This is a genomic window from Dokdonella sp., from assembly GCF_019634845.1.
In the GTDB taxonomy this organism is placed as follows: domain Bacteria; phylum Pseudomonadota; class Gammaproteobacteria; order Xanthomonadales; family Rhodanobacteraceae; genus Dokdonella_A.
On sequence record NZ_JAHCAQ010000006.1, the window covers coordinates 1 to 56,721 of the forward strand.

A 56,721-nucleotide genomic window follows, 5' to 3' on the forward strand; every position below is an offset into this window, starting at 1 on the left:
ACGGGCGATCGGGCAGGGAGTCTTCGTCTATGCGGACTTTTTCCCAGCCAGTCCCGAGAAGCGCGCCTTGCTCGCGGCGCTGGCCAGTGAGCTCACGCAGGCGGAGGTGCCCCATGCGATCTGACGACACGATCTCGGTGAAACACCATCGCGCCAACGCGCACGCGTATTCCTGCGTCGAGATTGGCCGCGAGGTCCACATGGATTCCGGTTCGTGGAAAGACCGCGTCTTCAGCTTTCCTGCGGTGCTGTCCAATGTGGAACCGGACTTCGACTTCGGTGGGAAAGCGCCGCTCACGCTGCAACTCACGAATTCCACCGGAAGCTGGAACGCGGCCACCTGGCTGTCGATCACCGACATCGGCACCGACGAGATGGTGAGGGTTGGACGTGCCACGATCGTCGATGTGCGCGGCGATTCGGCCAACGAGCCATTGGTGCTCACTCACTGGCGTGCTGACGATCAAAGACTTGTCTTCGATCTCATTCCAAACGAGTTCTGTCCAATCGCCGGAGTTGTAAGCCAAGTGCGCGAACTCGTCTGCTCGATCGGCAGCGACGCGCTGCGCGAGTTCATGGCGTCCGTGTTCATGATTCCGAGCGTATTTCGGCACTTCTGGACGGCACCTGCGTCACGAGCTCACCACCACGCTTACGTCGGCGGGCTGGCTGAGCACTCGTTGGAAGTGGCCGTGCTCGCTGACGTCGCACGACAAGTCGAGAGCTGGCAGCGTGATCTGCTGGTTGCCTACGCGCTGCTGCACGACGTCGGCAAGGTCTGGGCGTACAAGAACGGCGAACTGACGGGCGAGGCGCGACGATATGGGCATGAGCAGCTGGGATATCGCCGACTGTGCTCCTGCCTCGACACGCTCTGCGCAGTCGATCCGAATCTCGGCGACCTCATGACGGGCCTGCTCAGCTGCGCGTGGAAGCGCGACTACCGGCATCAAGTCGCGACGCTCGGAGGCATCGTGCGGGCCATGGATCGTTTCAGCGCGGCGCGCTTCATGGAGTGTGCGTCCAGGCGGTCAGCTTGCGAGTCCGACCACCATTCCTTTGACGATGCTACGTGGTGAGTGAGCGCTCATCCATAGTTTTCCGGATAGCGGCCATTTGCTCCGCCCACGCCTTCTGCTCAGCCGCGCCCACCTCCATGACCTCGTAGTGCTGACCGTGCGCAAAGACGGTGCTACGCGAGATCGCCCCATTGGATGCGGGTCAGCTCTTCCGTGATTGCCTGCGCGCCAGCATCGCAACCGATCAAGTCAATCGGCTTGGTGTCAGGGATCCACGCTTCGGCAGGGCATGCGACTCGATACCCAGCAGCTTCAATGTCGATGCGTTTGCGTGCACCTTCGAGTTCGAGTCCATGGAAACCTATGCCGCGGATACGCGGTGTCCGCCGGACGGATAGCATGCCCTTCGCTCGTCTCACCCGCCGAGAGCATGGCTGATACGCCAAGCCTTTCGAAGACACCTCGAAGCCACTCGCAATGGTTGATTCGAAGGTGCGGAATGAGCGGATCCAGCCTCGCGCGTCTATGGGCACGAAGCCTTTACTCACTTTCGGCGAGTGCGCCCCAAGCATGGGCACGGACGCGGACACGAGATGGGCACGAATGTGCGAAAGGGGAGTTGGCGCGCCCGGCGGGATTCGAACCCACGACCCTTGCCTTCGGAGGGCAATACTCTATCCAGCTGAGCTACGGGCGCGTTTTACAAGAACTTTTTCCTGCGGGCAGGCCGACTTTGAGTAAGGGCCGCGTGCCTCGGCCGCAATTCTATCAGCCCATCGAACTTGGCGTGAGTACCGCCCTCCGAAGGCAAGGGTCGTGGGTTCGAATCCCGCCGGGCGCGCCAAATTGTTCTGTGTCCATCGCCGTGCCCACGCTCTTCTGGCATGGCCGCCAAATGAGTAAAGGACAACTCGCGGGATGCATGTCCGTTCCGTAGCATTTTTCTGCGCAATCGGCGGCTCGAGTTGTCGCGCGTGAGCCGATGGACGGCACGTCCCCTCCAACCCGTGCACTGAGCCATCACTCGTGCCCGCGCTGCACTCCAAGAGTGGCCGCGCGCGACCGGACCGTGCGCCTGCGGTCGTGAGCTCGGCATGCGCGCTTGGTGATGTCCGAGCAGACGATGTACGCCGACGTGCAGGTGAAGTTGGTCGCGCGGGTGGACCAGGTGTGCGAGGTGCACGGGCGGTGGGTTCCCGTGGACGTGATCGAGCGCGCGCTGGGTGCCGAGTTGGGGATGCACCTGGCCGAACCGGAGGGTCGTCGCGGCCATCATCGCAACGGCCGCAGCGGCAAGACGGTGCTGACCGACGAGGGCGCCTTGCGCATAGAGGTCCCGCCCAACCGCCACACGCGCCCGCTTGCGGCGCTGGCGCACGGCCAGCCCAGCTTGCCGGTACAGCCGATGGACGCGCTTGTGATTGACTTCGAACCCTTCGCGCTCGATCAGGATGTGCAGCCGCCGGTAGCCGAAACGCCGTCGCTCGCCGGCCAGCTCGATCAGGCGCCGCTGCAGGCCATCGTCCTTTCGCTGGGAGGTGTATTGCAGCACGCTGCGCGACAGGCCCAATACGCGGCAGGCGCGCCGCTCGGACACATGAGTCTCGGTCCGCATGACGACGACGGCGTCGCGTGGTGCCTGCGGGCTCAGAATTTTCCCCGCGCGACGACCTTCAATGCCTCGTTGTCCAGCATCGCTTCGGCCAGCAGCTTCTTGAGCTTGCTGTTCTCTGCCTCCAACGCCCGCAGACGCTTGGCATCAGGTACGTCCATGCCGCCGAACTTCCGGCGCCATAGGTAGAACGACGCGTCGCTGACGCCGTGCTTGCGGCAAAGCTCCTTGATCGGCGCGCCCGCCGCCGCCTGTTTCAGGAAACCAATGATCTGTTCTTCGGTGAACCGCTTCTTCATGCCCGCCTCGCTGGGCTGGCGGACTCTACTTAAATCAGACTGGCCCTGAAAATGAGGGGCAGGTCAGCTGAACCCGCCCCCAGGTCCCTGCGCCATGGCGCTGTTGGCAAGCGTCGCGCCGGCGCGCACCAGGTCGGTGTCCTGCACGGACTGGGCAACGCGCACCTTCATGCCCCCAATGCGCCTCGCCCTTTCAGCCGAGGTTGCCGAGTGCTTGCACAAGGGAAGCAAGGCCCCCAGGCGAGGTGCGCGAGCGCACCTCAACGGCACGAGACTACTTTTGCTTTCCTACGGCGTCACGCGCCGCCTGGCGCGCGTATTCCTCTTGCTGGGCGCGTTTGATCGCCCGCTTCACGATCGGCGCCATGACGAGGGCCAAGATCGTGCCGTTGACGATGAACAGGACGGGGTCAATTCCCAAGAACTCAACGATTGCTTCCATCTGGCGGTCTCCTTGTTGGGTGTCTCACTGCCCTGCAGGCAGCAGGTCGTAACGCCCGGCAGGAGGCAGACCAACTTCGCATCCGCCATCTGCCGTGACAACGTCCAACCTCGCGCTTCGCGCGAGGTTGGCCATCTTGGCGTGCGCCAGGCGGGATCGGCCGGACAAAATATCGTCCAGGATCTCGGACTCAAGCGCGGCGCGCCCGCCCTCGATCAGTGAGAAGCGTCCAGTTTCTTTCTGCATCATAAGAACCTCCGTGCGTTGTGAATCACCCTAGCACGGGCCCCCCTTTTGCATAGCTTTGCCCGCGGTGGATTTCGCCCTGGGTGGAACAGGCGGCGGATCTGCTCCTGGCTCAGGCCGGCACGGTCGGGCGCGACGACGAACTCGACGCCGTCGGCGACGACGAGATGCGAGCGCACCTCGACGGTGCCGGGCCGGCTCGGCGCCACGGGCGGTTCCTGCCGCGCGCTGAGCAGGCCGGCGATGGCCTCGAGCGACAGCCCCGTGTCCTGCCACTGGCGGATGCGCAGCAGGTCGGCCAGATGGGCTTCGCCGTACCAGCTGCCGCGCCGCGAGCCGGCCGGGGCCGGCAGCAGCCCCTTCTGGATGTAGAAGCGGATCGTGCGGCCCGCCACGCCGGACTGTTCGCTGAGCTGCTGGAGCGATAATTTCGTTTTCCCAGTTGTAGTGGCATATATGCTGTCGCATAGTGTCAAGCCATCGCGAGCGCACCGGCAGCGCCGTGCTGCGGTGGCAAGCCCGGGTGGGTCGTGGTGGGTGACGTGGCTCGGGCATGAACTGGGCGGCAGCACGCAGGCGCCGGCGAAGCCGCGCCGCGGCCGACAGCAAGCGCTCGGCATGGCGCATCCGAGCGACACGACCGCGCACTCGGCATCTCAGGCACGGGCTCGGCACGCGCGCGGCACGTCACGCGATGTGGCCGGCAGTGGTGGCGTGCGCGCACGGTCGGCGCGAGCCGATGTCGCGCGCCGCATACACAGGCCGCGCATCGGCGGTGGTGGCGGCGTGCACGTGGCCTGCGCCTGCGACGCCGCGCCGCATTGCCTTCCGCGCATCGCCGTGGGTTGGCTATAATCGGTCGGTCTTGGGGAAGACGATTCCGCCAACATTCTGCCGCGAGGGGGTTCCGTGTCCAATCCTGTCAGCAAGACCGATGCCGCGTTCCTGAAGACGTTTTCGCGGCTGATCGGTTTCCTCGTGGTGGTCGCGATCGGCCTGGGCCTGCTCGCGATCTACATCTACGACCGCAACCCGCCCGCCGGCAATCCCGATGCGAACAAGGTCGTGGCCGAGCGCATCGCGCCGGTCGGCGGCGTCTATGCCGGCGACACCGGCCGCGCCGCGATGCAGGCGGCGGCCGAGGCGGCCAGCAAGGCGGCGACCGCGACGGCCGCCTATGGCGGCACCACCGACGGCAAGACGATCTTCGACAACCTGTGCCACAGCTGCCACACCGCCGGTATCGCCGGCGCGCCCAAGGTCGGCGACAAGGCCGAGTGGGCCGCCCGCATCGCGCAGGGTGCCGACACGCTCGACAAGCACGCCATCGAAGGCTTCACCGGCAAGACCGGCGTCATGCCGGCCAAGGGCGGCAATCCGGCGCTGACCGACGAGCAGATGAAGGCCGTCGTGGCCTGGATGATCGAGCAGTCCAAGTAACCGCGGCGCCACCGCGTCCTCCGCCGCAAAACGCCGCGCCAGCGGCGTTTTTTCGTTCAATTCGACGCGTCGAGCGCGGCGCGCGCCGCGGCGCACCACGCCACCAGCTCGGGCATGAACAGGTTGAACTGGGCCTCGATCGCGGCCGCTCGCGGCGTGATCGCAGCGAGCGCATCGGCCAATGGATTGGCATGGTGCAGCCGCCTGGCCAGGCCGGCATACACGCGCTCGAGCACGTCGCGTTGCGCATACGCCGCCGGCAGGTCATTGGCCACGAGGTAGCGCGCCAAAGCGCTCATGCCGGTCGGCAGTTCGGCGCCGCGCTCGTCCAGCAGGGCCTGCACCTGGGCCGAAAACCCGCCCAGCGTGCCCACGCCGAACTCGCGCCAGCGTTGCGCCAGCAGGTGGTCGAACCAGACATCGAGCACGATGCCGGCATAGCGCCGCAACGGTGGCTCGAACAGCCGGCGCGCCGCCGCCACGGCGTGATGCGCGTCGGTGTAGCTGTCGATAGCACGATGCAGGACGATGCCGGCACGCACGCGCGGTGCCAACGTCGGCGCGGGCGCGCCGCGCACGAAATCGGCGATCAGCCCGCCCAGCATGAGGTCGCGGTCGGGCGCCGCGAGCAAGGCGTGGGCCAGGTGATTCATCGGGATGACGACGGCCGGCGCATCGACGCACGGTATCATTGCGCAATGAGTGATGCGTCCGCCCAGAAGGCCTTCGAGGCCGGCCCGCTGCTGCTGCCCGGCCCAGTCGGCACGCTCGAGCTCGCCTGCAACCTGCCCGACGGCGCGCTCGCGCGGCGCGGCATGGCCATCATCGCCCATCCGCATCCGCTGCATGGCGGCACCATGCACAACAAGGTGGTGACGATGGTCGAGCGCGCCCTGCTCGATCTTGGCCTGGCCACCGTGCGCTTCAACTTCCGCGGGGTGGGCCAGAGCGAAGGCGTGCACGACGACGGCGTCGGCGAGACCGACGATCTGGTCGCGATCGCGCAGTGGCTGCGTGCGCAGCGCCCCGGCGATGCGCTGTGGCTGGCCGGGTTCTCGTTCGGCAGCTATGTCACGCTGCGGGCGGCGCCGCGGCTGCTGCCGGCCCAGGTGGTGCTCATCGCGCCGCCGGTCGGGCGTTGGGATTTTGCGCCGATCGCCGCGCCGACCTGCCCCTGGCTCATCGTGCAGGGCGAAGAGGATGAAGTGGTCGACGCCAAGGCCGTACTGGCCTGGGCGCAAACGCTGCAGCCGGCGCCGCAGGTCATCGCGATGCCCGAGACCGGCCACTACTTCCACCGCCGCCTCGTCGATCTGCGCGGCGCCCTGCGCAACGCCCTGTCGCCGCACCTGCCACCGGCGGCATGAACGCGCCGCAGGCGAGCAGCAGCGGCGCGCCGAGCGCGCGCTACGCGCAGGGCATCGCCGCCGGCCAATGGCAGGACGACGCGGCGCAGCGGGCGGTACTGCCGTTGCTCGATCACCTCTGGAGCCAGCTTGCGCAGCCGCCGGCGCGTTCACTGTGGTCGCGCCTGCGCGGCCATCGGCCGCCACCGCCGCGCGGACTGTACCTGTGGGGCCGCGTCGGTCGTGGCAAGACCTTCCTCACCGAACTGTTCTGCGAGGCCCTGCCCGGCCAGCGCACCGTGCGCGTGCACTTCCACCGCTTCATGCAGGACGTGCAGGCCCGTCTGCGCGCGCATGCGGGCGAGCGCGACCCGCTGGTCAAGGTGGCTGCCGACATGGCGGCGACGCTGCAGATCCTCGTGCTCGACGAGTTCGTGGTCGACGACATCGGCGATGCGATGATCCTCGGCAACCTGCTGCGCGCGCTGTTCGCACACGAGGTGGTGCTGGTGACGACCTCCAACACGCCGCCCGACGAGCTGTATCGCAACGGCCTGCAGCGCGAACGCTTCCTGCCGGCGATCGCGCTGCTGCAGCAGCATTGCGAGGTGGTCGAGCTGGCCTCGCCGACCGATTGGCGGCTGCGCACGCTCAAGCAGGCCAGCGTCTACTACACGCCGCCCGATGCGGCAGCCGAACGCGCGCTGGCGCAGACCTTCGCCCGCATCGCGCATGGCAAGGTGCGCCGCGACGTCGAGCTGATCATCAACGACCGCCCGATTCCAGCGCGCGCCGAAGCCGGCGGCGTGGTGTGGTTCGACTTCGCGGCCCTGTGTGAAGGTCCACGCGGCGTGGCCGACTACATCGAGCTGGCGCGGGCCTACCACACGATCTTCATCGCGCGGGTACCGCAATTCACCCCGCAGACCGAGGACGCGGCGCGGCGTTTCATCGAGCTCGTCGACGAGCTGTACGATCGCGGCGTCAACCTCGTGCTGTCGGCGGCGGCGCCGATCGTCGAGCTCTACGATGGCGAGCGCCTGCGGGCGGAGTTCGCGCGCACCGAATCGCGACTCATCGAGATGCAGAGCGAGGACTACCTTGCCCGTGAGCACGCGCCATGAACGCCGGCGCTGCGCAGGAGTCAGCCATGAACACCAACGACCACGGTCCACTCGGGGCGCGCAGCGCCTATCCGCAGCACTACGACGCAAGCTTGCTGTTTCCGATCGAGCGCGCCGCAGCGCGCCGCGAACTGGGGCTCGACCCGGCCGCGCTGCCGTTTGGCGGCGTCGACATCTGGAACGCTTATGAACTGTCGTGGCTCGATGGTCGCGGCAAGCCGCAGGTCGCGCTGGGTCAATTGCGCGTGCCGGCGCATTCGCCGCGCCTGGTCGAATCCAAGTCGCTCAAGCTCTACCTCAACTCGCTCAACCAGGAGCGCATCGGCAGCGCCGACGCGGTGCAGGAGCTCATCGCGCGCGACCTGTCGGCGGCCACCGGCGCGGCGGTGACGATGAGCCTCGTCACGGCCGACCAGTTCGCCGCGCAGCGCCTCGACGAGCTCGATGGCGAGTGCATCGACGCCCTCGCGCTCGACATCGACGATTACGGTCCGGTGCGGCCCGCGTACCTGCGCAGTGATGGTGCGCAGGTTGCCGAGACGCTCGTCTCGCACCTGCTCAAGTCCAACTGTCCGGTCACCGGCCAGCCCGACTGGGCCAGCGTGCGCATCGACTATGCCGGTGCCGCGATCGATCGAGCCGGACTGCTGCGCTATCTCGTGTCGTATCGCGACCACGCCGGCTTCCACGAACAGTGCGTCGAGCGCATCTGGTGCGACCTCTGGCAGCGCTGTTCGCCGCATCGTCTCAGCGTCTACGCGCGCTACACACGGCGTGGCGGGCTCGACATCAATCCCTGGCGCAGCAACGGCGCGGAGCGATGCCGCAATCCGCGCGGCGCACGGCAGTGACCGCGGCGCACGACGCAAATTGTCACGATCGCGGCGGGGCCGTACTTATTGTGGGTTAAGCACGCTGGCGTCTAATGTACGGTTCGCGCAACCAGCAGGAGAGCGGTGGATGGGCAACGAACCGAACAAGCCGGATTTTTCCAACGTGCAGGGTGGCAGTGCCTCGACGGCAGCCGCGCCCGCGCCGAAGGCGGACTTCTCCAACGTGCAGGCGGGTTCGGCGACGACCGCCCCGCCCGCCGCGCCGGCGGTGCAGACCTACACCGTGGTCAAGGGCGACACCTTGTCGAAGATCGCCAAGCACTTCTACGGCAACGCCAACCGTTGGCGCGAAATTTTCGAAGCCAACCGCGACCAGCTCAGCAATCCCGATCTCATCAAGCCCGGCCAGGTGCTCGCCATTCCGGCCGATTCAGCCAAGAAGTGAATTGGAGGACGATTCCATGACCCAGCAATACAAGTTGCTTGCCATCACCGCCGCCCTGACCGCCGCGCTCGCGCTGTCGGCCTGCGGCAAGAAGGAAACGCCAGCGCCGGCTCCCGCACCCGCGCCCGCGCCCGCACCGGCAGCGGTCGAGCCTGCACCGGCACCGGCGCCCGCACCGGTGGCCGTGGCCGCGGTCGATCTGGGCAACGCCGTCGGCGCCGACCAGAAGGTGACCACGCCGAGCACGACCTTCGCCAGCACCGACACGATCTATGCGGCGGTGTCGACCACCGGCTCGGCGCCCAACGCCGTGCTCAATGCCAAGTGGACCTTCCAGGACGGCCAGACCGTCAACGAGTCGACCCAGTCCATCGCCCCCGATGGCAATGCGGTGACGAGCTTCCACATCAGCAAGCCCGACGGCTGGCCCAAGGGCAACTACAAGGTCGAGATCTCGCTCGACGGCAAGCCCGTGATGAGCAAGGACTTTGCGGTGCAGTAAACCGCGCGGACAGGTCCCGTGACAGGCAAAAGGCGCGGAGTGATCCGCGCCTTTTGCATTGCGGGTGGCACGACCGCGCGCGTCGGCGCTGGCCGGCGTGGCGCCGCGTCAGGGCGTCGTCGAGAATTCGTGCGTGGTGGCAGCGAAGCCGATGATGAGCGCGCCGGGGCCGACGTTGATCATGCCGGTGATGCTCATCGGACTGGCGTAAAACTCCACCTCGTGTTCGCGACAGACCGCCGCAAGGTCCGCATAGCCGGGCAGGTTTTCCAGTTCACGCGTCGGGCCGCCGTAGCTCACGCAAACGGTCGGCGTCAGCAGACCCGCGCGCACCGCGCGCACGGTATTGGCGAACATCAGTTCGCAGCCGTGCTCGAAGCCGCGCACCTTGCCGACCGGGCCGGTTTCGCCGCGATAGGCGCGCAGCACGGGTTTGATGTCCAACGTGGTTCCGAGCGCCGCCGCCACCCAGCCCACGCTGCGGTCGCCCTTCTTCTGGCCGCGGGCGCGCAGGTAGTACAGGTCGCGCGGCAGCATGTAGCCATAGGTGTGCTGCGCCAGCCGTTCCAGTTGCTCGCGCATTTCCCCCGGCGCCAGCCCGGCCGAGCGCATGCGCACGGCCTCGACCGCGGTGACGCCCTGCGCCGCGAACAGGTTCTCGGTGTCGACCACGCGCATGAGAAACGGCCCGGTCACGCCGGCGGCCTGCCGGATCGGCCGGTAATCCTTGAGGATGGCGAAGCTGGCCTGGCTCGTGTTGGCGTGGATGCCGCTGCGGGTGGCGGTGATCGTGAGGCAGAACACGCAGTCGTAGTCGATGACGAGCCGTTCGAGGAACAGCTGGCTGATCTCGGCCACCGAACACGGCTCGGTTTCGGCGGCGTGACCACGTTCGCAGAGCCCGCCGCGGAGGAAGCCGGTGATCGCCTGCGGATCGCGCTGGTCGAGCAGGGTCTGGCCGTCCAGATGGATCCGGATCGGCAGCACGCCGATATGCTGCCGGCGCAGATAGTCGACCGGCAGGTCGCAGGTTGCGTCGACCACGATGCCAATGCGCATGACGCCCCCGGCGTCGCCTGTCACGGCTGCACCCTAACACCACCACCGAGGCAGCGGTTTTTGCATTGCAGCGAAGCGCCGCCGTCAGCGCCGCCGCGCTTTGCCCGCGGGCGCAAAACCACGACAATAAGCGGTTCGCTGCGCCCCCTTCCGGCCGCAATGCGCGGCCGCGAGCCAGTCTCCGCTCTCCGCCATCCCCCATCCACAGGTCCGGTTCCATGTCCGACACGCCCAAGATCATCTACACGCTCACCGACGAAGCGCCGTTCCTCGCCACCCAGTCGCTGCTGCCGATCGTGCAGGCCTTCGCCGGTTGCGCCGGCATCGCCGTCGAGACGCGCGACATCTCGCTGGCCGGTCGCATCCTGGCGCAGTTCCCCGAGGCGCTGACACCGGAGCAGCGCGTGGCCGATGACCTGGCCGAATTGGGCGAGCTGGCCAAGCAGCCGCAGGCCAACATCATCAAACTGCCCAACATCAGCGCCTCGCTGCCGCAGCTCAAGGCCGCGATCCGCGAGTTGCAGGCCAAGGGCCATGCGCTGCCCGAGTATGTCGACGAGCCCGCCAGCGACGCCGAGCGGCAGGCCAAGGCGCGCTACGACAAGGTCAAGGGCAGCGCGGTCAATCCGGTGCTGCGCGAAGGCAATTCCGATCGTCGCGCGCCGGCGTCGGTCAAGAACTATGCGCGCAAGCACCCGCACCGGATGGGTGCGTGGAGCCGGACTTCGCAGACGCACGTGGCCAGCATGAGCGCCGGCGACTTCTACGGCAGCGAACAATCCGCCGTGATCGAAGCGCCCACGACGGTGCGCATCGAGTGGTTCGGCGACGACGGTGCCAGCCGCGTGCTCAAGGCGGCAACGCCGCTGCTCGCCGGTGAGGTCATCGACAGCGCGGTGATGAACCGCAGCGCGCTGGCGGCATTCATCGCGGCTCAGATCGAAGCCGCGCGCAGTGAGGGCGTGCTGTTCTCGCTGCATCTGAAGGCCACCATGATGAAGGTGTCCGACCCGATCATGTTCGGTGTCGTGGTCAGCGAGTTCTACCGGCCGGTGCTGGAGCGGCACGCGGCGGAACTGCGCCAGATCGGCTTCGATCCCAACAACGGCATCGGCGATCTCTATGCGCGCCTGGACCGCCTGCCCGAGGCGCAGCGCACGCAGATCGAGGCCGACATCCAGGCCCTGTATGCGCAACGCCCGGCGCTGGCGATGGTGAACTCCGACAAGGGCATCACCAACCTGCACGTGCCCAGCGATGTCATCGTCGACGCCTCGATGCCGGCGATGATCCGCGACTCGGGCCGCATGTGGAACGCGCAGGGCCAGTTGCAGGACACCAAGGCGGTGATTCCCGACCGCAGCTACGCCGGCGTGTACGCGGCCGTCATCGACGACTGCAGGACCAACGGCGCGTTCGATCCGGCCACGATGGGCAGCGTGCCCAACGTCGGCCTGATGGCGCAGGCGGCCGAGGAATACGGCAGCCACGACAAGACGTTCCAACTCACTGCCGCCGGTGTGGTCAAGGTCATCGCCGATGACGGCCGCGTGCTGCTGGAGCAGCCCGTGCAGGCGGGCGACATCTTCCGCATGTGCCAGACCAAGGACGCGCCGGTGCAGGACTGGGTCAAGCTCGCGGTCAGCCGCGCCCGGCTGTCAGCCACTCCGGCCGTGTTCTGGCTCGATCCGGCCCGTGCCCACGATCGCGCGCTGATCGCCAAGGTCGAGCGCTATCTCAAGGATCACGACACCAGCGGCCTCGACATCCGCATCCTCGATCCGGTGGCGGCGACCAAGTTCTCGCTCGAGCGCATCCGCCGCGGCCAGGACACGATTTCGGTCACCGGCAACGTGCTGCGCGACTACTTGACCGACCTGTTCCCGATCATGGAGCTGGGCACCAGCGCCAAGATGCTGTCGATCGTGCCGCTGATGGCCGGTGGCGGCCTGTTCGAGACCGGCGCCGGCGGCAGCGCGCCCAAGCATGTGCAGCAGTTCCTCGCCGAGGATTACCTGCGCTGGGATTCGCTCGGCGAGTTCCTCGCGCTGGCGGCCTCGTTCGAACATCTGGCCAACCGCTACGGCAGCAAGGCGGCCGCGGTGCTGGCCAGCACGCTCGATGCGGCCAACGGCCAGATCCTCGACCACAACCGCTCGCCCGCGCGCAAGGTCGGCGAGCTCGACAACCGCGGCAGCCACTTCTATCTGGCGCTGTATTGGGCCCAGGCGCTTGCGGCGCAGGACGCCGATGCCGCGCTCAAGGCGCGCTTCACGCCGCTCGCGCAGGCACTGGCCGCCAGCGAGGACACGATCGTCGCCGAGCTCAATGGTGCGCAAGGCAAGTCGGTCGACATCGGTGGCTACTACCGTCCCGAGCTCGCGCGGCTGGCACGGGCGATGCGGCCCAGCGCGACCTTCAACGCGGCGCTCGCGGCACTCTGACAGGCATGTCCAAAGGCACGGCGTCGGTGCGCGGACGCTGTGCTAGGCTCGTGGCCACCTCCCTCCAGCCTTTTCGCGGAGTACCGACCATGAACAAGTTCATCAGCCTGTTGCCGCTTGCACTCGCTCTGGCCGCCTGCGGCTCCAACGACGCGCCGGCCCCGACTGCGAACGTACCGGTCCACGCGCCGGAACTGGATCAGCCGGCCCAGCCCACGCCGCCGCAAAGCGCGCAGGAATCGGCCGCCGCCAAGCTCGATCGCGCGCTGGCCGGCGATTGGCGTTCGGAGAGCAACAAGGCGCGCGACCCCTATCGCCACCCGAAGGAAACGCTCGAGTTCTTCGGCGTCAAGCCCAGCGACACGCTGATCGAGATCACGCCCGGTGCCGGCTGGTACACCGAGGTACTGGCGCCGTTCCTCAAGGACAGCGGTCATTTCATCGCCGCCGCCGCCGCCGATGCGAGCTCCGACTATGCCAAGAGCAGCAACGAGGCCTACCGTGCCCTGCTGCAGAAGGACGAGGCGGCCTTCGGCAAGGTCGCCTTCGTCGAGTTCGATCCCAAGGCGCCGGTACTCGGCGCGGCCGACTCGGCCGACACCGTGCTGACGTTCCGCAACGTGCACAACTGGGCCATGGGCGGCAACGCGCCGGCGATGTTCAAGGCCTTCTTCGCGGTGCTCAAGCCGGGCGGCACGCTCGGCGTGGTCGACCATCGCGCCGCCGCCGGCGCGGCGTTCGACAAGGTCAAGGACAGTGGATATCTGCCGCAGGACTACGTGATCAAGCTCGCCACCGACGCCGGTTTCAAGCTCGAGGCGCAGAGCGAGATCAACGCCAATCCGGCCGACACCAAGGACCACGCCAAGGGTGTGTGGACGCTGCCACCGACCTACGCGCTCGGCGACGAAGACCACGCCAAGTACCAGGCGATCGGCGAGTCCGATCGCATGACGCTCAAGTTCGTCAAACCCGGCGCCGACGGCATCTTCAAGACCAAGGACTGAGGCCGCGAATCGAGCGCGTCGCGCGGGCGCCCGCGCGACGCGCTGCCGCTGCAGGCGAAAGCGCACCGGCCCGGCTGCCCGACGCGCGCGCCAGGCCCGGACACGTCCGATGCTGATCCTGTTCAACAAACCGTTCGGCGTGCTGAGCCAATTCACCGACCGCAGCGTGCCGCCGCGGCGCACGCTGGCGCAGTTCGTGCCTTACGCAGACGTCTATCCGGCCGGCCGTCTCGACTACGACAGCGAAGGACTGCTGTTGCTGACCGACCAGGGCGCGCTCGCGCATCGCCTCACCGACCCACGCCACCGACAGGCCAAGACCTATGTCGTGCAGGTCGAGGGCGTCATCACGCCGGCGGCCCTCGCGGCGCTGCGCCGTGGCGTCGAACTCAACGATGGACCGACCCTGCCCGCCCAGGCGCGCTCGCTCGCCGCGCCACCCGCCTGGCTATGGCCACGCGACCCTCCGATCCGGCATCGCAAAACCGTGCCCGACAGTTGGCTCGAGCTGTGCATCGGCGAAGGACGCAACCGTCAGGTGCGACGCATGACCGCGGCGGTTGGCCTGCCCACGCTGCGCCTCATCCGCACGCGCGTGGGCGAGCACGCGCTCGACGGCCTGGCCCCTGGCGAGCTGCGCATCGCGCAGCACTGAGCACGGCGGACAGCACAGCCACGCCTGGCCCTGCGCGGGGGCGTTCACACCGCTACGCGCGCGACCTTGCCGGCGCGCGCCAACGCCGCGATGCGCTCGATCTGGGCGCTGTCCAGGTGCCGCAGCGGGATGCAGTGCGCGCAGCGCTTGCGGAAATGGAACATGAGGAAGCCGCGTCGCTTCACCACGGCCTGGAACACGGCCCAGTCCTGCATCAGCTCCATGTGCGCCGAGCGCGAGCGCACGCCCTGTGCGTCGATGATGTAGGTATGCAGCGGCGTGTCGGCGTAGGCCCGATGGCCCAGCCACGTGGTCCACAGCGACAGCGCAGGCACGAACGCCAACAGCAGCCCGGCCAGCAACCAGTCGCTCGCCGCGACATGGCCACTCGTCGCGTAAGCGACGATCGGCAGCGCGATGCCGAGCAGCGGGAAAGCCAGCACCCAGATCATGCACAGCCAGCACGCGGCGGTCACCGCGAGGCCGGCCTTGAGCCGGTCGCGAAAGGTGAACGGAAATTCCAGTTGCACGGCTGACGTATCCATTCCCACTCCCAATTTCTTGTACCCCGGCCTGCAAGCAGGTCGCGCTCATCGGCGCTGCCGCCGTGGGCCGGCCGTCAGCGGGCTGTCGCCTGCGGCCCAGCATACCCGCTGAGCGCAGGCTCGCGGCCCGCGCCCGCCGACCGGGTCAGGTGGCGGGGAAGGTCAGCGTGCGCGTGGCGGCGCCGGCGCAGGCATCGGCCACCGCATCGTCACCGAGCAGCACGGCCGGGTTCGCGCCGATGTCGGTTGCCTCGCTCATCGCGCCCGATGCGCCGCGCAGTGGGTCGGCGCGCGGCGCGGTACGATGCGGCCAGCCGCGCCCGCACTTCGCTTGGCGGCCGGCCATCGCGGCACCGGTCCGGACGGCATCCGGTCATCTCCAGCTGACGGTGACGCCCTTGACACGACCTCGCGCATCCTCGGCCATGCAGGGCAGCAGCCGGCTCATCATCGAGGCGGTGGTTGGCGTGACCGACATCGTCGAGGCGATGCATCGCAATATCGCTGGCCTCGCGCCGATCGTGGGCCGCTCGCGGCAAGGCGGCACGCGCGGCATCACCGGGCTGGTCTATCGCAGCGTGCGCGGCATCGCGCGCACGGTCGGCGGTGCGCTCGACATCGGACTCGGCCAGCTCGCGTCGCGGCTGGCGCTGCCGCGCGCGACGCGGCGCGGCGATGCGGTGCTGGCCGCCCTGAATGGTGTGCTCGGTGACCACCTGGCCGCCACCGGCAACCCATTGGCGACCGCGATGACGCTGCGCACGGGTGGGCGCGCCCTGCCGCTGCAAGCCGATGGCCTGGCGCGTGCCATCGAGCGGCCGTCGTCGCGCCTCATCATCCTCGTGCACGGCCTGTGCATGAACGATCGCCAGTGGCAGCGCAACGGACACGATCACGGCGCGGCGCTGGCCGGCGCCCATCGCGCCAACGCGCTCTACCTGCGCTACAACAGCGGCCTGCACATCGCCAGCAATGGCCGCGAGTTCGCCGGCCAGCTCGAGCGGCTGGTGCGGTCCTGGCCGGTGCCGGTGCGTGAGCTCGTCATCATCGGCCACAGCATGGGTGGGCTGGTCGCGCGCAGCGCCTGCCACTGCGCCGAGCAGGAAGGCCAAGTCTGGTTGCGCCACCTGCGACACCTGATCTTCCTCGGCACGCCGCATCTTGGCGCCCCGCTGGAACGGGCCGGCCACTGGCTGCAGCGTCTGCTCGAAGTGAGTCCGTACACGGCGCCGCTGGCGCGTCTAGGCTCGATCCGCAGCGCCGGCATCATGGACCTGCGCCACGGTGTCCTCGTCGAGGGCACGGTGGGCGCCGCCGGCGGCAAGCGCGAGCGCGGCGCGGCTGCCACGCACCTGCCCTTGCCTGGCCGCGTGCGTTGTCACGCGATCGCGGCGAGCACCCAGGCGCGACCGGGTGCGAATCTCGCGCGGCTGCGCGGCGATGGCCTGGTGCCGGTTGCGAGCGCACTGGGCCAGCACGCGGATCCGGCCCGGTCGCTGGCGTTTCCGGCTGGGCATCGCCACATCTGCTTCGGCGTGGACCATCTGGGCCTGCTCGACAGCCGCGAGGCATGCGAGCGCATGCGCCAGTGGTTGGCTGGCGACTGAGGCGCGCACTGCGGCATGATCCGCACACCGGCGGCAGCGCACAAGGGCAGGCAATGACGACGACCAAACACGGCCGTGGAGTACGCGCATGATCGTCTACAGCTGCCATGGCGCGGCCAAGCACGTCACCGGCTCGTGCCATCTAATCACCTGCAAGGACACGCGCGTGCTGGTCGATTGCGGTCTGTTCCAGGGTGAGCGTGATGTCGAGGACGCCAACGCCGAACCGTTCGATTTCGACCCGGCCAGCATCGACGCGCTGCTGCTCACGCATGCGCACCTGGACCACTGCGGACGCATTCCCAAGCTCGTGCGCGAGGGGTTTCGCGGCCGCATCTACGCCACCGCCGCCACCCGCGAGCTGGCGCGCGTCGTGCTGCTCGATGCGGCCGGACTGCAGGAGGAAGAGGCCAAGCGGGCACAGCGCAGCGAGCGCGCCGGCAACGGCGCGGCGGAGCCGTTGTACACGCTCGACGACGCCCTGCATGCGCTCGACTACTTCCGCGATGACGTCGCCTACGCGACGCGGCTGGACATTGCGCCCGGCATCCACGCCACGTTCCAGGACGCCGGCCACATCCTCGGCTCGGCTTCGGTCGTGCTCGACCTCGACGACGGCGAGCGGCGGCGCCGCATCGTGTTCTCGGGCGACCTCGGCAATCCGGGCCGGCCGATCCTGCGCGATCCGGTGCCGGCGCCGGCCGCCGACTACGTGGTGATGGAATCGACCTACGGCGACCGCCCGCACCGCTCGCTGCCCGATTCGGTGGACGAGCTCTACACGGCGATCCGCACCACGTTCGAACGCAAGGGCAACGTGGTGATCCCGACCTTTGCGCTCGAGCGCGCACAGGAACTGCTCTACTACCTGCATCGCGGCATCCGCGAGGGCATGGTGCCGGCCAACGTGCGCGTGTTCCTCGATTCACCGATGGCGATCTCGGCCACCGAGATCTTCCGCCGCCATCCCGAATGCTTCGACCGCGCGTTCCAGGAGGAACTGCGCCATGGCGATCCGTTTGCGATGCCGGGTCTGCATTTCACGCGCCAGGCGAGCGACTCGATGGGCATCAACGCCATCGATGGCGGCGCGGTGATCCTGGCCGGCTCGGGCATGTGCAATGGCGGGCGCGTGCGCCACCATCTCAAGCACAACCTGTGGCGCCAGCGCAGCAGCATCGTGTTCGTCGGCTACGCCGCGCCGGGCACGCTGGCCAGGCGCATCATCGATGGCGCGAGCCAGGTGCGCGTGTTCAACGAGGACATTGCGGTGCGCGCCCAGGTGTGGACGATCAACGGCTTCTCGGCCCATGCCGGCCAACCCGATCTGCTCGACTGGCTCGGTGACACGCCGCGCCGCCGCGTATTCCTCGTCCATGGCGAATACGGGCGCGGCATGAGCGTGCTGCAGGACGCGCTCGAAGCGCGCGGCCAGGCTTGCCAGTTGCCGGGCCGCAACGAACCGATCCTGATCGACTGAGGCACTGCGCCGCCGCCCGTTGCCGCCTGCGGCCGCAGGCGCTGCGCAAGTCCGCGCGCCGCCCGTGATTGGCACCCTCGCGCGTCGCATCCGGTGGTGCTGTGCGCAGCTGGCGGTGCTGCGTATGCTGCACGGCTCCGCATCGCGAGCCGTCCACCATGACCGTCGACACCGCGCCGCCCCAGTGGCTGACCGCGCTCGAATTGACCCTGCTCGGCGCGATCTGGGGCGGCTCGTTCCTGTTCATGCGCGTTGCTGCGCCATCGTTCGGTGCACTGGCCCTGGTCGAAGTGCGCATCGTGCTCGGTGCGCTCGTGCTGCTGCCGTTCCTGTGGCGCGCCCGCGCGCGGTTCGGCGTCGAGCGTTGGGGTCGCCTCGCGCTGATCGCCGCGCTCAACTCGGCGTTTCCGTTCACGCTGTTCGCTTGGGGCGCCGAGCGCGCACCGGCCGGCGTCGGCGCGATCGCCAATTCACTGGCCGCGCTGTGGACCGTGCTGGTCGCCTTCGTGCTCTACCGCGAGCGCATCGGCTGGCTGCGCGGGCTCGCGATGGGCATCGGCTTCGTCGGCGTGGTGGTGCTGATGAGCGACCGCACCCGCGGTGCGGATGTCGCGCCGGCGGCGGTTGCGGGGGCGCTCGCGTCGCTGTGTTACGGCCTGTCGAGCAACTTCACCCGGCATTGGCTCGCCGACCTGCCGCCGGTGGCCGCGGTCGCGGCCACGATGTTGTGCGCGGCACTGATGCTGGCGCCGCTGGCGTGGACGCATTGGCCCGCCGCGGTGCCGCCACGTGCGGCCTGGCTCAGCGCAATCGCGCTCGGCGTGTTGTGTACGGGTGTGGCCTATGCGGTGTTCTTCCGCCTGATCGCCCGCATCGGTCCGACCCGCGCCACCACCAGCACCTACCTCGTGCCATTGTTCGGCGTGCTGTGGGGCTGGCTCGTGCTTGGCGAGCGACCGAGCATGCTCATGCTGCTGGCCGGCGGCCTCATTCTCGGCGGCGTGATCGTGAGCCAGCGCGAAGGACGCCGGGCCGAAGTGCCGTCGCGGGCGGCCACCAGCGAAACCCACCTCGGCGGCGAAACCTGATCAGGTGCCGCGCGGCTTGGCGCGATGGGTCGGCTGCGCGCTCCACGGATCATCGGGCCACGGATGGCGTGGATAGCGGCCCTTGAGTTCCTTCTTCACCTCGGGATAGGTGCGCGCCCAGAAGCTGCGCAGGTCGCGCGTGACCTGCACCGGCTTGCCGCCCGGTGACAGCAGGTGCAGCGTCAGCGGCACCTGGCCACCAGCCACGCAGGGCGTGTCGGCGAGGCCGAACAGTTCCTGCAGCTTGACCGCGAGCACAGGCGCCGTCGCGTCGGCATAGTCGATGCGGCGCTGCTGGCCGCTCGGCACCGTGATCGCGACTGGTGCCTGGCTGTCGAGCGCGACGCGCTGCGCGTGGTCGAGCCGCGCGGCCAGCGCCTGCGACAGCTCGGCCGCTTCGAGCGCATCGAGCCGGCGCTTGCCGGCGAGGTACGGCGCGAGCCAGTCGTCGAGCGTCGCCAGTAGCGCGGCGTCGGAGAAATCCGGCAGATCGAGCGTGTTGTTCCAGTGACGCAGCGCGTTGACGCGCTGGCGCAGTGCACGCGCAGGCTCGCTCCATGGCAGCGCGGCCAGGCCCAGTTCGCGCACCGCGGCGACGAGGGCGGGCACCGTGTCCTGCGCGCTCGCGGGGACGCTGCGGCGCTCGAGCACGATGGCGGCGAAGCGGCGCTCCTCGAACGCCTCCACCGTCCGCGTGTCGCGATTCCAGCGCACCACGCGAGCCCGCGTGAACTGGTCGGCGAACGCCACTTCGAGCAGGTCGGCATCGAGCGGCGCAGCGGCGAGGATGAGGCTGTCGCGCGCATCCAGGCGCAGATCGATGACCAGCAGCCACGGCTCGCCATACAGCGCACTGTCGTCGGCGAGGTGGGCGCCACGGCCGTTGGCAAGCGTGTAGCGGCGCGCATTGAGCGGATCCTGTCGCGCGATGCGGTCGGGGAATGCATGCGCGAGCAGGTTGCCTGCAGCGAGAGCCGAGCCTTGCACGGTGGCAGCGGCGGGCAGCGACGGGCGTTCGACACGATGGCCGCCTTCGCTGCCAGCGGGTGACGCCGCCAGCCGCGCACGCCAGGCGTCGGCGGCGCGCGCGATCGCTGCCAGCGCGTCGCGGTCGGCGGCGGGCGCGCGTGATTGCGCTGCGCGCTGGCGCCAGGCCTGCAATGCCTGCAGGCGCTGGCGAAAATCATCGTTGCGGGCGGCCTCGCCGCGCAGCGGATTGCGCGCCTCGACCAGCGCCACGCAGTCGGCGGCGAGCGCGCGGCGCTCGGCCTCGGCATGCAACAGCGCGGCCGCCAACCGCGGACTGGTGCCGAGCGCCAGCATGCGCCGTCCGGTCGGCGTGATGCGCTCGTGCGCGTCGAGCGCGCCGAGGCGTTGCAGCAGTTCGCGGGCCTGGGCCAGCGCGCCGGCCGGCGGAGGGTCGAGCCAGTGCAGCTCGGTGCTGCCCCAGGCGGCCAGCTCGAGTGCCAGCTGCGACAGTTCGACCTGGGCGATCTCGGGCCGGCGCTCGCTGTCGAGGCGCTTGCTCTGCGGCCACAGCCGAAACGCATGACCGGGGCCGAGCCGGCCGGCGCGGCCGGCGCGCTGGTCGGCCGAGGACTGCGCGATCGCGACCACCTGCAGTCGCGTGAAGCCGGAGTTCGGGTCCAGCCGCGGTTCGCGCGCGAGGCCGAGGTCGACCACGCTGCGCACGCCCGGCAGGGTCAGGCTCGACTCGGCGACATTGGTCGCCAGCACCACGCGGCGTCTGCCGGCCACCGCCGGCGCGAGCGCGGCATGCTGTTCGGCCACCGCGAGCTCGCCATGCAGGATGATGCGTTCGATGCCGCGTGCAGGCAGCTCGGCCAGTGCCTCGTGTGCGCGCATGATCTCGCGCTTGCCGGGCAGGAACACCAGCACGTCACCAGGATCGCTCGCCAGCGCGGTGTCGACCGCACGCCGCACCTGCATGGGCCAACCGCGTTCGGGCCAGGCTTCACCGGCGCGCGCCGGCGGGTGGCTGACCTCGACCGCGAAGCTGCGCCCTTCGCTGACCAGTTGCGGCGCATCGAACCAGCGCGCCAGGCGTGGACCGTCGAGTGTTGCCGACATGATGACCAGGCGCAGTTCGGGACGCAGGTTGGCCTGCACGTCGAGCGCGAGCGCGGCACCGAGATCACCATGCAGGTGGCGTTCGTGGAATTCGTCGAACAGGATCGCGGCGACGCCCGTCAACTCGGGATCGTCCTGGATCATGCGCGTGAGGATGCCTTCGGTGACGACCTCGATGCGCGTGGCGGACGAGACCTTCGACTCGAAGCGGATGCGGTAGCCGACGCTGGCGCCGACGGCTTCGCCACGGGCGTCGGCCATGAACTCGGCGGCCGCACGTGCCGCGATGCGGCGCGGCTCGAGCATGAGGATGCGGCCATCGCCACGCCAGGGCGCGGTCAGCAACGCCGGGGGCACGCGCGTGGTCTTGCCCGCGCCCGGCGGCGCCTGCAGCACGAGCCGAGGCTGCGCCGCCAGCGACTCCAGGATGCGCGGCAGCAGGCTGTCGATGGGAGCGGCTGGGGTCATCCCGGGGTCGCGGCGCAGGCGGCAAGCCGCTGATTGTAGAGCCGGCCCGGCGCGTGGGCGGCGCCTGCCGGTGGACCGCGTTGCTAAAGATGAGCAACGGTGCCGGCCCGGCGCGGGCTGTTCCGCGGCGCCGCGTTGCGTCGGCGTCGCCACCGCCCGGGCCGGGCCGGGCGACGCCAGCGGCGCGCTGAACGCGCGCCTATTCGCAGAGCATGCCGTTGGCGCTGAGCAGGCGCGTATAGGTGATCGTGCCATTGATCACCGGCACATCCTGCGGCAGCCCGGTCTTCGGCGTGAAGGCGACATCCATGCGCGTGCAGTTGGTCAGCGCGATGTGGATGCTGCCCCAGTCGGCGGTGGCATTGCCGGTCACGAGATAGCTCACCGGAATGTCGAGGCCGCGCACACCACCGGCCACCGGATCGAACGCGGCGCTGCCGACGATCCAGAACGGCTTGCCGGCCGGATCCTTGGTGAGCAGGTCGATCACCACCTGGCGGCGGCGCGGGTTGTCGCCGTCGTAGCCTTCGGCCACCTGCACGATGACGCCCTCGTTGCGCTCGGGGTTGTACCACTGCGCCGCGGCGTAGCCATCCAGCGGCAGCGCTGCGAACGCGTCGGGATAGGTTTGCGCGGTCGGTGCGTAGGCGGGCACGTTGATGTCGACGCTGGTGCCGGTGCCGCCGAGCACGTTGAGCTTGAACGCGGCGTTGAAATCGTGGCGCACCGCGCCCGTCAACGAGTAGTTCTCGAGCACATAGGTTTCGCTGTGCGGCATCTGCACCGCGTAAGCCGCTTCCGACACGACGGTGTTGGGCTCCTGTGCGACACGGATCACGCCATACTCGACGCTGCCCTGGGTGATCAGCAGGCGCGGCCGCAGCGGGATCACGGTCGATACCGTGTCATCGGCGCGGTCGACGCGCACCAGGGTCATCGCATGAGCGGCGCCGGCGGCGCCGTAGGGCATCGCCGCGCCGCTGCTGCTGCAGGCGATGCGCCACACCGTGACCACGAGGTTTTCGGTGGTGGAACCGACATTGGTGACCGCGTAGGTCGGCACCGTTGCGCTCCAGGTCGTGCCGGACGGCTTGTCGGGCAACGGATTGGCGGCGCAACTGGGCGGATAGCTGCGGAAACCGTTCACCATCGGCGTGCCGACTGCGGTGGTGGTGCCGGCCACTTTGGCCGGCATTGCGCGGCCTGCGACCGGGGCCGTGTAATCGGGCCCGGCCACGGCCGGCGTGGCCGAGGCGGCTACGGGAGTGGTTGCGAACGCGGCCAGCGCGAGCGCCGCCATCATCGGGTGGGTCATTGTGCGAGCTCCATCGGCCGCGGTCGGCCATCGGGTTTTTCAGGGTAGCGCATCGTTGTGGGCGGCGACAAAAAAAGCGGGCGGCCAGGCCGCCCGCTGTGATCAGGCCGACTGGCCTTACTCGCACATCATGCCGTTGGCGGTGAAGATGCGGTCATACAGCGTGTTGCCGCTGAACACCGGCACCGGCAGCGGCAGGCCGCTGCGCGGCGTGAAGGTCATGCTGAGCTTGTTGCAGTTGCGCAGGCTCAGTTGCGCACTGCCCCAGTCGCGCGTCGCATTGCCGTTGATGAGATAGGCGAGCGGAATCGTCAGCGTGGTGGCGCTGGTGGGATCGAAGGCGGCGCTGCCGACGATCCAGAACGGGTTGCCATTGGTGTCGAGCGTGAGCAGGTCGATGATGACCTGACGCCGCGCCGGGTGGCTGCCGTCGTAACCCTCGGCCACCTGCACGATCACGCCTTCGCTGAGCGCGGGATTGAAATACTGCGCGGCGAGGTAGCCGTCGAGCGGCAGCGCCGCCAGTCCGCTGCCGGTGTAGTCGCCCATCGCGAGCACGGTCGCACCCGAGCCGCTGATGAACGGATCGATCGCCAGCGAGAACGCATAGCCATACAGGTGGATGTAGTCCAGGTCGAGCGCGCCGCTGGACTTGACCGTGTAGTAGTTCTCGAGCGCGTAGGTGGTGCTGACGAACACCGGTGCGTCATACGGGCCGTCGCTGACGAAGGTGTTGGGCTCGCTGGCGGCGCGCACCGCGCTGGCGGCGTCGTTGAAGCCGATCCCGCCCTGCTGGATGTTGAGCAGCGGGAAGGTCGGAAAGCGATCGGTGCGGCCCTCGTTGCCGGCATCGCGGTCGATGCGCAGCAGCGTCATCGCGTTGCCGCCGCCATCGGTGTTGTAGGGCAGGTTGGCGGCGCCGCTGCTGCTGCAAGGCACACGCCACAGCGTGATGGTCACGGTTTCCGGCGTGACGACATTGCCGCTCATGTCACGCGTGTACAGCGCCATGCGGCGGCTGACCGTGGTGCCGCTGGCCTTGTCGGGCAGTGGCCAGGCCGCGCAGCTCGGCGGGTAGGCGCGGAACTCGTTGACCAGCGGCGTGCCGGAATTGGTGTGGCTGCCCATGACCTTGGCCGAGTCGCCGCGGGCCTTGGCTGCGGCCGCGCCAAGCAGCGCAAGCCGCGCGCGCGCCGTCGCGGCGGCGCTTTCGTGGTATTCGCGTGCCGCCGTGAGGTCGGCGTCGGTGGCCAGGCCGGGGACGGCGAACAGGACCGCGGCGGTGAACGTCAGCAAGTGCAGGGCTTTCATCGGGGGTTCCTCGCAACAGGTTGCGCGAGCATCTTCGCACAGCGGTGAATTGGCAGTGAACCGGCACCGGTTCGCGACATCGGTCACGCTGGCCGTGCCGGCTGCGTCACCGATAATGCCGCGTTGATCGTCACCGGATTCGCACATGACGCCGCAAACCCCCGCCGAGTTGGTCGACATCGGCGCCAACCTCACCCACGAATCGTTCCGCGCCGACTTCGACGCCGTGCTGGCGCGCGCGCGCGCGGCCGGCGTGGCGCGCATCATCGTCACCGGCGCCAGTGCCGCCGGCAGCCGCGCGGCGCATGCGCTGGCGCGGCAGCACCCCGGGTTCCTGCATGCGACCGCGGGCGTGCATCCGCATCACGCCCACGAATACGATGCCGCCACCGACGCGCTGCTGCGCGAACTTGCCGCGACGCCGGTGGTGAAGGCGGTGGGCGAGACTGGCCTGGACTACTACCGCGATTATTCGCCGCGCACGGCGCAGCTTGCCGCCTTCGAGCGCCAGCTTGCGATCGCGGTCGATTGCGGCAAGCCGCTGTTCCTGCACCAGCGCGACGCGCATGCCGACTTCATCGCCTGCCTCGACCGCGTGCGCGGTCGCCTCGGCCGCATCGTCGTGCACTGTTTCACGGGTACGCGCGCCGAACTGGTCGACTATCTGGACCGCGACTGCCACATCGGCATCACCGGTTGGATCTGCGACGAGCGTCGCGGCCTGCATCTGCGCGAGCTCGTCGGCCTCATCCCGCCCGATCGGCTCATGATCGAGACCGACGCGCCGTACCTGCTGCCGCGCGATCTCGTGCCCAAGCCGTCGCACCGGCGCAACGAGCCGATGTACCTGCCGCATGTGTGCGCCGCCGTTGCGGCGGCGCGCGGCGAGGAGGTGGCGCTCACGGCGGCCACCACCACGGCGACCGCGCGCGCGTTCTTCGCGCTCGACTGAGCGCGCCGTGGCTCAGCTGCGCAGGCCGATCCCGCGCCGGAGCAGGTGCAGGGCCACCAGCGTGAGTACCACCACGAAGCCCAGCATCACCGCGTAGGCCAGGCCCAGCGGCATGTCGCTGATGTCGAGCAGGCCGTAGCGGAATGCGTTGACCATGTACAGCACCGGGTTGGCGTGGCTGATCTGCCGCCAAGGCGAGCCGAGCATGTCGACCGAATAGAACACGCCGCCGAGATAGGTCAGCGGGGTCAGCAGAAAGGTCGGCACCAGGGCCACATCGTCGAATTTCTTCGCATACAGCGCGTTGATGAAGCCGGCCAGCGCGAACACGATCGAGGTCAACACGATCGTCGACAGCGTCACCCACGCGTGGTGCATCTGGATGCGGGTGAAGAACAGCGAGATCGCCAGCACGATCAGCGCCACCATGAAGCCGCGCAGCACGGCGCCGGCGACATAGCCGGCGAGCAGTATCCAGCCCGGCATCGGCGAGGCCAGCATCTCCTCGACGTAGTGACCGAACTTGGCGCTGAAGAACGAGGAGGAGATGTTGCCGTAGCTGTTGGTCACCACCGCCATCATGATGAGGCCGGGCACGATGTAGTCGATGTAGCCCACGCCCGGCACGATGTCGCCGATGCGACTGCCGATCAGCGTGCCGAAGATGACGAAATACAGCGTCATCGTGATTGCCGACGGCAACAGGGTCTGGGTCCAGATGCGCAGGATGCGCGCGACCTCGCGGCGGGCCACCGTGCCGAAGGCGACGAGCTGGCCGGCGGCGTTCATGCCACCGCCTTGCCGCCCTCGACGAGCCGCACGAACAGCTCCTCCAGGCGGTTGGACTTGTTGCGCAACGAGCGCACCACGATGCCGGCGAGCGTGAGCGCGGCGAACAGTGAATTGAGGTCGTGGCCGCGCGGCACGGTTGCTTCGAGCGTGAGCGGATCGACCGCATGCAGTTCGATGCCGGGCAGCTGCGGCAGCACGGCCGCGTGCGGCTCGGCCAGATCGAGCACGAGCGTCTCGATGTCGAGTTTGGCCAGCAGCTTCTTCATCGAGCTGTGCTCGATGATGCGGCCATGGTCGATGATGGCGATGTTGCGGCACAACTGCTCGGCTTCCTCCAGATAGTGCGTGGTGAGGATGACCGTGGTGCCGGCGCGATTGATCGCGCTGATGAACTTCCACATCGAGCGGCGGATCTCGATGTCGACGCCGGCGGTGGGTTCGTCCAGCACCAGCAGGCGCGGCTCGCTCATCATTGCGCGCGCGATCATCAGGCGTCGCTTCATGCCGCCCGACAGCGTGCGCACCGGTTGCTGCGCCTTGTCCCACAACTGCAACTGTCGCAGGTAGGTCTGCGCCCGCGGCAGCGCCACCGCGCGCGGGATGCCGTAGAAGCCAGCCTGGTTGATGCAGATGTCGAGCGGCTTCTCGAACTGGTTGAGATTGACTTCCTGCGGCACCAGGCCGAGCAGGGCCATGGCCTCGCTGCGCCGCTCGCGCACCGATACGCCGAACACGCGGGCGTCGCCGGCGGTGGCGTTGACCAGTGACGACAGGATGCCGATCAGCGTCGACTTGCCGGCGCCGTTGGGACCGAGCAGGGCGAAGAAATCGCCCGGTTCGACGCGCAGCGAAACTCCCCTGAGCGCCTGCACGCCGCTGGCGTAGGTCTTGCTGAGCTCGACGATGTCGAGCGCGGGATGATCGCTCATGGAAGGCGCGCGGGACAGGACGGCGGGCGGCTGCTGCTAGTATAGCGGGCTGTCCTGTTGCCGGTTTGCGCGCTGCCGATGGAACTCTTCTCCCTGCGCCTGGCAGCCAGCCACATGCTGGCGCCGTCGGTGCGCCACCTGGCCTTCGAACGCGTCGATGGCATGCCGTTCGCATTCGTGCCGGGCCAGTTCATCCAGATCCATTTCAGCTATGCCGACGGCACGCCGACGCGGCGCAGCTATTCGATCGGCACCGTCGGCGATGGCCGCACGCCGGTGCAGCAACTGGAGATTGCCGCGTCGTATGTCGAGGGTGGCGCCGCCACCGCCTTGCTGTCGCAACTCGACGAAGGCGGCACGGTACAGGCCAGCGGCCCGTTCGGACGCTTCTGCCTGCAGCCCAACGACACCAACCAACGCTATCTGCTGGTCGCCACCGGCACCGGCGTCACGCCCTACCGCGCGATGCTCGGCCAGATCCGCCAGCTCGTGGCGACCCGCGGCTGCACCTTTGCGCTGGTCTACGGCGCGCGCAGCGAAGCCGAGCTGCTGTACGGCGAGGAGTTCGAAGCGTTCGCGCGCGAGGTGCCGGGCTTCACGTTCCATCCGTGCCTGAGCCGCGTGCCGCGCGCGGTGCCGCGCGCGCACGATCGCAACGGACGCGTGCAGGTTGCGCTCGGCGAGCTGGCGCCCAATGCCGCGCACGACATCGCCTACCTGTGCGGCAATCCCGACATGGTCGACGAGGCTTTCGCGCTGCTCAAGGCCGCAGGCCTCGGCGTGGCGCAGATCCGCCGCGAGAAGTACGTCTCGTCGCGCTGAGCCGGCGGCCACTTCCAGTGTAAAGGATACTTGACACCGAGAGATGCCATCCGTATCGTCGCGTGTGTCAAGTTAGCTTTACACCCTCCGGAGGCGCCGGCGATGTCGCCGATATCCAAACGCCGCTACGAAATCCAGATCATGCTCGCAATGGCGATCTACGTGGTCGTGCTGCTGGCGGTCTGGCCGCTCGCGCGCAGCGTCGATGCGTTCATGCCCAAGCTTGCCTGCACGCTGGCCCCGGTGTTGCCGCTGGTGTATGTGATCGGCGTGATGGCGCAACGCATCGCCCGCAGCGACGAGCTGGAGCAGCGCACCCACCTGATCGGGCTTGGCGTCGCGGTGGCCGTGATTTCGCTGTACGGCATGGTGGCGGGCTTCCTCGCGGTCGCCGAGCTGCTGTCGCCGCGCGCCACTGCCGCCGCCCTGCTGTGGGTTTTCCCGCTGTTGGTGATGATCTACTCGATCGCGCGCGCACTGGCCTCGCGCCACTACGGCAGCGGTCTGTGCGACGGCGACGGCCTGGCCAGCGAACTGCGCTGGCTCTATGTCGCAGCCGTGTTCGCTGCGGTCGGCGGGTGGAGCTGGTGGCGCGAGGGCGGCAATCGCGCGACGGCGATCATGCTGGTGGCGGCGGTGCTATGCGTGGCTGGCGCGGTATTCCAGCGGCAGCGGCGGCGGTGAAGAATCGCCTGCGCGAACTGCGCGAACGCCAAGGCTGGTCGCAGGGCGAGCTGGCGCTGCGACTGGATGTCTCGCGCCAGACCATCAACGCGATCGAGACTGGCAAGTACGACCCGAGCCTGCCACTCGCCTTCAAGCTCGCGCGGCTGTTCGGACAGCGCATCGAGCAATTGTTCGACTGTGAGGAGAACGCATGAAACTCACCCGATCCACGCTCTTGCGCGTCCTCGCTGCGTTCGCGCTGGTGGCCGTGCTCGGCCATCGCGCCTGGCAGCAGCGCGGCGATGCCACCGACGCGGAGGCGACGATGGCGCCGATCCCACCCAATGCGCACGAGTTCCGCCTTGGCCAGCTCGAGTTCAAGGCTTGCGAGCTGCCGCAGAAGAACTCGGGCGCCACCACCAGCGCGTTCTGCACCCGGTTCGCGGTGCCCGAGGACCGTGCGCAACCGGCGGGCCGCCGCATCGAATTGCGCTTGGCCCTGATCGCAAGCGAAGCGCCGGTCGCCGACGCCAGCCTCGTCGTGCTGCTGGCCGGCGGCCCGGGGCAGGCCGCGGTCGACACCTGGCCGCAGACGGCCGGCGCCTTCGCCCCGCTGCTGCGCCACCACCACGTGCTGCTGCTCGACCAGCGCGGCACGGGCGGCTCCAACGCGCTCGAATGCAAGGGTGTCGACGAAGATCAACCCGCGACCTTTGATGCCGCCAGGGTGCGCGAACAGACCCGCGAGTGCCTGGCCAAGGTCAGTACGCATGCCGATCCGCGCTTCTACACCACCACCGATGCGGTGGCCGACCTCGAGGCCGTGCGGCAGGCGCTGGGCGCGCCGCGCCTGGACCTGGTCGGCATTTCCTATGGCACCCGCATGGCGCAGCAGTACGCCCGCCGCCATCCCGACGGCGTGCGCAGCATCGTGCTCGACAGCGTGGCGCCCAACCCGCTCGCGCTGGGGCAGGACTTTGCCGCCAACCTCGATGCCGCGCTCGAGCTGCAGTTTGCGCAGTGCACGGCCGATGCCGCCTGCAAGGCCGCCTTCGGCGATCCGATGACGAGCCTGCGCCAGTTGCGCGCGGCGTTGCGCGAGCATCCGCAAAAGCCTGTTTCGCGTGATCCCGTGACCTTCGCCGAGCACAGCGAACCACTCACCGCACTGAGCCTGGTCGGACTCGTGCGCATGTACGCCTACACGCCCGAGACCGCGGCCATGCTGCCGCTGGCGATCGCGCGTGGCCTCAAGGGCGACTACACGTCACTGGCCGGGCAGCAGCGGCTGCTCACCGGTGACATGAGTGACCTCAATGCCAACATGATGCAGCTGTCGGTGATCTGCAGCGAGGATGCCGACCTGCTGGCGCCGCGCGCGCAGGATGCCGACACCATGCTCGGCAACCATCTCGTCGAAGGCCTCAAGGCTGCCTGCGAGGTCTGGCCACACGGAACGCGCCCGGCCGACTTCCACGAGCCGTTCAAGTCCGACCTGCCGGTGCTGATCCTGGCCGGCGAGTTCGATCCCGTGACGCCGCCGAGCTACGCCGAGCAGGTGCTTGCCCACCTCGGCAACGCCCGCCTGCTGCTGGCCAAGGGCCAGGGCCACAACGTCATCGGTCGCGGCTGCATCCCCAAGCTCGTCGGCGACTTCGTCGACAAGCTCGACCCCAAGAGCCTCGATGCCCAATGCATCGACCAGCTCGGTCCACTGCCCGCCTTCGTCGACTTCAATGGAGCCGCGCCATGATCGAGGTACGCAACCTGCACAAGGCGTTCGGCAAGGGCAGCAAGCGCGTGGTCGCCGTCGATGGAGTCAGCTTCAGCGCGCGCGACGGCGAGATCACCGGCCTGCTCGGCCCCAACGGCGCCGGCAAGACCACCACGCTGCGCTGCCTCTACACGCTGATGCAACCCGACTCGGGCCAGATCCTCGTCGACGGCATCGACGCCGCCGCCGATGCGGTGGCGGTGCGCCGCCGGCTCGGCGTGCTGCCCGATGCGCGCGGCTTGTACAAGCGTCTCACCGCGCGCGAGAACATCGACTACTTCGGTCGCCTGCAGGGCCTGGCGCCGGAGCTGCTCGACGCGCGCCGCGAGGCATTGGTCGATGCGCTGGAGATGCGCGACATCCTCGACCGCCGCACCGAAGGCTTCTCGCAAGGCCAGCGCGTCAAGACCGCCATCGCGCGTGCGCTCGTGCACGATCCCAACAACGTCATCCTCGATGAGCCCACCAACGGCCTCGACGTGATGTCCACCCGCGCCATGCGCAGCTTCCTCAAGTCGATGAAGGCCGAAGGCCGCTGCGTGCTGTTCTCGAGCCACATCATGCAGGAGGTGGCCGCGCTGTGCGACCGCATCGTGGTGATCGCGCGCGGTCGCGTGGTCGCCGACGAGGCACCCGACGCGCTGCGCGCGCAGACCGGCGAGGCCAGCCTCGAGGATGCATTCGTCAAGCTGATCGGCTCGGAAGAAGGACTGGCCGCATGAACTCCATCCTCATCGTGTTCCTGAAGGAAGTGCGCGAAAACCTGCGCGATCGCCGCACCGTGCTCAACACGCTGGTGACCGGCCCGCTGATGGCGCCGCTGATCTTCGTGCTGCTCATCAACACGCTGGTGACGCGCGAGCTGAGCAAGGCCGAGGCCCCGTTGCCGCTGCCGGTGGTGGGGGCACAGTACGCGCCCAACCTCATCGCCGCGCTCAAGCAGGGCAACGTCGACATCAAGGACGCTCCGGCCGATCCCGAGCGCGCCGTGCGTGAGATGGACGCCGACGTCGTGCTGCGCATCGGCGAGGACTTTGCCAGCGCCTGGCGCAAGGGCGAGTCCGCCCAGCTCGAGCTCATCTACGACGCATCGCGCCAGGATGCGCAGAGCCAGGTGGCGCGGCTGCGCGGCCTGCTCGATGGCTATGGCCAGCGCACCGGCGCCTTGCGCCTGCTCGCACGTGGCTTGTCGCCGAACATCATGCGGCCGATCGCGGTCGCCAAGCGCGACCAGTCGACCGCGCAAAGTCGGTCCGGATCCCTGTTCGCAATGCTGCCCTACTTCTTCATTCTCGGTGGCTTCATCGGCGGCATGGCGCTGGCGATCGATACCACGGCCGGCGAACGCGAGCGGCAGTCGCTCGAACCGCTGCTGGCCAACCCGGCGCCGCGCTGGAAGATCCTGACCGGCAAGCTCGCCGCGACCACGGTTTTCGCGATCACCACGGTGCTGCTGTCGATCCTCGCCTTTGCCGCGGTGGGGCAGTTCCTGCCGACCGAGAAGATCGGCATGAGCCTCAGCCTCGGGCCATACTTCATCGCCGCCACCCTGTTCGTGATGCTGCCGCTGGCGGCCTTGCTAGGCGTGTTGCAGACGCTGGTGGCGGCGTTCGCCAAGAGCTATCGCGAGGCGCAGACCTACCTGTCGTTACTGATGATCGTGCCGGTCATCCCGACCATGCTGATGTCGATCGTGCCGATCAAGACCCAGACGTGGATGTACGCGGTGCCGCTGATGGGCCAACAGGTGTCCATGTTGCGCCTGCTGCGCGGCGACCCGGTCGCCGACAGCTCACTGGTGCTGTGCTTTGCCACCACCACGCTCGCCGTCATGCTGGCGGGCGTCGTCACCGCGCGCATCTACCAGAGCGAACGCCTGGCGATCTCGGCCTGAGCGATCGACGAGCCCCGTCGCGCGGCCAGTGGCGGACCGCCGCAGCCGCCGCCGACCGCGCCAACGCGGTCAGCGGCGCTGCTCATCGATCGAGCGGACTCACCACCCCGCCGCCGCCGCGATTGAGCACATGGGCGTAGATCTGCGTCGTCGTCACATCCTTGTGCCCCAACAGTTCCTGGATCGTGCGCAGGTCGTAACCCGCTTCCAGCAGGTGGGTGGCGAAGCTGTGACGCAGTGCATGCGCATGCAGCGGCTTGACGATCTGCGCCGCCGCTGCCGCTCGCCGCAAGGCGCGCGCCAGGATCGCGTCGTCGAAATGGTGGCGTCGTTCGCGCCCGTCCAGCGGATCGGTGGCGCGGCGGGTCGATGGAAACACGAATTGCCAGCCAAACTCGCGCGCCGCATGCGGATACTTGCGCGCCAACGCATGTGGCAACCGCGCCTCACCCACCCCGTCCGCCAGATCCCGCTCATGCAGCAGGCGGGCACGCGCGATCTCGCGCAGCAGCGGCTCATGCAGCGCACGCGGCAGCACCGTGCGTCGATCCTTGCCGCCCTTGCCATCGCGCACCACGATCTCGTTGCGGGAAAAGTCGACGTCCTTGACCCGCAAGCGCAGGCATTCCATCAGCCGCATGCCGGTCCCGTACAGCAGGCTCGCGATCAGCCACGCTCGCCCATCCATCACCGCGAGCAGGCGCCGCACCTCGTCCTGCGACAACACGGTGGGCAGCCGGCGCGATGACTTGGCGCGCACGACACCCTGCAGCCACGGTAGATCCAGCCGCAACACCTCGCGATACAGGAACAACAGCGCCGACAGGGCTTGATTCTGCGTACTGGCCGCCACGCCCTGCCGTACCGCCAGACCACTGAGGAAGCGCTCCACGTCGGCCGCGCCGAGCTCGCGCGGATGGCGCCTGCCGCTGGCAAAGATGAACCGACGTATCCACGCCACATAGGCCTGCTCGGTACGCAAACTGTAGTGTTTGAGCCGCATCCTGCGCCTAACCTCGTCCAACAGGCGCGGTGCCTGCACCGCTGCGGACGCACCCGATACGCCCCCGTTTCCATACCCAATGCTCACTACGCCCTCATTCGCGCCGGATAACGCGCTCATGTTCAGCGGCCGCCGGCACCGCATGGAATGGCCAAGTTCCTGATTTCTTGTAGGAAAAGCCCTTGACCCCCATGCGCCGGACGCCGACCATGACGCCATACGCCCCGGTTGTGGGGTCTATTTGTAGTTAGCTGCCTAATGAGTGTCTGCCTAGCAACAGCGCTGCTTTACTTCCTGACGCCGCCCATTGGCTGCCAAACCGACGCCGAGATCGCTGCGCAAAAGAGTCAGGACAAGGCATATGAAGAATGGAGGCAATCCTTAGTTGGTGTCCTTGAAGCGCCTTACGCGGCGTGCAAAACCACGCTAACTCAGCCTGTTACGCTCAATTCAAAAGAACGCTGCCTGGTTCGCAAGCTGTCGGCGCGGTGTTCGGAGGCCGACGACTGCTTGGTTCAATGCATCGCGCGCGGACTCAACGGGCAAATAGGCGGCGGTTGTTGGCATCTGTGCTTTGAATCAAAATTCAGCCTGCCCGAATGGTCGGAGCCTAAGGGGTGGGCAGAGTGCAAGTATCTCAGTACGCGGCCCGGCAGCTAACTATTCGCTCAAGCGGACCGTTGCGGATGGGTTGCGGTAAACTGTTAGGCACTGCGGCAACGGCCGCTTAGCTCAAGCGTTAGGCCGCAGGAAAACTTCCTCTCATGCAAAAGTACGTCAGAATCTTCATATCACTTGCCTTCTTGGGCTACGGCTTGATCAGGATTGGGGTTGGGAGCCTCTTGCTTGGGCAAGAGATTGGACTGCTTGACTTTCAATCTTTTCATGACCCTATAAAAGACATCGGTGGTTTTCTCACCAAATCAGCCGACAAACAAATAATCCCTGTGTCCGTGGCAGGGTACGTTAGTTACATTGCTCTTATGGGTGTAGTACTTTCGATTGGCGCTATAAGATTGTTGAGAGATCAGCCGTTGGGCCTATACTTCATTGGCGCGTTCTTGGTGATGTATGCATTGCTCTTCGTTAACTTTCAAACAATTAACCCAAAAGCCATACATCTAGCTGTCTGTACCGTTCTATTTGGCGTATTGCTCTGGCTGAAACGTGCTCAGCGCAGTGCGGCCTAACAATTCATTCAAGCCGACGCCGCTTCGCGGCGCGGCTTAATTCAAGCGTTAGGGCTCACATGAAGAAGTCTCGCAAGCCTTATAATGACAGAACAGACCTCGAGAAATTACAGTCCCAATGGTGGAAGCTCTCTGGTCTAAACTCGCGAGAGGAATGGTCTGCTGCGGTCGTGCGCGCAGCTACCGCAGCAGAGATTGCGGCTAATATCGCAATAAGATCAGAGTTCCAAAGCATTGGCTCGTTTCCGTCAGGCTTCGTCGACTCCCTTCTTGTTTGGGCCAATGGATTGAAAGGTAAGCTAGAAAAGCTTCTCGTGCCTATCACTAAAGACACTGAGCGCGCGGCTGCCATTTCTGGGCTCAATTCTTTAGGGCTACAGGTTAACAACATCCGTAATGGTATAGCTCACCGAGGCGAGTTTTGCAGTCGTGCCAAGGCGCAAGATGCTATCGCTAAGGCAAAGGAATTCATTGAGGGTATCGTGCGGCTCTATGAACCAGGGTTTCAGCTCAAGGAGCGTGAGCCCTAACAATTCATTCAAGCCGACGCCGCTTCGCGGCGCGGCTTAATTCAGGCGTTAGGCGTCATGGAAATGTCTCGACAAGAAATCGATGCTTGGGCAAGCGCGTACATTCAAGGTCAACAAGACCCTACGCTTTTGCAGGACGGCAATTCTCTTTGGTGGACCGTCGAAAAATTTATGCCTCAACAATGTTGTGGGGCATCACCAGAAGACTGTTGGGCGGCTATCCTTTCGGTTCTAACTCAAGATCCTCCAGCCAAAGTATTGGGTGTTCTTGCCGCCGGCCCCTTGGAAGATCTAATCCACTATTTCGGTCCTGAGTTCATAGAACGCATCGAGACCGAGTCGAGGCGTAATGCTTCATTTCGTCATCTGCTTGGCGGCGTTTGGCAGAGCAGCACCCCGGAAATCTGGGCGCGCGTGCAAAAAGCTCAAGGCCAGCGTTGGTAGAGCCGCCTAACTATGCGCTTAAGCGGACCTGCGCGGATGAAGTTGCTCGCCAAAATCACACATCGCGGCCGCGCAGGCCGCTTAGCTTAGGCGTTAGGCGCACATGGCCGATCCTCTTCACCCCGTAGAAAAGGTACCTGGCTTAGTAGGTCAGCTCTACGCACTTGTTGCGCAGCTAGAGGCGCTTTTCCCTGGTCGGCGGTTTACCCCGGACGGCCACTTGGTCGGAAGCATTGGCGAGGTTATTGCTGCGCACCGCTACGGCTTGGCACTGCTTCCACATTCGGCTCGGGGCCATGATGCGCGCGCGCCTTCTGGCGCGCTGGTGGAGATCAAAGCCACGCAGGGTAGCTCCGTAGCGCTTCGCGAACAGCCAAACCACCTGATCGTTCTGCACCTCTCCAAGCAGGGCGAGGCCGCGGAGGTCTATAACGGTCCCGGCGCTGTGGTCTGGTCTGCTGCTGGCGCGATGCAGCGCAATGGGCAGCGGCCGGTGTCGCTGTCAAAGCTCCGTATGCTCATGGCGCAGGTCCCCGAGGCCTTGCGCCTACCGCAGTGTGTGCCTAACAATTCGTCCAAGCGGACGCGCGAAAAGCCGCGCGCCGCTTAACTCAAGCGTTAGACGCCGCGTGAGATTGGCGGCCCCGCAAGCACGCGAAGAGGGGCTGGACGTTGCGCCCAGCCCCGTGCTAGCGTATGAAAGCTAGCTAGCTGCTCATATTGTCATTTGCCGCTTGCCAAGCATGCACACGTACCTCCCTCCAAAGTCATCCGCTTTGGTCGGTGCCCCTACTCTGGAGCGTGTTGCAACCCGAAGGCCCCGGTTGCTCAAGCCGGGGCCTTCGCACTTTTACTCAACGCCAACGGCCCTTTTGCCGAGCTCGCTCAGTCCATACCGGCCCGGTTGCGGGTTGGTGACCCAGCCTTGCTTCTTGCGCCAGTTCATTAACGCCGTTCTAAGCGCATCACGGCTTCTTGGTAGTCCGACACGCTCTAGCTCGCCAACGATCTCGTCCAAGCTCCGCTCGCCACTAGCAAGAAAAGCCAAGACCTTGGGAGCTACCGAGTCCTTGCGGAGCCCTATGATCTTCGGCTCCCCAGTTTCGGCTGGAGCCACTTGGCTGGCCTCCGCGGGAGGAGCTGAGTCAGATGCCCGCCCCACCACCATGCTGGTGATCGCGGCATCAATGTCGTCGGCCTCCCCCAAGCTACGGAGGGCAGCGATACGCTGCTCGCAAGCTTTAACCTTCTGTTTCAGAAGGGCCAGCTTCGCTTCTTCTTGCTCGATAAGGGCTTTGTAGGCGTCCATGTGGCGCATCCTGCCCCAAAGATCACGGCGTGTCAATAGTCCTCACGCATATCTTTCCCTCCCGGAGGCGGCGTCTAACAATTCGTTCAAGCGGAGACCGTTTCGTGGCCGCGACGGTGTGCGGCACAGTGCCACACCGTCGCGGCCACAAAACGGCCCGGCTTAACTCAGGCGTTAGACCTTAAAGACAGTTCAATGACAAACGAACAGAACGACGCCTCGTTTCGAGACATCTTGGCTATCGCCAGTCCAAAGCTCCGCCCCGTGTGTGAGGCATTTCGCCAATTGATCGTTTCGGAAGATCCCACCTTCTACGAGACCGCTTGGCCAAAGCTTAAGATCGCAAGCTATGGCGTCGGCCAAAAGAAGATGACACAGCATTACGCCTACATCGCAGTGCAGGCATCCCATATCAACCTCGGCTTCTATCACGGCACATTGCTTCACGACCCTACTGGACTTCTTGAAGGCGCAGGAAAGGAACTACGTCATATCAAGGTTCAAAACATTGCGCACGCTGAGAGCCCAGACATTCGTGCACTTCTTCGCCAAGCCATTGATGAGCGCAGACCGTACAGGTAAGGTCTAACAAATCGTTCAAGCCGACTCCGCTTCGTGGCCGCGCTTGCGGTGTTACGCTACGCTACACCGCCGCTTGCCACTGCGCGTAGCGGCTTAACTCAGGTGTTAGGCCCCTGAACCTCGCGCGGGTTGCCCCACAGCCAGCCGCCGCCGCTGCCGGACGGCTGGCGCGACGCGTGCCTGCGGCTACTCGAAGCCGTCGGCGAAGATCACGTCGTTGCAGGCTTCGACCTGCTTGGGGTCGACGAGCACGTTGAACTGCGCGCCGAGCGGCATCGCGCCGCCGCCGCCGTAGCGGAAGACCGTCCAGCGCTGCGCGGCGTGGTCGTAGGAAACGTTGTACGCGCCGTCGACATCGACGAGTCCCGCGGCTGTCAGCACCGGACGTGCGCAGGCAACGCCGTTGAGCAGTGGATGGTCGAGCACGAGGTTGTTGTTGCCATCGAGCGTGGCGGCCGTCGCCGTGGCGGTGAACGCGTTCGGGCTGCGCTCCTGCGTGTACACGCTGAACTTCGTGCCCGGCCCGACCGTCGCGCCGTCGCTGTTCCTGATGAACCAGCGCCATTGGGTTCCGCTGAACGAGTTGTACACGCGGATCGGGTGCGCGTTCCATGCCGCGTCGCTGAGGCTGGAGCGACGTGCGGCCAGGACGAAGAGATCCGCCGCGCCGTTGACGCTGGCATGGTTGAGCTGGGTGCCGGCGGACGAGGTATTGGCCGCAGTGGCGGCGTGCTGGAACACGCCGTCGCGGGCGCCGGCGGCCAATATGTCGAAGTGGGCGCCCAGCGGCATCGACGTGAGCAGTCCTTCGATGACCAGGCCCCAGCGGCTGGCTTCATCCCACCACGGGACGAACAGGCGGCTGTTGCCGACCCCGGCGGCACCGCCGGCGTTGTAGTTCGACGTGGCGAACAGGTTGGCGGCGGCGATGCTGTCGATCGCCGGATCGGCGAGCCAGGTCACGTCGCCGCCAGCAGTGATGCTGCCCGCGGTGATGGTGTGGGTGAACACGCGATCGCCGTATTCGTAGGCGCCGATGTCGACCTTGGCGGCTCCGCCCAGCGCAGGGGACTTCTTCTTGAGGCGATGCAAGCCGTCGGCGTCGAGCATGGGAATGCCGCGCGCGGCCGGGATCAGCAGCCGGCCGGTTTCGCCGGCATCGATTGCCGGCGAATCGGCCCGCGGTCGCGGATGTTCCTCGCTTGCCAGTGCCGCCGGCGCGGTGATCGTGTGGCTGCCTGGGACGAGGTCCGGGGTGGAGCCGTTGAACAGGTTGTAGTCGTTGGCAATGCCGGTGAAACCGCTCACGGCCTTGCTTGCGGCGACGAAGACGTTGTTCCAGATCGAGCCGGTGAGCGGGCCGATGTCGGGGCCGGCGGCCCAGTAGAGGTGGATCAGGCCCGTTCCCACGCGGGTCACGGTGTTGCCGTAGATCATGGCCTCGACGCTGCCGGTCCTCTGCGCGACGGCGATGCCCTCGCCCCCGCCGCCGCCCACCACGACGTTGTTGGCGAGCATGGCGCTGACACTCGCGGCCGCGCCGCCGAGGCCGCCCTCCGAGATGAGGATGCCGCTGAAGTTGAAGCCGCCGCGCACCTCGTTGCCGTGGAGGTCGAGCGTGCCGCCCGAGCCGGCGCCCGCGTAGTCGGTGACGATGCCGCTGCCATCGACCATGGCCGGGCTGGTGCTGGTCAGATGGTTGTAGTCGGCGCGCGCCGCGAGCGTGCCGCCCCAGGCCTTGAGCGAGATCAACCCGTAGCCGGTGCCCAGCGGTACGCCGCTCACGCGATTGTCGTAGAGGAGCGCATTGACGGTGCCGGCATTGGCGAACACCTCGATGCCGTGGCTGCCCGACCCCGCACTCATGTTCAGTTCGACCTTGCGCACTTCGTAATCGGCGTTGCCGCTGCCGGCGTGGGACAGCGTGACCGTGCAGTCATCGAAGTGCAGGCCGTAGAGATGCATGCGCACGTCGCCGGCGTGCGCGCTCGTGGTCTCGGCGTTGAAGTGCATGTTGCGGAATTGCGGCCTGAAGCCGTCCGCGCTGCGCAGCCGCAAGCGCCGGTTCACCACCGAGATGTCGTCGGTGATCGGTGCGTTGGTGGCGATGTAGAGGGTGTCGTTGTCGGCGGCGCCGTCGATGCAGGCCTGCAGCGTCGAATTGCACGGTGCGACACCGGGCCAGGTCAGGTTGGCTGCTGTTGCGGGCCATGCGAACGCCAGGCTGGCGAGCGCGAACGCAAGAACAAGGGTATGCGAGCGGAGCATGGGATGGCTTCCTTGGATCGTCCGATACCCGATAAGGCGCAATATCGCGCACAGGGAGGACAGCGCAGGGTAAACCACAGTTATTTCAATGCTTTGCAGGCAGCGTACGGGAGACCCGAAGCAGCTCCGGCGGGGCAAACGGCAGCGTGGACACGGCGGCGCTTGCCGCCCCGATGGCTTCATTCGCACTGGCGTCGCCGGTCCGTGCGAGGCATTCGGCGCGGGTGAGCGCGAGCCAGGCGCGGTCGATGTCGGCAGTGGCGCCGGCGGATGCGAGTTCGGGTTCGGCGCGTGCCAGCGCCGCCAGCGCCGTCGGACAGGCGTGGTCGGCTGCGGCGGCACGCGCCGCAATCAGGCGCAGCTTGCCGAGCCGTGGATGACCGGCCGGAAATGCCGTTTCGGCAGCGGTCAGCGCCGCCTGTGCCGCGCTGCGTGCGGCAGCGGTGTCGCCGTGCTGCAGGAGGGCCGCAGCGAGGGCGCCCTGGGCCGTGAGCGTGTCCTGGTGCGTGGCGCCGAGTGCCGCCGTGAGGGTCGCGTGTGCCGTCTGCAGTTCGGGCAGTGCGGCCTCGGTTTGTCCGCTGTCGGCCAGCGTGCTGCCGAGCCCCATGCGGGCGACACCTGCGAGGTAGTGCTCGCCGCCGACGGCCGCGGTGGCTACCGCGACCGCCTCGCGCGCATCGCGCTCGGCGTCATCGAGGCGCCCTGCCGCACGCTCGGTGCCTGCCAGGTTGTTGAGCATCGTCGCCACCATCAGGTGCGACTCGCCGTAGGCCGCGCGCGCCGCATCGTGCGCGCTGCGGAAGCGCGTGATGGCGGTGGCGAGGTCGCCTTGTTGCAGGGCGCTCATCGCCAGCGAATTGAGCCCGTTGGCCACCGCCGGGTGGGTGTCGCCGAGCAGATCGCGCTGCATTGCCACGGCGGCTTCGATCTCGCGTGCCGCGCCCGCCTGGTCGCCAAGCCGACGCAAGGCCGTGCCGAGGTTGAGTTGGCTGTCGGCGACGTCGGGATGACGGGGGCCGAGCAGCACGCGCCGCGTGGCGAGGGCCTGCCCGAACAGGGCCGCGGCTTGCTGCGCCTTGCCCTGCTGCAGCAGCACGACGCCGAGGTCCTGCGCGATCGTTGCGGTACGCGTGTGGAGTTCGCCGTCGCGGTCGCGGCGGGCGGCGAGGGCGCTGTCGAGTGTGCTGGCGGCGGCGTCAAGATCGCCGCGACGGAACTGCACGGCGCCGAGGGCGGCGCGGGCGAGCAGCAGCGTTTCGGCATCGGTGGCGCCGTCGTCCGCGATCGTCTCGAGCAGTTGCTGGGCCTCCTTGAGCTGGCCTTCCTCGGACAGGACTTCGGCGAGACGCAGCCCGATGGTGTCACGCTGCGCCGGCGCCTCTGCGGCCGCGTCGCGAAGGTCGCGTTCGGCCTCGGCCCACTGGCCCTGTGCGGCGCGGATACGCGCGCGCTCGACCCGGGCCGCGGTACGCGCGTGGCTGTCGCTGGCACTCGCCACGCCGCGTTCGGCGAGGGCGGTGGCGCGTGCGTAGTCGCCGAGCTGCCGATAGGCGCCGGCCAGGGCGGTGGAGAGCTCTCCTTCGAGTGCGGGCTGCGCCGCGAGGGTCTCGGCGAGCCGGGCGGAGCCACGATCGAGGAGTTCGCGAGCCGACACTTCGCGCCCCTTGCTCTCGTCGGGGGTGACGCCGTCAAACAGGCTCAGCACGAAATCGCGTGCCGCGCCGGCGCGCGCCGCCTCCCGGCGCGCCGCGCCTGCCTGCCAGAGCGTGGCGGCAATGCCGCCGAGGATGGCCAGCGCAAACGCCACGCCGACGGCGATCCCCACGCGATGGCGGCGCACGAAGCGGCCCAGGCGATAGCGACGCGAGCTTGCTCGTGCACGCAGCGGGCGGCCGTGGCGGTGGCGCTCCAGGTCCGCGGCAAGTTCCGCCGCACCCGCGTAGCGCTGCGCTGGATCGGGCTGCAGGGCCTTCGCGATGATGAGGTCGAGGTCACCCGCGATGCGTCGCCGCAGCGCGCGCGCCGGCGTGCCCTGGAGTTCGGCGCGGGTCGCGGCGACCGGTCCCGTCAGGGCATGGGACGGCGGCACCAGGCTGCCGTCGCCGTGCCAGATCGGCAGGCTGCCGGTGAGCAGTTCGTGCAGGACCGCGCCGAGCGCGTAGACATCGGTGGCGGTGGTCACGCTGCCGCCGTCGTGCTGTTCGGGCGCCGCGTAGGCCGGCGTCAGCCGCCGCAGCCCGGTGCGCGTGGCTGCGGTTCCTTCGTTGCCGATCAGCTTGGCGATGCCGAAGTCGAGCAATTTGAGGGCGCCGTCGCGGCGCACGAGGATGTTCGCCGGCTTGAGGTCGCGATGCACGATCAGGTTGCGATGCGCGTAGTCGACGGCGGCGCAGACGTCGGCGAACAGGCGCAGGCGTGCCTCGACGCCGAGCCGGGCCGCGTCGCAATGGGTCGTCAGCGGAGTGCCGTCGACGTATTCGAGCGCGAACCAGGGCACACCGGCCGCAGTGAAGCCGCCGTCGAGGAGATGCGCGATGTGCGGGTGGTCGAGCCGTGCAAGGATCGCGCGCTCGTGCATGAAGCGCGCGCGCTCGGCCGCTTCGTGCAGGCCGAAGCGGAGGATCTTGATGGCGACCTGTTGCGCGTAGCTGCCATCGTCACGTTCGGCGAGGAAAACGCTGGCCATGCCTCCGGCGCCGATCGCGCGACCGACGCGCCAAGGGCCGAGCAGACAGCCCTCGAGCCCTGGCTCGATGCCGACGAACTCGGCCGCATAGCTGCCGCTGCCGGCATCGAGGCGGTCGGTGGCCGCGTCGGCGAGGAGAATCCGCAGCGCTGCCTGCAATTCCGGGTCGGAGATGGCGGCGAGGAAGGCGTCGCGCGCCGCCCCTTGCAGTTCGAAAGCCTGGTCGAACAACGGAGCCAGCTCCTGCCAGCGTCGCTGCAGGAGGTCGGCGCGCGTGTTCACGCCATCGCCTCGCGCAGGAAGGCGCGCGCCCTGGCCCAGTCGCGCACGACGCTGCGCGGCACGATGTCGAGCATCGCCGCGGTTTCCTCCACCGACAGCCCGGCGAAGAAGCGCAGCTCCACCACTTGCGACAGGCGGGCGTCGAAGGCGGCGAGGCGGGCGAGTGCGGCATCGAGCGCCACGAGCTCCGCGGCGGAGTCCTCGACGCCGATTTCGACTTGTTCGAGATCGAGGCGCTCCTGGCCGCCGCCGCGCTTGTCCGCCAGGCGCCGCCGTGCATGATCGACGAGGATGTTGCGCATGGTCACTGCCGCGTAGGCGTGGAATCGCGCGCGCGCATCAGGCGTAGCGCAATGGCCGGCGAGCGCGAGCCAGGCCTCGTGCACGAGTGCCGTCGTGTTGAGCGTATGCCGCGCACGTTCCCCGGCCAGATGGCGCCGCGCCAGCGCGCGCAGGATCGCGTAGGCCTGCGCCGCCCAAGGGTCGGCATTGTCTCCGGGCCGCGTGCCGCTGCCCTCATCTTCGTTCATGCAGGCGATGCTAGCGCACGAGGCGCGCGCGTGGCTTGCGGGGCCGTTCGGGTGGGGCCAGGCGACAGCGTCGTGGCGCCCGATCGTGGCGCGTGATGGCGACGGAGGCGTGTCGATGGCCGGCGTCAGGACGTGTCGCCATCAGCGCGCAGCCGCGTCACGCGCTGACGATAGGCGCTCACGTTGTCGCCGCGGATGCGTGTTTCGCGCGTGTGGCGTGTTTCGCCGATCTTGTGGTCGGCATCGGCGCCGGTGACGGGCTTGGCGGTCACGGCGGTGTCGCGCTCGAAGGCGTGCGACTTGTCGGTGTTGCGGTAGTAGCGGTACAGCGCCCAGTACAGACCGGTGGCGCCGGCCGGGCCGAGCATGAGCAGCCACAGGCCGCCATCGTCGCTCATGACTGGCTCCCGATGATCCACAGCGCGATGCCTTCGAGGAAGGTGCCCACGGTCAGCGCGGTCAACAGCAGTTTCCATTGCTGCACCGGGACGCTGCCCATGGTCTCGCCGGTGCGGCCGTTGACCGCGATGTAGTGCAACATGCCGCCGTTGGCGCCGGGCTGGTGATAGGAGTACAGCCACACCGGCAGGTACATCGATACCCAGCGCGAGCCGTGCACGGTGATGCGTTCCTGCTCCCAGCTCACGCCGCGCCCGAAGCGGCTGACCGACGCTTCGACCTGCGAGCGCGCGATCGACAGCAATTGGTCCTCGAGTTGCGGCCGCAACTGCTCGACGTTGCGGTCGCGCTTCTCGGAGGAATGGCCCGCCAGATAGGAGGCGTTCCATTTGACCGCGTTCTTGGTGTCGAACGGCAGGATCGTGTTGATGATGTTGTTGGTGTTGTGGCGCGTGTCGAGGTTGCCGCGCTCGGCCGAGGATTCCATGGTGAGATCGTCGACCGTGAAATCGACATGGCGCTGAACCGCGTACACGTCGGCGTCGTAGTAGGTTTTCTTGTTGTCGCCGCTGCCCTCGGTGTAGCGGCGCGTTTCGATTTCGCCGCGGCCGATCACGTCGGCGCTCGCGTTGGCATCGATGACCATGTAGGGCAGGTACACGCCGGCGACGTTTTCGGGCGTGAACTGCTCCTTGAATTCCTTGAGCGCGAACAGGCGGCGCTTGTCGACGAACTGGCGGATGCGCGCGACCGCGTCGTCTTTCTTGATGTGGAACGGCAGCACCGCGTCGGGGACTGCGCCGTTGGCGACCTGTTCGTTGACGCCGAACACGTGGCGGCACCAGTGGCAGCGTGCGGTCATCGCATTTTCGGTGTTGACCGTGACCTCGGCGCCGCATCCGGTGCATTTGAAGCTCACGAGGTTGGCGGCATCGGCGGCGATGTCCTGCGCGCCCGAGGCCACCACCGTGCCTTCGAGGCGGTCGATGCCCTCGCCGAGACCGAACGCCTCCTCGACGCGCTCGCCGCTCCACTCGGTGCGGCAGTACAGGCAGATCAGCAGGTCGCTGCCGGGCTTTTGCCTGATCTCGGTGGCGCCGCAGTTGGGGCAGCGGTTGATGCCGTCCTTGAGCTCGGCCGCCGCGGTGTCGATCGCCACCGGATCGGGCGCGGTGACCTCGTCGCGGATCGGTTTGGGCAGCGTCTCCGGGTCGAGCGGAAAGCTGCCCGGCGCCGGCGGCACGTCGCGCGGCGAACCGGGCCCCGTCGGCGGCGGCACGGACGGTGGATTGGCGTTGGACATGGGCGCGCCGGCGGTTGGGTTTACAGGCCCAGCGCCTTGGCTTTGAGCGCGTCGTAGTCGGCCTGGGTGATGAGACCCTGGTCGAGCATGTCCTTGGCCTTTTTGAGCTTGGCCACCGGGTCGTCGGCCGCCGGCGCAGCCGGTGCCACCGGCTGCTGCAATCCGGCCATGCCGCCCATCATCCCCGAAGCCATGCCGATGCCCATCATGCCGGCGGCGCCACCGTTCTCGCCGGCCGACTGCATGCCGGCCGCGACGCTGGCCTGCAGGTTGGAGTTGCCGCGCGCGCCCAGCAGCGCGTCGGCGCGTTGCACGGTCCTGAGAAGCTCCTTCGTGTTCTCGTCGTATTCGATCGAAACGATCGCCGTCTTGACGATGGCCAGGCCGCGCTCGGTCTGCCACTGGTAGGCGTTTTCGACCGCGGATGACAGGCTCTTGGCGAAGCCGAGTGAGTCCTGCTGGATCTTCGTGATGCGGTTGTTCTTGCCCGGATCGTTGGTGTACAGGCTGAACGCCGGGGCCAGCGAACCGACCACCTCGTTGAACAGCTGGCTGGCTGCGGCATTGTCGATGTCGGTGAAGTCGAACACCTGGCCTGGCTGCAGGTAGGTGGCCGGCACGTAGTTCTTCACGAAGCGGATCGGGTCGACGATCTTGAGCGTGTACGACCCGCGCGTCATCGCACCGACCTGGGCGTTGAGGTAGCCGTCGTCCCAGTAGATTTCCGACTGCGTGCCGAAGCGGTTGTCGGGCAGTTCCTTGAGCGAGACGAAAAACGCCAGTTGCTGCGAGCCGGGCTGACCGCCGAACTTGAAGCGCTCCCAGCTTTGCATGACGAGTGATTCGATCAGGCCGCCGCCGCTGAAGATCGACTTGGAATTGATGTCGTCGGACTGCCATTCGTAGGCACCGGCCTCGGCCGCGAACGCGGTGATCTTGCCGTCCTGGAACAGCAGCAGGCCGTAGCCTTCCGGGATCAGGATCTTGGAGCCGTTGGTGATGATGTTGGACGAGCCGCGGGTGTTGGAGCCGCGCCCGGCATTGGTGCCGTGTGGCACGGCGGCGAACAGCGCCGCAGTCGGCGGCAGGCCGTCGGGGATGGTGTAGAAGTCCTTCCACTGGTCGGCCAGCGTGCCGCCGATCGAACCCACTGCTGCCTGGATGAGACCCATGGTTTCCCCTCGTCACTCGTGGTCGGGCACCGCGCCCAACGTGTCCGCCGAACTATACCTGTACCGGCGTCTGGCGCACACGCGCCGCCACGGCCTTCAGGCGGCGTTATGCCGGCCGCCGGGGGGGGGGGCGACCGGCGGCGCCCAGGCGCGATCAGGGTGCGGCGGTGGCGGCGAGGTCGGACGTCACGTCGTGCGCGTGCTCGGCATGGTGGTCCTCGCTCAGCATCATGTAGAACGCCGGCACCACGAACAACGTGAACAGCGTTCCGATCGTGAGACCGGTGACGATGACCAGGCCCATGTTGTAGCGGCCGGCCGCACCGGCGCCGCTGGCGATCACCAGCGGCACCACGCCGAGCACCATCGCGGCAGTGGTCATGAGGATCGGGCGCAGGCGGATCGAGGCCGCCTCGACGATCGCGTCGAGCTTGCTCTTGCCCGCGCGCTGCAGCTCGTTGGCGAACTCCACGATGAGGATGCCGTGCTTGGAGATCAGGCCCATCAGCGTGACAAGACCGACCTGGGTGTAGATGTTGAGCGAGGTGGCCCAGCGGCTCGAGATCAGCTGCATGCCGACGATGCCGGGCAGCAGGTTGATGAACACGAGCGCGCCGAACAGCGCCATCGGCACCGACACGAGGATCACGATCGGATCGCGCAACGAGTTGAACTGCGCGGCCAGCGCCAGGTAGACGATGATGACCGCGAACAGCAGCGTGAGCGCAAAGCCGCCCGATTCGTTCATGAACTGGCGGGCCTGGCCCGAGTAGTCGACGCCATAGCTGGCCGGCGCCAGCTCGCGGATGGTGTCGCGCACGAGCGCGATCGCATCGCCCTGCGCCGCGACCGGCACGCCCTGGAAGGTCACCGAGTTGAGCTGCTGGAAGCGCGTCAGCGCCTGCGGCACCACTTCGTTGCGAATGGTGGCGACCGTGGCCGCCGGCACCACGCCACCCTGCGGCGTGCGCAGGTAGTAGTCGAGCACCTGGTCGGGGTTGAGGCGGTCGACCTGCAGCACCTGCGGAATCACCTTGTAGGCGCGTCCCGCGATCGAGAAATAGTTGACGTAGCCGCCACCGAGCGCCGCACCGAGCGCGCTGCCGACATCCTGCCCGGTCATGCCCAGCGCCGCGACGAGGTCGCGGTCGACGTGCACCGTGCTCTGCGGCTTGTCGATCTTGAGGTTCATGTCGACGAAGAAGAACTGTCCGCTCTTCTGCAGCCGCGCGAGCACGCCGTTGGCCACCTCGTAGAGGTTCTCGAACGGCTCGGTGCTCGACATCACCACTTCCACCGGCAGGCCCTGCGCGCCCGGCAGCGGCGGAAACTGGAACGCCGAGGCATTGAGGCCGGCGATGCCGCTCCACTGCTTCTGCAGCTCCTGCTGGATCTGGTTGGCATTGCGCGAGCGCTGCGACCACGGCTTGAGTTGGGCGCCGGTGAACACCGAGTTGGGGCCGGCAAAGCCCGTGAACTGGAACGTCTGCGTCACCTCGGGCACGGCCTTGGCACGATCATTCATCTGCGTCAGGTAGCTTGCCACCTGCAGCGGCGAGGCATTGGGCGCGGCCATGCCCATGCCGGCCACGATGCCCTGGTCCTCCTCGGGTGCCAGTGCCGTGGCCGAATGCGTGAACAGGTAGGCGGTGCCGCCGAGCAGCAGCAGGCCCATCACCACCGGCACGCTCCAGGTCTGCAGCGTGCTGGCCAGGCGGCGACGATAGCCTGCGTGCAGGCTGTCGAAGCGTGCATCGAGGAAATCGACGAACCGGTTGCTGCCGTGCTCGCTCTTGAGCAGGCGCGAGCCGAGCATCGGCGACAGCGCCAGTGCGATCACCGCCGACACCGTCACCGCGCCGGCCAGCGTGAACGCGAACTCGGTGAACAGCGCGCCGGTGAGGCCGCCCTGGAAGCCGATCGGGACGTACACGGCAACCAGCACGATCGTCATCGCGACGATCGGGCCGACCAGCTCGCGTGCGGCAACCAGCGCCGCCTCGAGCGGCTTGCGACCCTCTTCCTTGATGTGGCGGTCGATGTTCTCCACCACGATGATCGCGTCATCGACCACCAGGCCGATGGCGAGCACGAGCGCCAGCAGCGTGATGAGGTTGATCGAGTAGCCGAGCACGAGCATCACGAAAAACGCGCCGATCAGCGACAGCGGCATCGCCACCAGCGGAATCAGCACCGCGCGCAGGCTGCCCATGAACAGGAAGATCACCAAGGTGACGATCAGCAGCGCCTCGATCAGGGTCTTGACCACTTCCTCGATCGAGGTGTTGATGAATTCGGTCGCGTCGTAGGCGATCGTGCCCTTGATGCCGCTGGGCAACTGCGCCTGGATCTCGGGAAAGGCGTCGCGCACGCGCGCAGCCACGTCGAGCACGTTGGCGTCGGGGGCGCTCTTGATGCCGAGGAACACCGACTGCTTGCCATCGAAGGCCACCGCCGAGTCGTAATCTTCGGCACCGAGCACGACGTTGGCCACGTCCTCCAGCCGCACCAGCGCGGTGCCGTTGCGCTTGACCACGAGCTGGCGGAACTGGCCGACGTCGTGCAGGTCGGTGTCGGCGGTGAGGGCGACCGTCACCGCCTGGCCCTTGGTGGCGCCGACCGCGGTCAGGTAGTTGTTGGCGGCCAGTGCCGAGTAGACATCGGCTGCGGTCACGCCATGGGCGGCCATGCGCGCCGGGTCCATCCAGGCGCGCAGCGCGAACTGGCGCCCACCGAGCACTTCGGCGGTCTGGACGCCGTCGATCGCGTCGAGCCGCGGCTTGACCATGCGGATCACGTAGTCGGTGATGTTGTTGGACGGCAGGGTGGCGCTGTTGAAGCCCATGTACATCGCGGCCGTGGTTTCGCCGACCTGCACCGACACCACCGGCTGCTGCGCCTGCGCCGGCAGCTGGTTGCGCACCGCGCTGATCTGGGTCTGGATCTCGGTCAGCGCGCGGTTGGAGTCGTAGTTGAGCTTGAGCGTGGCGCTGATCGTGGACACCCCGGTCAGGCTCGACGAGGACAGGTAATCGATGCCCTGCGCCTGCGCGATGGCGGCCTCGAGCGGCTGGGTGATGAACCCGGCCACGGTCGCCGCGTCGGCACCGAAATAGGTGGTGGTGACGGTCACCACCGCGTTCTCGGTCTTGGGATACTGGCGGATCGAGAGGTCGCTGGCCGCGCGCAGGCCGAGCACGAGGATCAGCAGGCTGACCACGATCGCCAGGACCGGCTTGTTGATGAACAGATCGGTGAATTTCATGGCGGGTCTTGTCGATGGCGAGCGATGGCAGGAACCTGCCGTCGGCGGATCACTGTTCCTGCGGCCGCGGATTGGGATCGTTCGCAGGCGGGTGGCTGTTGTCGATCGCCAGCGGCGTGCCGTTCTTGAGCTTGAGCTGGCCGCTGGTGACGACTTCGGCGCCTTCCTCGAGGCCCGACAGCACCGCGATCTGGTCGCCGCGCGTGGCGCCGGTGGTGACGAAGGCCTGCTGCGCCGTCGGCGGGGCGTCCTTGCCGCTGCCCGGCTTGACGACGAACACGGTCTGGCCATACGGGTTGAACGTGATCGCGCTCTGCGGCAGCGTGAGCTGGCGGGTCGGCGTGCCGACATCGACCGCGACCTTGACGTACATGCCCGGCACGAGCTGGCCGTCGGCGTTGTCGGCCACCGCTTCCGCGCGCACGTTGCGCGTGTCGATGTCGATCCTGGGCTCGATCGCGTTGAGGGTGGCGGCGAATTCGCGACCCGCATGCGCATCGCTGCGCAGCACGGCGTGCTGGCCGACCGCGAGCTGCGCCAGGTCGCGTTGCGGTACCTGGAAGTCGACGCGGATCGGATCGAGCTGCTGCAGTGTCACGACGGCGCTGCCGGCGCTGACGTAGGCGCCGGGGCTGAGCGTGATGATGCCGGCGCGACCTGCGAATGGCGCCCGCAACTGCTTCTTGCCGAGGATCACGCGGGCGTACTGCACGCTGGCCTGCTTGGCCTTGAAGTCGGCGGCGATGTTGTCGTAGTCGGCCTGGCTGATCGCCTTGACCGCGATCTGGCGCTGGGCGCGGTCGAGGGTGAGCTTGGCCAGCGCGGCGGCGGTTTCGGCTTGGTTGAGCAGGGCGGCGTCGTCCTCGTCGCGCAGCTGCACCAGCAACTGGCCTTCCTGCACGCGGTCGCCTGACTTGAAGTTGACGGACTGGATCACGCCCGATACGTCGAAGGCGAGGTCGGCGCCACGGCTCGCGCGCAAGCTGCCGATCGCGGCCTGCAGCGGCTGCCAGTCGGAGTAGGCGGCTTTGGCCGTGCTCACGGTCTGCACCGGCACCGGCATGTTGGCGACGGCCTTTTTCATCATGATCCGGCCGAGCACGTTCCAGCCGATCAGGAGCGTCAGCAGCGAGCCGACCAGCAGCAGCATGAGGATCATGCGGCGGCGGGTACTGGGTATGCGTTGGGTGCGCGCGGTCATGCGCGGTCCTCGGTAAGTAAGAGGGGGAGGCCGCTGGCAAGCCAGGGCCAAGCCCGGTATTAGAACAGGAATCGATCCCATTTGTCGTGGCCCGGAGGTCACGGGCCGCAGCAGGCCACTGCGGGTGGCACCATCGCCGCTTGCCTTGGTTGCGGAGATGCGTGATGGAACGCTCCATTCAGATTGCGGCGGCGCAGCGCCTGCGCGCGCTGCATGACCGCCGGCAGCTGCTGCTGCTGCCCAATGCCTGGGATGCCGCCAGCGCCTGCATGCTGGCCCGGCTCGGTTTTCCCGCCGTGGCCACGACCAGCGGCGGCGTCGCCTGGTCGCTCGGTTGGGCCGATGGCGAACGGCTGCCGCTGGATGAAATGCTGGCCGCGGTGGCGCGCATCACGCGCGTCACGCCGGTGCCGGTAACGGTCGATTTCGAAGGCGGCTACGGCGCGTCGCCGGACCAGGTGCACGCCAACGTGACCGCGCTCATCGCGACCGGCGCGGTCGGCATCAACCTCGAGGACGGCATTGCCCATGCCCGCCTGCGCCCGATCGACGCCGCCGCCGCGCGCATCGCCGCCGCGCGTGCAGCCGCCAACGCCTGCGGCCTGCCATTGGTGATCAATGCGCGCATCGACAGCTGGATCGTCGCCGGCACGGCGAACGAGCAAGCGCGGATCGCCGACTGCCTGGACCGCGCCCGCGCCTACCTGGCCGCCGGCGCCGACTGCATCTACCCGATCGCCCTGGCCGAACCTGCGGTGATCGGACGCCTGTGCTCCGCCATCGATGCACCCGTCAACATCGGCGCCCGCACCGGAATGCCCGCCATCGCCGAGCTGGCACGCCTGGGCGTGGCGCGCGTGAGCACGGCCACGCGGCTGGCAACGCGCGCCTACGCCGCCGCGCGCGACGCGGCCCTGGCCATGCGCGACAGCGGCCACTTCGACGCGCTCGACTCGACCTTCGGCTATGCCGACATGCAGGCGCTGTTCGACGCGCACTGAAGCGTGCGTGTGCTGTGCGGAGGTGGCTGGCGTCGGTGGGGTGTCGGGGTTTTGGTCGTTGGTCGGCCCTGGCGCGACAACCGACTCAGGTTCGTGGTGGGTTTGTTGCGCATCGGTGGGCGGCTTGCGCCGGTTGGCTTGGGCGCTGATTCGATCGTTGGCTTCTTTGCGAAGACCGACTCACGTCCGTGGTGGGTTCGTCCCGCATCCCTGCGGGCCGGTGTCTTTCTCTTGCTTGCCCAAGAGAAAGTCACCAAAGAGAAGGGCAGCCCTCACGGCGCCGCCTTGCGCACCTCCTGTGCGCAAGGTCCACTCCCGGCGGCCGGTTGCGCCGACAGCACCTCCGTGTGCTGACGGCGCAATGTGCGATCCTCGCGCTCCTGCAGGCCGCTTCGGCCGCCGTCCGTCTGCCGGCGGGCCGGAAACGCAGCGCGCTCCTGCGCGCCCAAGCCCATATTGACGCGTCGCCCAGACCATGCTCCGCGAATCCGGCTGCGTCTTCGCGAAAAACCGACTCACGTCCGTGGTGGGTTCAGTCCGCATCCTGCAGACGCAGTTCGCCTTCTCTTGCCCAAGAGAAAGTCACCAAAAGGGCAGCCCTCGCGGCGCCGCCTTGCGCACCTCCCTGTGCGCAAGGTCCACCCGGCGGCCCGGTTGCGCCGACAGCACCTCCATGTGCTGACGGCGCAATAGGCAAATCCCTCGCGCTCCCCACGGGCCGCTTCGGCCGCCGTCCGTCGCGCCGACGGGCCGGGGAACAGCGCTCCTGCGCGCCCAAGTCCGCTGACGTGCAGCAGACGTACTCCGCGAATCCGGCTGCGTCTTCGCGAAAAACCGACTCACGTCGGCCAGGGTGGGTTCGTCCACACATCCACCGGGCCGGGAAAAGCAGCGCGCTCCTGCGCGCCCAAGCCCACACCGTGAGTACGCCCACTGTCCTTGCATGCTGGCCATATTCCCCTTTGGCCACGGCGCGGGGGCGAAGGGCAGGCCCGCAGGGGCGGCGCGAGGGATCGCGCCGCGTTTGCCGTCAGTGCACGGATGCACTGTCGGCAAACCCCCGTAGCGCCCGCGCGCAGTCGCGCGCCGACGGCGCGCGACCGTGGCCGGTGGGGTGCCCTTTCTTTTGGTTCCTTTTCTTTGGGCATGCAAAGAAAAGGAACCGGCCCGCAGGGATGCGGGACGAACCCACCACGGACGTGAGTCGGCACTCGCACACCAGCCAACGATGGCACCAGCCCAAAAACCAACCGGCGCAAGCCGCCCACCGATGCACAACGAACCCACCACGGACGTGAGTCGGTTTTCGCAAAGAAGCCAACGATCGAATCAGCGTCCAAGCCAACCGACGCAAGCCGCCTCGCTCATGCGAAACAAACCCACCACCACCGTGCGCGGAGTCGCGCGACCCGCGACCGGCGATCAACCGTGCTCGCGCAGCCAGTCCGCGAAGGCATCGAGCGCGAGTGGCGGGGCGTACAGGTAGCCCTGCGCCGCATCACAGCCTTCGCCAGCCAGGAACTCCCACTGCTGCGCGGTTTCCACGCCCTCGGCCACCGTGCTGAGGCCGAGGCTGCGTCCCATGGCGATGACCGCGCGGCAGATCGCGGCGTCGTTGGCGTCGGTGTGGATGTCGCGCACGAAGGATTGGTCGATCTTGATCTGGTCGATCGGCAGGCGCTTGACATAGTTGAGCGAGGAATAGCCCGTGCCGAAGTCGTCGAGCGAGAAGCGCACGCCGATGTCCTTGAGTTCGCGCATGGTGTCGATGGCATGGTCGAGGTTGCCGAGCAGCATGCTTTCGGTCAGTTCCAGTCGCAGTCGCGACGGCTCGATGTCGTGCGTCCGCAGCAGCTCGCTCACGCTGGCGACGAAGTTGCCCTGATAGAACTGGCGCGCGCTGACATTGACTGCGAGTTGCAGGCGCGCGAACGCGGGCTGGCGGGTCCAGCCGTCGAGCACGCGGCAGGCTTCGCCGAGCACCCACTGCCCGATCGAGGTGATGAGTCCGGTTTCCTCGGCCAGCGTGATGAACTCGATCGGTGCGACCGCGCCACGCTGTGGGTGCTGCCAGCGCAGCAGCGCCTCGACGCCGATGCAGTGGCCGCAGGCGTCGACCTGCGGCTGATACTGCAGCGTCAATTGTCGGCCGGCCAGGGCCAGGCGCAGGTCCGCCTCGAGCTGGGCGCGCGCGGCGACGCGCACCTGGATCGACGGATCGAAGAAGCGCAGCGCGTTGCGGCCGGCTGCCTTGGCCTGGTACATCGCCAGGTCGGCGCGCTTGAGCACTTCGCGCGCAGGCAGTCCGTGGCCGTGGAACAGCGCGATGCCGATGCTGGCGCTGCCATGCCAGGGCATCGACTCGACATCACAGGCGGCGGCGAGTACCGCAAGGATCTGCTCGCCAATGCGGTGGGCCTGCGTGGCGGCGATTTCCGCGTTCTCGTCCAGCGGCTGGATCAACACCACGAATTCGTCGCCGCCCATCCGCGCAACCGTGTCGCTGCCGCGCACCACGTCGCGCAGCCGAAGCGCCACCTGCGCCAACAGGCGGTCGCCCACGTCGTGGCCGCGGGTGTCGTTGAGTACCTTGAAATGGTCCAGGTCGAGGTAGGCGAGGGCGCCATGGCAGCCGCTGCGCACGCTGTTGGCCATGGCCTGTTCCAGCCGGTCGTGCAGCAGGCGCCGGTTGGGCAGGTGGGTGAGCGGGTCGAAGAAGGCCAGGTCATAGGCCTGCTGCTCGACGCGCTTGCGCTGGGTGATGTCGCGCCACACGCAGTACAACGCATCGTGGCCCTCGATGCGGATGCGGGCGAGGGTGACTTCAGCCGGGAAGCAGGAGCCGTCGGCGCGCTGGTGTTCCCATTCGAAGCGATGCACGCCCTCGCGCAGGGCGGTCTGCATCATTTCCTCGGCCTTGTCGAACGAGAGCCGACCATCGGGTTGCCGTTGCGGTGACAGCCGCGAGGGATGTTGCAGGATGTCCTCGCGATGCGCGTAGCCGAGCAGCGCCACCGCGGCGCGGTTGCAGTCGGTGAAGTGGCCGCGTTCGATCAGCCAGCAGGGATCGGGCAGGTGATCGAACAGGTCACGGAAGCGCTGCTCGCTGTTGCGCAGCTGCTGTCCGCACTCGTCGAGCTGCCGGGCGAGCGCGGGCCGTTGCAGCAGTTGCTCGAGCACGGCGCCCAGCGTCGGCAGCAGCGGCAGCCAAGTGGCGAACGACACCTCGTCGTCGACGTGCAGCGATACCGTGCCGAACTCGCTGCCGCCGGCGGCGAGCACCAGACGGTGGGCGGCCGCTGCCACCGTCGCGCCGGCCGGATGGAAACGCGCGGCGGCGACGCCAGGCAGCCGCGCCAGGCGCGATTCCAGCAGTGGTACCACCATCTCGGCGGGTGCCGCTGCGACTTCGGCCAGCATCGCCAGTACCCACTCGGCAGCGGCGGCTGCGGTGGCGTGGCCGCTGTCGTGTTCATCGTCGTTCGGGCGCCGCACGGACTCACACCTCGATTCGGGTTGGGCGCGTCCTGATGCCTGGTGCAGGCCGCATCCGCGGTTGCGCCCATGACGCGATCATGCGCGCAGCGCGCAGCTTGCGTCGAGCGGTTTCATGAGCCGGCTGGCAGCGCGGCCGTGGCCGATCGCGGGCTGACCCGCACACGATCGCGCCCCTGCGACTTGGCTTCGTACAGCAGGCCGTCGGCGATGCGCAGCAGCGCCTCGCCATCGGGACCGTCCTGCTGGTCGACCACGCCGGCGCTGATCGTGAAGGCGGGCACGCCGCCGCGCGTGGTGGCGCGCGGCAGTTCCGCGCGCAGGCGCTCGAGCAGTTCGGCTGCGGCGCCGGCGTCGAGGCCCACGAGCAGGATCACGAACTCCTCGCCGCCAAAGCGGCAGACGAGATCGTGGCGGCGCACGGTCTGCCGTAGTGCGCTGGCCAGCACCTTGAGCGCGCGATCGCCAACTTCGTGGCCGTGGTTGTCGTTGATCTTCTTGAAGTGGTCGATGTCGGCGATGACGAGCGCAAACGGCGCCTGCTGGTCGAGCAGGATCGCCAGCCTTGCATCGAGCGCGCGGCGGTTGTGCAGGCCGGTCAGCGGATCGGTGGTGGCTTTGGCCTCGGACGCTGCCACCGAGCGGATGCCGGCCAGGCGGGTCCCGACCTTGTGGGCGTTGAAATTGAGTGATTGCAGCAGCCGGTACAGCGCCGGGTCGTCGGCCGTACCCAGTGCGCGGACCATGCCGGTACCGCGCCCGCCGGTGAAAATCGGCGTGCAGGCGGCGGCGCAGCCGGTATCGATCTGGCCACTGAGGCCCGGACACGCGCTCAGGGCCATGCCGTCCTCGTACACGAGGCCTTGGCCGCGGCGGATCGACGGACAGTCGGCAGGGCGGCGGATGACGCAGCGCGCGGCCGGCTCCATGTCGCCCACGGTGATCGTGTGGCTGACATCGCCGTCGGGATCGTCGGCCAGCAGCAGTTGCGCACCGCCTGCGCCGGCCACGGCCCTGAGCGCCTGCTCGGCGATGCGCAGCACCGCCGGCTCGTCCTCGGCAATCTCCAGCGCATGCTGCAGGCGCGCATCGGTCTCGTGCGCGCGCAGGCGATCTTCGGCCAGGTTTGCCTTGGTGGTCTGTTCACCGAGCCGCCGCGCGTGCCCGGCGAGCAGCGGTGCCAGCAACTGGTACCACACGATCGGCGCCGCCAGCACGAGGAACAGCATGGCCCCGACCAGAACCCGGGCCGCATCCGCTGCCTGCGGCAGGAACACCTGGGCGGCAGCCGTCGCCGCCGCGCAGGCCACTGCCAACAGGACGAGCAGCAGCAGGTAGCGCTGCATCGGTGCGGCGGCGGGTGCTTCCTGCGTGCCGTCAATGCTGGCCAGACCGGCCGTGGTGTCGCCTGGGTCACGGGTTTTCATGTCGGGGCCTCCGCTCGGTGTGGCCGACGCGCTCCATCATGCACCTGCGCCATCGGCGCAAGTGCATCCTTGTGACGAAATGCAAAGTTCGCGCCAGCGGCATCGAGGCGGCTGCCGCCGCAAGCGCGAAACGGGCATGATTCGTGCTTTGCAGTCCGCATGTCGCGGGTTGGCCGGCGGCCGGAGCTTGCGTTGGCGCAGCAGCGGCCGGCGCCAGACGGCGCTGCAACGGTCTGGGATGCGTTCGACCGCATGGCAACGCGCGCCGCGGCAGGTGCAGTGGCGCGGCCGATGACCGATGCAGCATCGAGGAAACCGGGGATGGTGGCCGAGGACATCCGTTACAACGCCAGTGTGGTGCGCGGGTTCATCGCGTTCTCGCGCGTGATCGGCAAGCTCGTGCTGCTGGCTTCGCTGGCCGTGTTGG

50 protein-coding genes, 1 tRNA gene and 2 pseudogenes (1 of these 53 only partly in view) are annotated in these 56,721 nt (G+C 67.8%); 28 read left to right on the forward strand and 25 right to left on the reverse strand.

What is annotated here, in order from left to right; all coding sequences use genetic code 11:
• Positions 1-113: 113 nt before the first annotated feature.
• The gene (locus tag KF903_RS05605) at positions 114-1,079 is read left to right on the forward strand and encodes an HD domain-containing protein (protein WP_291212187.1); all 966 of its coding nucleotides are present in this window, start codon (positions 114-116) and stop codon (positions 1,077-1,079) included.
• A gap of 560 nt (positions 1,080-1,639) precedes the next feature.
• On the opposite strand, the gene KF903_RS05610 is transcribed toward KF903_RS05605, so the two are convergent.
• Positions 1,640-1,716 (reverse strand) — tRNA-Arg (locus KF903_RS05610).
• A gap of 507 nt (positions 1,717-2,223) precedes the next feature.
• Here KF903_RS05610 and KF903_RS05615 point away from each other — a divergent pair.
• Positions 2,224-2,367, forward strand: a pseudogene (locus tag KF903_RS05615) (IS256 family transposase); the annotation flags it as partial.
• On the opposite strand, the pseudogene KF903_RS05620 reads toward KF903_RS05615, so the two are convergent.
• The 4 genes and pseudogenes from KF903_RS05620 to KF903_RS05635 all read right to left on the reverse strand — a co-directional run.
• Positions 2,362-2,930, reverse strand: a pseudogene (locus KF903_RS05620) (transposase); the annotation flags it as partial. The pseudogenes KF903_RS05615 and KF903_RS05620 sit on opposite strands and share 6 nt — an antisense overlap.
• Before the next feature lie 274 nt (positions 2,931-3,204).
• Entirely contained in the window at positions 3,205-3,372 is a 168-nt protein-coding gene (locus KF903_RS05625; RefSeq protein WP_291212190.1) for a hypothetical protein, read from the reverse strand.
• Between the two features lie 24 nt (positions 3,373-3,396).
• Entirely contained in the window at positions 3,397-3,621 is a 225-nt protein-coding gene (locus KF903_RS05630; RefSeq protein WP_291212193.1) for a hypothetical protein, read from the reverse strand.
• On the reverse strand, positions 3,618-4,238 hold the full coding sequence (locus tag KF903_RS05635; RefSeq protein ID WP_291212196.1) for a MerR family transcriptional regulator: 621 nt from the start codon (positions 4,236-4,238) through the stop codon (positions 3,618-3,620). Before KF903_RS05635 ends, KF903_RS05630 begins: the two co-directional genes overlap by 4 nt.
• Before the next feature lie 289 nt (positions 4,239-4,527).
• Here KF903_RS05635 and KF903_RS05640 point away from each other — a divergent pair, with 289 nt between their 5' ends.
• Positions 4,528-5,058 carry a c-type cytochrome gene (locus tag KF903_RS05640; RefSeq protein WP_291212199.1) on the forward strand — a complete coding sequence of 177 codons (531 nt, stop codon included), beginning with the start codon at positions 4,528-4,530 and terminating at the stop codon, positions 5,056-5,058.
• A 56-nt stretch (positions 5,059-5,114) separates the two neighbouring features.
• On the opposite strand, the gene KF903_RS05645 is transcribed toward KF903_RS05640, so the two are convergent.
• Positions 5,115-5,750: an ACP phosphodiesterase gene (locus KF903_RS05645; RefSeq protein WP_291212202.1), complete on the reverse strand. Its 636-nt coding sequence runs from the start codon at positions 5,748-5,750 to the stop codon at positions 5,115-5,117.
• A gap of 6 nt (positions 5,751-5,756) precedes the next feature.
• Between KF903_RS05645 and KF903_RS05650 the strand changes: the two genes are divergently transcribed.
• The 5 genes from KF903_RS05650 (at position 5,757) to KF903_RS05670 (ending at position 9,308) form a co-directional block, all read left to right on the forward strand.
• Positions 5,757-6,425, forward strand: coding sequence for an alpha/beta fold hydrolase (locus tag KF903_RS05650; protein ID WP_291212204.1), 669 nt, complete (start codon positions 5,757-5,759; stop codon positions 6,423-6,425).
• Positions 6,422-7,528 carry a cell division protein ZapE gene (gene zapE / locus KF903_RS05655; protein WP_291212206.1) on the forward strand — a complete coding sequence of 369 codons (1,107 nt, stop codon included), beginning with the start codon at positions 6,422-6,424 and terminating at the stop codon, positions 7,526-7,528. The genes KF903_RS05650 and zapE overlap by 4 nt, the downstream gene beginning before the upstream one ends.
• A gap of 26 nt (positions 7,529-7,554) precedes the next feature.
• On the forward strand, positions 7,555-8,379 hold the full coding sequence (gene queF, locus KF903_RS05660; protein ID WP_291212208.1) for an NADPH-dependent 7-cyano-7-deazaguanine reductase QueF: 825 nt from the start codon (positions 7,555-7,557) through the stop codon (positions 8,377-8,379).
• A gap of 109 nt (positions 8,380-8,488) precedes the next feature.
• A complete protein-coding gene (locus tag KF903_RS05665; RefSeq protein ID WP_291212210.1) occupies positions 8,489-8,806 on the forward strand; it encodes a LysM peptidoglycan-binding domain-containing protein in 318 nt (105 codons plus the stop codon).
• 16 nt (positions 8,807-8,822) lie between these two features.
• Positions 8,823-9,308: a hypothetical protein gene (locus KF903_RS05670; protein WP_291212212.1), complete on the forward strand. Its 486-nt coding sequence runs from the start codon at positions 8,823-8,825 to the stop codon at positions 9,306-9,308.
• Positions 9,309-9,416: 108 nt separating this feature from the next.
• On the opposite strand, the gene KF903_RS05675 is transcribed toward KF903_RS05670, so the two are convergent.
• Positions 9,417-10,367 carry a DegV family protein gene (locus tag KF903_RS05675; RefSeq protein ID WP_291212215.1) on the reverse strand — a complete coding sequence of 317 codons (951 nt, stop codon included), beginning with the start codon at positions 10,365-10,367 and terminating at the stop codon, positions 9,417-9,419.
• Positions 10,368-10,585: 218 nt separating this feature from the next.
• Here KF903_RS05675 and KF903_RS05680 point away from each other — a divergent pair, with 218 nt between their 5' ends.
• From KF903_RS05680 to KF903_RS05690, 3 genes are all read left to right on the forward strand, one after another.
• Positions 10,586-12,811, forward strand: a complete 2,226-nt coding sequence (locus tag KF903_RS05680) for an NADP-dependent isocitrate dehydrogenase (RefSeq protein WP_291212217.1) — start codon at positions 10,586-10,588, stop codon at positions 12,809-12,811.
• Positions 12,812-12,900: 89 nt separating this feature from the next.
• Positions 12,901-13,818: a methyltransferase gene (locus KF903_RS05685; protein WP_291212220.1), complete on the forward strand. Its 918-nt coding sequence runs from the start codon at positions 12,901-12,903 to the stop codon at positions 13,816-13,818.
• A gap of 109 nt (positions 13,819-13,927) precedes the next feature.
• On the forward strand, positions 13,928-14,473 hold the full coding sequence (locus KF903_RS05690) for a pseudouridine synthase (protein ID WP_291212223.1): 546 nt from the start codon (positions 13,928-13,930) through the stop codon (positions 14,471-14,473).
• Between the two features lie 44 nt (positions 14,474-14,517).
• Here the strand turns inward: KF903_RS05690 and KF903_RS05695 are convergent, their stop codons facing one another.
• Positions 14,518-15,018: a YcxB family protein gene (locus tag KF903_RS05695; protein WP_291212226.1), complete on the reverse strand. Its 501-nt coding sequence runs from the start codon at positions 15,016-15,018 to the stop codon at positions 14,518-14,520.
• A 398-nt stretch (positions 15,019-15,416) separates the two neighbouring features.
• Between KF903_RS05695 and KF903_RS05700 the strand changes: the two genes are divergently transcribed.
• The 3 genes from KF903_RS05700 (at position 15,417) to KF903_RS05710 (ending at position 19,193) form a co-directional block, all read left to right on the forward strand.
• Complete coding sequence (locus tag KF903_RS05700) at positions 15,417-16,625, forward strand: hypothetical protein (RefSeq protein ID WP_291212229.1); 1,209 nt, start codon at positions 15,417-15,419, stop codon at positions 16,623-16,625.
• Positions 16,626-16,713: 88 nt separating this feature from the next.
• The gene (locus KF903_RS05705; RefSeq protein WP_291212232.1) at positions 16,714-18,105 is read left to right on the forward strand and encodes an MBL fold metallo-hydrolase; all 1,392 of its coding nucleotides are present in this window, start codon (positions 16,714-16,716) and stop codon (positions 18,103-18,105) included.
• Positions 18,106-18,263: 158 nt separating this feature from the next.
• Entirely contained in the window at positions 18,264-19,193 is a 930-nt protein-coding gene (locus tag KF903_RS05710) for a DMT family transporter (protein WP_291212234.1), read from the forward strand.
• Here the strand turns inward: KF903_RS05710 and hrpB are convergent, their stop codons facing one another.
• From hrpB to KF903_RS05725, 3 genes are all read right to left on the reverse strand, one after another.
• Positions 19,194-21,752 carry an ATP-dependent helicase HrpB gene (gene hrpB / locus KF903_RS05715; protein ID WP_291212236.1) on the reverse strand — a complete coding sequence of 853 codons (2,559 nt, stop codon included), beginning with the start codon at positions 21,750-21,752 and terminating at the stop codon, positions 19,194-19,196.
• Positions 21,753-21,951: 199 nt separating this feature from the next.
• The gene (locus tag KF903_RS05720) at positions 21,952-23,067 is read right to left on the reverse strand and encodes a hypothetical protein (protein ID WP_291212239.1); all 1,116 of its coding nucleotides are present in this window, start codon (positions 23,065-23,067) and stop codon (positions 21,952-21,954) included.
• A 117-nt stretch (positions 23,068-23,184) separates the two neighbouring features.
• The gene (locus KF903_RS05725; RefSeq protein ID WP_291212241.1) at positions 23,185-24,378 is read right to left on the reverse strand and encodes a hypothetical protein; all 1,194 of its coding nucleotides are present in this window, start codon (positions 24,376-24,378) and stop codon (positions 23,185-23,187) included.
• 145 nt (positions 24,379-24,523) lie between these two features.
• On the opposite strand from KF903_RS05725, the gene KF903_RS05730 reads away from it, so the two are divergent.
• Positions 24,524-25,330, forward strand: a complete 807-nt coding sequence (locus KF903_RS05730; RefSeq protein WP_291212244.1) for a TatD family hydrolase — start codon at positions 24,524-24,526, stop codon at positions 25,328-25,330.
• 12 nt (positions 25,331-25,342) lie between these two features.
• Here KF903_RS05730 and KF903_RS05735 read toward each other — a convergent pair whose 3' ends face one another.
• A complete protein-coding gene (locus KF903_RS05735) occupies positions 25,343-26,119 on the reverse strand; it encodes an ABC transporter permease (RefSeq protein WP_291212247.1) in 777 nt (258 codons plus the stop codon).
• Positions 26,116-27,051: an ABC transporter ATP-binding protein gene (locus KF903_RS05740; RefSeq protein ID WP_291212250.1), complete on the reverse strand. Its 936-nt coding sequence runs from the start codon at positions 27,049-27,051 to the stop codon at positions 26,116-26,118. The genes KF903_RS05735 and KF903_RS05740 overlap by 4 nt, the downstream gene beginning before the upstream one ends.
• 78 nt (positions 27,052-27,129) lie before the next feature.
• Here KF903_RS05740 and KF903_RS05745 point away from each other — a divergent pair, with 78 nt between their 5' ends.
• The 6 genes from KF903_RS05745 (at position 27,130) to KF903_RS05770 (ending at position 32,207) form a co-directional block, all read left to right on the forward strand.
• The gene (locus KF903_RS05745; protein WP_291212253.1) at positions 27,130-27,873 is read left to right on the forward strand and encodes an FAD-binding oxidoreductase; all 744 of its coding nucleotides are present in this window, start codon (positions 27,130-27,132) and stop codon (positions 27,871-27,873) included.
• Between the two features lie 102 nt (positions 27,874-27,975).
• Positions 27,976-28,557, forward strand: a complete 582-nt coding sequence (locus tag KF903_RS05750) for a hypothetical protein (protein WP_291212255.1) — start codon at positions 27,976-27,978, stop codon at positions 28,555-28,557.
• Complete coding sequence (locus tag KF903_RS05755; protein ID WP_291212258.1) at positions 28,554-28,754, forward strand: helix-turn-helix transcriptional regulator; 201 nt, start codon at positions 28,554-28,556, stop codon at positions 28,752-28,754. Before KF903_RS05750 ends, KF903_RS05755 begins: the two co-directional genes overlap by 4 nt.
• On the forward strand, positions 28,751-30,292 hold the full coding sequence (locus tag KF903_RS05760) for an alpha/beta hydrolase (protein WP_291212261.1): 1,542 nt from the start codon (positions 28,751-28,753) through the stop codon (positions 30,290-30,292). Before KF903_RS05755 ends, KF903_RS05760 begins: the two co-directional genes overlap by 4 nt.
• Entirely contained in the window at positions 30,289-31,035 is a 747-nt protein-coding gene (locus tag KF903_RS05765) for an ATP-binding cassette domain-containing protein (RefSeq protein ID WP_291212264.1), read from the forward strand. Before KF903_RS05760 ends, KF903_RS05765 begins: the two co-directional genes overlap by 4 nt.
• A complete protein-coding gene (locus KF903_RS05770) occupies positions 31,032-32,207 on the forward strand; it encodes an ABC transporter permease (protein ID WP_291212267.1) in 1,176 nt (391 codons plus the stop codon). Before KF903_RS05765 ends, KF903_RS05770 begins: the two co-directional genes overlap by 4 nt.
• Positions 32,208-32,289: 82 nt before the next feature.
• On the opposite strand, the gene KF903_RS05775 is transcribed toward KF903_RS05770, so the two are convergent.
• The gene (locus KF903_RS05775; protein WP_291212626.1) at positions 32,290-33,234 is read right to left on the reverse strand and encodes an integron integrase; all 945 of its coding nucleotides are present in this window, start codon (positions 33,232-33,234) and stop codon (positions 32,290-32,292) included.
• 740 nt (positions 33,235-33,974) lie between these two features.
• Between KF903_RS05775 and KF903_RS05780 the strand changes: the two genes are divergently transcribed.
• From KF903_RS05780 to KF903_RS05795, 4 genes are all read left to right on the forward strand, one after another.
• Positions 33,975-34,400 carry a hypothetical protein gene (locus KF903_RS05780; RefSeq protein ID WP_291212270.1) on the forward strand — a complete coding sequence of 142 codons (426 nt, stop codon included), beginning with the start codon at positions 33,975-33,977 and terminating at the stop codon, positions 34,398-34,400.
• Positions 34,401-34,459: 59 nt separating this feature from the next.
• Positions 34,460-34,930, forward strand: coding sequence for a hypothetical protein (locus KF903_RS05785; RefSeq protein WP_291212273.1), 471 nt, complete (start codon positions 34,460-34,462; stop codon positions 34,928-34,930).
• A gap of 57 nt (positions 34,931-34,987) precedes the next feature.
• A complete protein-coding gene (locus tag KF903_RS05790; protein WP_291212276.1) occupies positions 34,988-35,374 on the forward strand; it encodes a DUF6869 domain-containing protein in 387 nt (128 codons plus the stop codon).
• 103 nt (positions 35,375-35,477) lie between these two features.
• On the forward strand, positions 35,478-35,984 hold the full coding sequence (locus KF903_RS05795; protein ID WP_291212279.1) for a hypothetical protein: 507 nt from the start codon (positions 35,478-35,480) through the stop codon (positions 35,982-35,984).
• Between the two features lie 240 nt (positions 35,985-36,224).
• On the opposite strand, the gene KF903_RS05800 is transcribed toward KF903_RS05795, so the two are convergent.
• Complete coding sequence (locus KF903_RS05800) at positions 36,225-36,683, reverse strand: hypothetical protein (RefSeq protein ID WP_291212282.1); 459 nt, start codon at positions 36,681-36,683, stop codon at positions 36,225-36,227.
• 195 nt (positions 36,684-36,878) lie between these two features.
• On the opposite strand from KF903_RS05800, the gene KF903_RS05805 reads away from it, so the two are divergent.
• Positions 36,879-37,265: a DUF1801 domain-containing protein gene (locus KF903_RS05805; protein WP_291212285.1), complete on the forward strand. Its 387-nt coding sequence runs from the start codon at positions 36,879-36,881 to the stop codon at positions 37,263-37,265.
• A gap of 186 nt (positions 37,266-37,451) precedes the next feature.
• Here the strand turns inward: KF903_RS05805 and KF903_RS05810 are convergent, their stop codons facing one another.
• From KF903_RS05810 to KF903_RS05845, 8 genes are all read right to left on the reverse strand, one after another.
• Positions 37,452-39,533, reverse strand: a complete 2,082-nt coding sequence (locus tag KF903_RS05810; RefSeq protein ID WP_291212288.1) for a choice-of-anchor Q domain-containing protein — start codon at positions 39,531-39,533, stop codon at positions 37,452-37,454.
• A gap of 85 nt (positions 39,534-39,618) precedes the next feature.
• On the reverse strand, positions 39,619-42,501 hold the full coding sequence (locus KF903_RS05815) for a serine/threonine-protein kinase (RefSeq protein WP_291212290.1): 2,883 nt from the start codon (positions 42,499-42,501) through the stop codon (positions 39,619-39,621).
• A complete protein-coding gene (locus KF903_RS05820; protein WP_291212293.1) occupies positions 42,498-43,031 on the reverse strand; it encodes an ECF-type sigma factor in 534 nt (177 codons plus the stop codon). The genes KF903_RS05815 and KF903_RS05820 overlap by 4 nt, the downstream gene beginning before the upstream one ends.
• 125 nt (positions 43,032-43,156) lie before the next feature.
• Positions 43,157-43,429, reverse strand: a complete 273-nt coding sequence (locus KF903_RS05825) for a hypothetical protein (protein ID WP_291212295.1) — start codon at positions 43,427-43,429, stop codon at positions 43,157-43,159.
• On the reverse strand, positions 43,426-44,733 hold the full coding sequence (locus KF903_RS05830; RefSeq protein WP_291212298.1) for a TFIIB-type zinc ribbon-containing protein: 1,308 nt from the start codon (positions 44,731-44,733) through the stop codon (positions 43,426-43,428). Before KF903_RS05830 ends, KF903_RS05825 begins: the two co-directional genes overlap by 4 nt.
• Positions 44,734-44,753: 20 nt before the next feature.
• Positions 44,754-45,905: an SPFH domain-containing protein gene (locus KF903_RS05835; protein WP_291212300.1), complete on the reverse strand. Its 1,152-nt coding sequence runs from the start codon at positions 45,903-45,905 to the stop codon at positions 44,754-44,756.
• A gap of 154 nt (positions 45,906-46,059) precedes the next feature.
• Positions 46,060-49,170 (reverse strand): efflux RND transporter permease subunit, encoded by a 3,111-nt coding sequence (locus KF903_RS05840; protein ID WP_291212303.1) that lies wholly within the window; start codon positions 49,168-49,170, stop codon positions 46,060-46,062.
• Positions 49,171-49,219: 49 nt separating this feature from the next.
• On the reverse strand, positions 49,220-50,371 hold the full coding sequence (locus KF903_RS05845; protein ID WP_291212306.1) for an efflux RND transporter periplasmic adaptor subunit: 1,152 nt from the start codon (positions 50,369-50,371) through the stop codon (positions 49,220-49,222).
• Between the two features lie 164 nt (positions 50,372-50,535).
• Between KF903_RS05845 and KF903_RS05850 the strand changes: the two genes are divergently transcribed.
• Entirely contained in the window at positions 50,536-51,372 is an 837-nt protein-coding gene (locus KF903_RS05850) for an isocitrate lyase/phosphoenolpyruvate mutase family protein (protein WP_291212308.1), read from the forward strand.
• Between the two features lie 1,422 nt (positions 51,373-52,794).
• On the opposite strand, the gene KF903_RS05855 is transcribed toward KF903_RS05850, so the two are convergent.
• Positions 52,795-54,867 (reverse strand): EAL domain-containing protein, encoded by a 2,073-nt coding sequence (locus KF903_RS05855; protein WP_291212310.1) that lies wholly within the window; start codon positions 54,865-54,867, stop codon positions 52,795-52,797.
• Positions 54,868-54,980: 113 nt separating this feature from the next.
• Positions 54,981-56,294: a GGDEF domain-containing protein gene (locus KF903_RS05860; protein WP_291212313.1), complete on the reverse strand. Its 1,314-nt coding sequence runs from the start codon at positions 56,292-56,294 to the stop codon at positions 54,981-54,983.
• A 291-nt stretch (positions 56,295-56,585) separates the two neighbouring features.
• Between KF903_RS05860 and KF903_RS05865 the strand changes: the two genes are divergently transcribed.
• A protein-coding gene (locus KF903_RS05865; RefSeq protein WP_291212316.1) for a GGDEF domain-containing protein crosses the window boundary here: on the forward strand, positions 56,586-56,721 show its 5' end (the start). The gene runs 1,295 nt beyond the window's last position; the window shows 136 of its 1,431 coding nt (coding positions 1-136); its start codon is at positions 56,586-56,588; its stop codon lies off the right edge, out of view.

Coding starts and splice junctions, on each gene's coding strand:
- KF903_RS05605 (WP_291212187.1), top strand. CDS start 114: ATGCGATCTGACGACACGATCTCGGTGAAACACCATCGCGCCAACGCG.
- KF903_RS05625 (WP_291212190.1), bottom strand. CDS start 3,372: ATGGAAGCAATCGTTGAGTTCTTGGGAATTGACCCCGTCCTGTTCATC.
- KF903_RS05630 (WP_291212193.1), bottom strand. CDS start 3,621: ATGATGCAGAAAGAAACTGGACGCTTCTCACTGATCGAGGGCGGGCGC.
- KF903_RS05635 (WP_291212196.1), bottom strand. CDS start 4,238: ATGCCGAGCGCTTGCTGTCGGCCGCGGCGCGGCTTCGCCGGCGCCTGC.
- KF903_RS05645 (WP_291212202.1), bottom strand. CDS start 5,750: ATGATACCGTGCGTCGATGCGCCGGCCGTCGTCATCCCGATGAATCAC.
- KF903_RS05650 (WP_291212204.1), top strand. CDS start 5,757: ATGAGTGATGCGTCCGCCCAGAAGGCCTTCGAGGCCGGCCCGCTGCTG.
- zapE (WP_291212206.1), top strand. CDS start 6,422: ATGAACGCGCCGCAGGCGAGCAGCAGCGGCGCGCCGAGCGCGCGCTAC.
- queF (WP_291212208.1), top strand. CDS start 7,555: ATGAACACCAACGACCACGGTCCACTCGGGGCGCGCAGCGCCTATCCG.
- KF903_RS05665 (WP_291212210.1), top strand. CDS start 8,489: ATGGGCAACGAACCGAACAAGCCGGATTTTTCCAACGTGCAGGGTGGC.
- KF903_RS05670 (WP_291212212.1), top strand. CDS start 8,823: ATGACCCAGCAATACAAGTTGCTTGCCATCACCGCCGCCCTGACCGCC.
- KF903_RS05675 (WP_291212215.1), bottom strand. CDS start 10,367: ATGCGCATTGGCATCGTGGTCGACGCAACCTGCGACCTGCCGGTCGAC.
- KF903_RS05680 (WP_291212217.1), top strand. CDS start 10,586: ATGTCCGACACGCCCAAGATCATCTACACGCTCACCGACGAAGCGCCG.
- KF903_RS05685 (WP_291212220.1), top strand. CDS start 12,901: ATGAACAAGTTCATCAGCCTGTTGCCGCTTGCACTCGCTCTGGCCGCC.
- KF903_RS05690 (WP_291212223.1), top strand. CDS start 13,928: ATGCTGATCCTGTTCAACAAACCGTTCGGCGTGCTGAGCCAATTCACC.
- KF903_RS05695 (WP_291212226.1), bottom strand. CDS start 15,018: ATGGATACGTCAGCCGTGCAACTGGAATTTCCGTTCACCTTTCGCGAC.
- KF903_RS05705 (WP_291212232.1), top strand. CDS start 16,714: ATGATCGTCTACAGCTGCCATGGCGCGGCCAAGCACGTCACCGGCTCG.
- KF903_RS05710 (WP_291212234.1), top strand. CDS start 18,264: ATGACCGTCGACACCGCGCCGCCCCAGTGGCTGACCGCGCTCGAATTG.
- hrpB (WP_291212236.1), bottom strand. CDS start 21,752: ATGACCCCAGCCGCTCCCATCGACAGCCTGCTGCCGCGCATCCTGGAG.
- KF903_RS05720 (WP_291212239.1), bottom strand. CDS start 23,067: ATGACCCACCCGATGATGGCGGCGCTCGCGCTGGCCGCGTTCGCAACC.
- KF903_RS05725 (WP_291212241.1), bottom strand. CDS start 24,378: ATGAAAGCCCTGCACTTGCTGACGTTCACCGCCGCGGTCCTGTTCGCC.
- KF903_RS05730 (WP_291212244.1), top strand. CDS start 24,524: ATGACGCCGCAAACCCCCGCCGAGTTGGTCGACATCGGCGCCAACCTC.
- KF903_RS05735 (WP_291212247.1), bottom strand. CDS start 26,119: ATGAACGCCGCCGGCCAGCTCGTCGCCTTCGGCACGGTGGCCCGCCGC.
- KF903_RS05740 (WP_291212250.1), bottom strand. CDS start 27,051: ATGAGCGATCATCCCGCGCTCGACATCGTCGAGCTCAGCAAGACCTAC.
- KF903_RS05745 (WP_291212253.1), top strand. CDS start 27,130: ATGGAACTCTTCTCCCTGCGCCTGGCAGCCAGCCACATGCTGGCGCCG.
- KF903_RS05750 (WP_291212255.1), top strand. CDS start 27,976: ATGTCGCCGATATCCAAACGCCGCTACGAAATCCAGATCATGCTCGCA.
- KF903_RS05760 (WP_291212261.1), top strand. CDS start 28,751: ATGAAACTCACCCGATCCACGCTCTTGCGCGTCCTCGCTGCGTTCGCG.
- KF903_RS05765 (WP_291212264.1), top strand. CDS start 30,289: ATGATCGAGGTACGCAACCTGCACAAGGCGTTCGGCAAGGGCAGCAAG.
- KF903_RS05770 (WP_291212267.1), top strand. CDS start 31,032: ATGAACTCCATCCTCATCGTGTTCCTGAAGGAAGTGCGCGAAAACCTG.
- KF903_RS05780 (WP_291212270.1), top strand. CDS start 33,975: ATGCAAAAGTACGTCAGAATCTTCATATCACTTGCCTTCTTGGGCTAC.
- KF903_RS05785 (WP_291212273.1), top strand. CDS start 34,460: ATGAAGAAGTCTCGCAAGCCTTATAATGACAGAACAGACCTCGAGAAA.
- KF903_RS05790 (WP_291212276.1), top strand. CDS start 34,988: ATGGAAATGTCTCGACAAGAAATCGATGCTTGGGCAAGCGCGTACATT.
- KF903_RS05795 (WP_291212279.1), top strand. CDS start 35,478: ATGGCCGATCCTCTTCACCCCGTAGAAAAGGTACCTGGCTTAGTAGGT.
- KF903_RS05800 (WP_291212282.1), bottom strand. CDS start 36,683: ATGGACGCCTACAAAGCCCTTATCGAGCAAGAAGAAGCGAAGCTGGCC.
- KF903_RS05805 (WP_291212285.1), top strand. CDS start 36,879: ATGACAAACGAACAGAACGACGCCTCGTTTCGAGACATCTTGGCTATC.
- KF903_RS05810 (WP_291212288.1), bottom strand. CDS start 39,533: ATGCTCCGCTCGCATACCCTTGTTCTTGCGTTCGCGCTCGCCAGCCTG.
- KF903_RS05820 (WP_291212293.1), bottom strand. CDS start 43,031: ATGAACGAAGATGAGGGCAGCGGCACGCGGCCCGGAGACAATGCCGAC.
- KF903_RS05825 (WP_291212295.1), bottom strand. CDS start 43,429: ATGAGCGACGATGGCGGCCTGTGGCTGCTCATGCTCGGCCCGGCCGGC.
- KF903_RS05830 (WP_291212298.1), bottom strand. CDS start 44,733: ATGTCCAACGCCAATCCACCGTCCGTGCCGCCGCCGACGGGGCCCGGT.
- KF903_RS05835 (WP_291212300.1), bottom strand. CDS start 45,905: ATGGGTCTCATCCAGGCAGCAGTGGGTTCGATCGGCGGCACGCTGGCC.
- KF903_RS05840 (WP_291212303.1), bottom strand. CDS start 49,170: ATGAAATTCACCGATCTGTTCATCAACAAGCCGGTCCTGGCGATCGTG.
- KF903_RS05845 (WP_291212306.1), bottom strand. CDS start 50,371: ATGACCGCGCGCACCCAACGCATACCCAGTACCCGCCGCCGCATGATC.
- KF903_RS05850 (WP_291212308.1), top strand. CDS start 50,536: ATGGAACGCTCCATTCAGATTGCGGCGGCGCAGCGCCTGCGCGCGCTG.
- KF903_RS05860 (WP_291212313.1), bottom strand. CDS start 56,294: ATGAAAACCCGTGACCCAGGCGACACCACGGCCGGTCTGGCCAGCATT.